Below are 55676 nucleotides of genomic sequence, written 5' to 3'. Positions count from 1 at the left end.
TCTGCTTCGTGATTGCTCATGGGTTCAAGAGGAATGGAGAAGGACTCAGCCTTTCCATTATATTTGATGAAAATGCCGATGCCAGAGGGACCCGGATTCCCTGCACTCGCACCGTCAATGTATATTTCTGCTGGCACATCATTTCACCCTTTCATCAAGCGGAACCATTTTTTTCGCTGCATACGCGTAAGGTGTTGCAATCGCAGCGACGATAAATTTAATGACATATGTCGTGATGAAGATTTCTATCCATACATGAAATGGATACGTGCCAAGAAAGGCAATGGTCGTGAAAATCAATGTATCAAGAAGCTGGCTAATCATCGTACTTCCGGCATTGCGCACCCAGAGCGCGCCATCGGAAGGAAATATGCGGCGAATAAACGAATATACATAAACATCTAGCATTTGACTGATGATATAAGCAGCGAGACTGCCAAGTGCAACCCTTGGCATAAAGCCAAATATGGTTTCCAGCGATGATTGTGAGATATCAGATGGAGCGGGATGGAAAAGCAAAGCTTCCTGCATGACAACAGTTAGTGTTAAAAGGGTAGCAAAACCAATCCAGACAGCTTTTCTCGCTTCATTTTGTCCATATTTTTCATTCAATACGTCCGTTGCAAAGAACACACTGCCATATAAAATATTTCCAAGTGTTGCCGTTAGGCCGAATAATTCAACGGTTTTGACAACTTGTAAATTTGCGGCAACCGTCGCAAAGCCAATCCAGACAAAAAGGCCCATCTTGCCAAATCCTTTATAAAATAGAAGAACAATGATAAAATTAATGATCGCAAATAAGATCCAAATACCTTCATTAAACAAGTGACATGAACTTCCTTTCTCATTGTAAATGTAACTTTTTGATTATAGCATAACGTATGTTTACCTTAAAAGCACGGGAAGGCGATGTGATCAATGAAACTAAGAGCACACTACACAATGAAAGTGAAATCAATTGGGTCCATTGCTTTTTACCAAGAAGATTGGTTGGAGCTAAAAGAGGCCTTGAGGTTAGCAAAACATATTGACAAAAAAGAACCACAGTCACTTATGTCATTTGAAGATGAAAAAGGGGCTATGTGGTCTATAAAAGAGCTTGAAAAGCTAAATGAAGAATTAAAGCTTGAACCTGATCAGCTTCAAGTCTATTTTGATGCAAGTTTTCACAAAGAAACCGGTGACTCTGGTCTTGGTGTTGTCGTCTACTATAAGCTAGGAAAAGACGCTTATCGATTGAGAAAAAATCAGCCTTTCCAAGGGAGTACCAATAATGAAGCAGAGTATGCGGCTTTATTTGAGGCAGTAAAAGCTTTAAAAGACCTGGGGGCAAGCAGAAATTCTGTCACGATTAGAGGAGATTCACTTGTTGTCATGAATCAGTTAAAAGGAGAATGGCCTTGTTATGATGATGTACATAACAAATGGCTTGACCGAATTGAAGCGGCTTTAAAAGAGCTGAAGCTGACGCCAACCTATGAAGCCATCGATCGGAAACAAAATGCAGAAGCGGATCAGCTTGCAAGACAGATTCTTGCAGACGTCCCAATCGAAAGTACATTGAAATTAGAAGCAGACGGAGCTGAATAATGTGGATAAAAAAACAGCAGTACAAGAATTGACCGATCTTCAAGACACGTATTGTTCAGATTGTTTGATTAAGAAGCATTTTCGAAAAGAATTTGGCAAAAAATATGCCCATTCCTTTTGCATACAGCAATGCACTGTTGGAGAGAAAATAAAAGAATATGGCCAAACGCTGCTCAAAAAATAAACGAACGGACCGGTTTTCCCTGCTCAAACATTCGCTCTTGAAAAAAAACGGATAGAATGTGTAAAAAAAGAACATATTCCGAAAAATGAGCCGATATAACTATAGAAAGTTTTGGTTGAGTTACTTTTTGACTAAGTGACGGATATTAGAGGAAAAGGGGAAGGCCGGTATGAATAATAAGGAGTTCGAAACGGTATTACATCGAACATTTCAAGAGGTGTACAGCGATCTAGAGCAACTTGTAGATGTAGCAAAGAAGGGAAGACCTTTTCTCGAAAAAGATATCTCTGAAATTGAACAACGACTGAAGCAAAATATTTTAGCAATTGAAATTCAGCTGAAAATCAAATAAGAGAGGCATAAGCCTCTCTTTATTTTGCATCATTGATTTAGTTGATTAGATTTTTGTTACGTTTGCAGCTTGAGGTCCACGATTACCTTCAACGATTTCAAAAGAAACTTCTTGTCCTTCTTCTAAAGACTTGTAACCGTCACCTTCGATAGCTGTGAAGTGAACGAATACATCGTCTCCGCCTTCAACTTCAATGAAGCCGAAACCTTTTTCATTATTGAACCATTTTACTTTACCGTTTTGCATATTGCTTTTTCCTCCTAGTACTGTAGCATACCTTTTGGCATACTAAAAAAAATTTTCATCACCTAACGACTTTGCAGTTGTTAAATGATGGTTCCACTATACACCATCAAAAGTAAAGCGTCAAGCGGGAGAGCCAAATTTTGAGCAGAATGTTTGATTTTTTTTGACAAATAACAATAATAGCTAAACCGTCCCCATTTTCTGAAACTTTATGCACAGTTTGTCCGTATATAAAAAAAATACAGAAAGAGGTGCTATCATGAATCGTTATACACTCGAAGAATTTGTTCAGAATACGCAGCAGGAAGATAAGGGAGAAGGGGTCTTCGAACTTGAAACATCAAGACTTTTAGAAATTAATTTGACTGATACCATTTGGGCAAAAACAGGTTCCATGGTTTCGTACCGAGGCAAAATCAAGTTTGAACGTGAGGGCGTGTTTGAACATGGCGTCTCAAAGATGTTCAAAAAAATGCTGTCAGGAGAAGGCACTTCACTCATGAAGGCAACAGGTGATGGGAAATTATATGTAGCAGATCAAGGCAAAAAAATCTCAATTCTTCGTTTAGCTGAAGGCGAATCCATTTTTGTGAATGGGAATGATTTGCTCGCATTTGAACCTTCAGTCCGCTGGGATATCAAATTGATGAAAAAAGTGTCGGGGATGCTTGCAGGCGGATTATTTAATGTCAAATTAGAAGGACCAGGCCTTGCTGCGATTACGAGTCATTATGAGCCGCTCACATTGATTGTTCAGCCGGGTGACTCTGTCTATACAGATCCAAATGCGACAGTTGCATGGTCAGGGGATTTAAAAACTGAATTTGTGACAGATGTTTCATTCAAAACCTTTATTGGCAGAGGAAGCGGAGAGTCTATTCAAATGAAATTTAGCGGAAGCGGCTTTGTTGTTGTGCAGCCGTTTGAAGAAGTGTACACAACAAATGGAAATCAAGGATAAAGAAAAAGGTGTCCGTCAATGACGGACACCTTTTTATGATAATGCGCGAGCATACGTTTTGTTATTCGTGATGATATCTGATTGCTCAACGATATCTTCCAAAATGGTTTGAGAAGAATGCTTTAAGTGAAGATTTTTCATGTTTTGTTTCATGGTTTCTAACTTTTCTTCATCTTGAAGCAAGTTGGTCACAGATTCTAAAATGTCTTCATGTCTGTTGATGACGATGGCTGCCCCATAATCTTCAAAGAAATGAGCATTTTCCTTTTCTTGTCCAGGGACAGGCTTGTAAAGAATGACTGGGACGCCGATTGCAGTTGCTTCTGTTAAAGTAATGCCACCTGGTTTTGTGATCATACAATCTGTTACTCTGAACAATTCATCAATTTGTTCCACATATCCAAGCGCCTTCAATTGATCTGGATGTGCTTGTTCAAGATCGCTTAGTGATTGTTTCAGCGCTGCGTTCTTTCCACATACAACAACAATTTGTACTTCACTGTCTAGAAGCAATGCTTCACATAATTCCTTGACATTTTTCAGTACACCATGAGCACCGGCCATAATCAGAAGAACTTTTTTGTTTGATGATAATCCATATTTTTTATAAATCTTCGATTTTGGCACGTCTGCTTCAAATTGTGGTCTAATAGGAATGCCTGTCACTTTGACATCGCTTGGATGTGTGCCGATTTCCACTAATTTTTGTTTCACATAATCGGTTGCAACATAGTACCGGTCGATGTTTTCATGTACCCAAATCTTATGAAGACAGAAATCTGTCATGACATTAAATGTCGGGATGACTTTTCCTGTTTTGTTCCGGTATTCAGGAACAACAATCATCGGGAATGTAATAATAATCATATCCGGATTGTGTAATTGAATAAGTTCATCAAGACGCTTATTTCCCATTTTTAAATAAATGTTAAATTTGCGTTTATTGTAAATTTTATCTACACCGTAATAAAACAACCGATAAAATTGTTTCCCAATGGAAAAGCTCTTCAAGTATAAATATTGAGTCACTTCCGACACAATGGGGTTTGATTCTTGATACAAATTAGAAACTACAACATGCTCAAAGCCTTGAGATTTGCATTCATCATACAGTGTTTTAGCCACCTGCATATGTCCATTTCCATAATTTGCGGTCAAGATTAATATTTTTTTATTGGTATTCAAGAATATTCACCTCAAATGTAATCAACAACAACAAAACTTCGTACGAAAACTATTAATCTCATAGGTCTACATATACATAAAGATAACATATAAACAGTCAGAGCATATCATTCGTTACGAAAGAATTAAACTAATTTTAAAAAACAACAAGACTAAATTGATAATGGAAGACAGAGCCATTTGTATTTTAACACATTTTGGCCATTTATCATCAGACTACAGTCTATTTTATTCCCAAACGTATGGTGTTTCTTGATAAACATAATAATTGAGCCAGTTCATAAACAGTAAAGTGGCATGGGCTTTCCATCGATTCACTGGGACTAATGTGTCACCATCTTCTATAAAATAGTGGACAGGTTTTTGGACTGTATCATCCTTCAACAAATCTCTTTCATATTCCTGCTTCAATGTGTCCGTATCATATTCAGGATGTCCAGTTAAAAATACTTGTTTATCATCATCTGAAACAATTAAACAAACACCCGCTTCTTCAGAGACACTCAATACTTTCAAATTCGGCGTGTTTTTTAATTGTTCTGTATTAATATCTGTATGCCTCGAATGTGGGACATAGTATACTTCATCGAAACCTCTGACTAATCTTTCTTTTTTCTCTTTCACAAGATGCTCAAATACACCAAATTTTTTCTCAGCAAGCTTGATTTTCTCAATACCATAATGGTGATATAGGCCTGCCTGTGCACCCCAGCAAATGTGAAGAGTAGACGTCACATTCGTTTTACTCCAGTCCAAAATGTCCTGCAGCTCTTTCCAATAGGATACTTCTTCAAAAGCTAAATGCTCAATTGGTGCGCCGGTGATGATCATTCCATCAAATTTCTTATGGCGAATCGATTCAAAGGTCGTATAAAATTCATCTAGATGCTCTCTCGACGTATTCTTCGGTGTATGCGTACTTGGAATCAAAAACGTAAAGTACACTTGCAAAGGAGAATTTCCGAGCATTCTTAGCAGCTGCGTTTCAGTTTGTATTTTTTTTGGCATTAAATTTAAGATCACGATATTCAAAGGACGGATATCTTGCTTGAATGCCCTTGTCTCATCCATGACGAAAATGTTTTCGCTCTCTAGTATTTGTTTTGCCGGCAGATGAACTGGTATGTTAATAGGCAACTCGCCACCCCCTGAACCAAAGATAATTTCATTTCATTATAGGAACTTTCTGGCGATATTTCAATGTTTCAATTATGTTACAATGAAAAACAGAGCAAAAACAAAGCTGTTTCTCGAAAAAAAGGAGGCCGTTTATTTATGATCACAAAGCATTTATCAGATATTGACATCGCCCAAAAGGCAAAGCTGAGACCTATTCAAGACATCGCAGCAAAGCTGCAAATACATGACGAAGAATTAGAATGCTATGGTTTCACAAAAGCGAAAATATCTTTGACTATTTTTGACCGTTTAAAAGAACAAAAAGAAGGACATGTGATCCTTGTCACATCGATCAATCCAACGCCAGCAGGTGAAGGGAAGTCTACCGTCACAGTCGGGCTCGGTCAAGCCTTCGAAAAAATAGGGAAAAAAGCAATCATAGCAATGCGAGAGCCTTCATTAGGTCCTACAATGGGTATAAAAGGCGGTGCAGCAGGTGGAGGATATTCACAGGTGCTACCAATGGAAGAAATCAATCTTCATTTTACAGGAGATTTTCATGCCATTACTTCTGCACATAATGCCTTATCTGCGTTCATTGATAACCATATCCATCACGGAAATGAACTTGGCATCGATGCGCGCCGCATTGTATGGAAGCGAGTGCTTGATTTAAACGATCGTGCTTTAAGACAGGTCGTTGTCGGACTTGGTGGACAGGTAAATGGGTATCCTAGAGAAGACGGGTTTGACATCACGGTTGCCTCCGAAATGATGGCCATCCTTTGTTTAGCAGAAGACTTAACCGACTTGAAAAAACGTCTTTCTTCTATTGTTGTTGCCTATAATCAAGATGGGGAGCCAGTCACTGTTGGTGCACTTGGATATGAAGGTGTTCTGACGTTACTTTTAAAAGACGCACTCAAACCGAATCTTGTACAAACGATTGAAGGAACTCCGGCCCTCGTTCATGGCGGTCCTTTTGCCAATATTGCGCATGGATGTAATAGTTTAATTGCAACTAAAATGGCGGCGAAATTAGCCGATTATGTCGTAACAGAAGCTGGATTTGGAGCAGATCTTGGAGCAGAAAAGTTCCTGCACATTAAAACAAGAGCTGGTGATTTCAAGCCTGGTGCAGTTGTCATTGTGGCGACTGTCAGAGCATTAAAGATGCATGGCGGAATGAAGAAAACAGAACTCAAAGAAGAAAATGCACAAGCTGTATTAAAAGGTATACATAATTTAGAAAAGCATATTGAAACCGTCCAAGCTTTCGGTCTTCCGTACATTGTCGCAGTTAACAGATTTATCACTGATACAAAAGAAGAGATTCAAGCGATAGAAGATTGGTGCCACGCACATGGCCACCCAGTCCAAGCTGTGAATGTATGGGAAGAAGGAGGCGAAGGCGGGACAGCACTTGCCGAAGAACTCGCAACACTTATTGAAAAGAAGAAGAACAGCTTTTCCTATTTGTATGAAGAGCATGATTCCATCGAAGAAAAATTATCTAAAGTTGCCAAAGTGGTTTACGGAGCAGACGGGGTCACACTCACTTCAAAAGCAAGAAAACAGCTGGCAGCCATCGAGGAAAACGGCTGGGGGCATTTACCGGTTTGTATGGCAAAAACGCAATATTCACTTTCAGATGATCCAGCTTTAATTGGGAGACCTAAGGGTTTTACCATTACGATTCGTGAGTTAAAACCATCTGTAGGAGCAGGATTTATTGTTGCTTTAACTGGAAGCATTCTGACAATGCCTGGATTACCTAAAAAACCAGCGGCGCTCGAGATGGATTTATTAGAAGACGGCAGTGTGACAGGACTCTTTTAACCGGAAGCATAAAAAGCGATTTTATAAAAGAAGCATGTTACGATAGGAAAAAGTGAATCCTAGGAGGCTATGAGATGTCAATTTATGATATTCAGGTCAAGACCATTAACGGTCAAGAAAAATCAATGGCAGATTACAAAGGAAAAGTACTCATTATTGTCAACACAGCAAGCAAATGTGGACTGACTCCTCAATTTAAACAACTGCAGGAGCTATATGATCAATATCATGAAAAGGGCCTTGAAATTTTAGGATTTCCATGTAACCAATTTATGAACCAAGAACCAGAAGGAGAAGAAGCCATTCAAGAATTCTGTTCTTTGAATTATGGGGTGACCTTCCCTATGTTTGCGAAAGTAGATGTCAATGGTGACAACGCGCACCCGCTCTTCAAACATTTAACAAGTCATGCAAAAGGTGTACTTGGCACAAAAACAGTGAAATGGAATTTCACAAAATTTATCGTGGATCAAAACGGAGAAGTCACTGAGCGGTTCTCTCCGAAAACATCACCAAAAGAATTAGAAAGCTCCATCATCGCTCTTTTGGACAAATAAGGTGCTCACCGTCATGCAGAAAAAACAATTGGAGGCAGCTGCCTCCTTTGTTTCAGATCGGCTGAAATATGAACCGACTGGACACGATGCGGCTCATATTGATCGTGTGCGGCAGCTTGCCTGCCAGATTGCTAATCAGGAAGGCGGCTCTCTGTTTGTGATCGAAATGGCAGCGATTGTTCATGATGTCATAGATGAAAAGCTGCCGGGTGAATGGAAACTTTCACCAAAGCAGCTTGAGCTTCAGCTCCTTTCTTGGGAAGTTCATACGCGAGATATTTGTTATATCATGGACATCATTACAACGATGTCTTTTCGTCATCGACATAAGCAGAATAGACCAATAACGTTAGAAGGGGCCATTGTTCAAGACGCAGATCGGCTCGATGCGATAGGAGCAACCGGTATTGCGAGGGTGTTTACTTATGCAGGCGCAAAAGGGGAACCCCACTATACAAAGGACACGCAGCAGGGCTCTGTGCTAAAACATATGGAAGAAAAACTGCTCAAATTAAAAGACTTAATGAACACTCGTTCTGGAAAGCAGCTTGCTGAGGAGCGGCATGATTTGATGAGCCTATTTATCAAGACATGGAAAGAAGAATGCGGCCTTACAGATGAGTAGGGTCTTTATGTGTGTAAGGAGGATGTATAGATGAAAATAACAGCGATAGAACCGACGCCAAGTCCAAATACGATGAAGGTCATTTTGACAGAAGCACTTGCCGGCGGGAAAAGCAACAACTACAAAAAGGATCAAAAAGACGAAGCGCCAGAGATGATTAAGCGTATTTTGAACATTGAAGGTGTAAAAGGTGTTTATCATGTCGCAGATTTCTTAGCGGTTGAGCGTAATGCAAAGTTTGACTGGCAGGGCATTTTGCAGCAGGTCAGAGAAGCCTTTGGTCAAGAAACAGAAGGCCTTCAGGAAGGGTCGCAGTCTGGCGGTGACACATTTGGCGAAGTCAAAGTGTTCATCCAAATGTTTAATGGGATTCCGATGCAAGTCAAATTAACGGACGGTGAAAGAGAAGAGCGGTTTGGCATGCCTGAACGCTTCCAAGCAGCCATTTTAAAGCTCAGAAGCAGTTCAGACAATGTCGTATTTGAACGTGTGTGGAAAGAACATGGCGTTCGTTTTGGTGACTTTGCAGATATCGGCCAGGAAGTGACAGAAGAGCTCCAAGCAGCCTATGATGACGAACGTTTAGCCCGCTTAACAGAGGCAGTCAAAGAAGGACAAGAAGCTGTAGATCGACAGGTGAACCGAAAGGCATATGATGTGACAGAAGAAATGCTGCGCGAGGAAGATTGGAAAAAGCGTTTTGCCCATTTAGAGCAAATGCAGCCAGAGCAAAAGGATATACCTGTTTTAATGAAAGCAATGGAGGACCCTAAAACATCGATTCGCAGACAAGCCGTTGTGAATGCTGGAATGATTGAAGATCCTGCTATTCTGCCTATTTTATATAAAGGGCTTAAAGATAAAACAGTGACGGTCCGCAGAACCGCTGGAGACTGCATTTCAGACCTTGGTGACCCGAGCGCTATAGAAGCAATGATCGAATCATTAAAGGATCCAAGTAAACTTGTTCGCTGGCGTGCAGCGATGTTTCTTTATGAAGAAGGTGACGAAACAGCACTTGACGCATTAAAAGAAGCTGAGCAAGACCCTGAATTTGAAGTCAGCCTTCAAGTGAAAATGGCGATTGAGCGCATTGAGCACGGAGAAGAAGCGAAAGGCTCAGTATGGAAGCAAATGACAGAAAGTAGAAAAAATGCATCAGAATGATGAGACTTATGAGCAAGCTGCCAATGATAGGTAGCTTGTTTTTCTAAAATCATAGACAGAAAAATTTTTTTAGAAAAATTATTTTGAATATTGTTGAAATATACGAAAAAACTCTATATAGTAGTACCAATATAGAATATTGGAGGTCAGATTTTATGACACGAACCATGCTGAACACTAGCTTCAGCAGCTATGCTGGTCATCGGTCATTCATCGGTGGCTAAATAAACAGAAAATTTGTAAAATAAAATCAACTCAAAATCATACAGTCAACAAGACTTGTAGTATAGGAGGCTTTTTAAACAGATGGCAGAACTTCGTAGTAATATGATTAAACAAGGAATTGACAGAGCACCTCACCGAAGCTTACTAAGAGCAGCGGGGGTAAAGGATGAGGACTTCGGCAAGCCATTTATTGCTGTTTGTAATTCCTATATTGATATTGTCCCAGGACATGTCCATCTTCAGGAATTCGGAAAGATTGTGAAAGAAGCCATTCGTGAAGCTGGCGGCGTCCCATTTGAATTTAATACGATTGGGGTCGATGATGGAATTGCGATGGGCCATATCGGGATGAGATATTCACTACCAAGCCGTGAAATCATTGCTGACTCTGTCGAAACCGTTGTATCTGCTCACTGGTTTGATGGAATGGTTTGTATTCCTAACTGCGATAAAATTACACCGGGGATGATGATGGCAGCAATGCGTGTCAATATTCCGACGGTCTTTGTCAGCGGTGGACCGATGGAAGCGGGTAGAACAAGTGATGGCAGAAAGATTTCCCTCTCTTCTGTATTTGAAGGCGTCGGTGCTTACCAGTCAGGTAAAATTAACGAAGAGGAATTAAATGAATTAGAACAGTTTGGCTGTCCGACCTGCGGATCTTGTTCAGGTATGTTTACAGCAAACTCAATGAACTGTTTAGCAGAGGCACTTGGAATTGCTCTTCCTGGAAATGGAACGATTTTGGCGACATCACCAGAGCGAAGAGAATTTGCGAAAAAGTCAGCAAAACAACTAATGGAGCTCATTAAAAAGGATATTAAACCACGTGATATTGTGACTGAGAAAGCAATTGATAACGCATTTGCATTAGATATGGCACTTGGTGGTTCAACGAATACAGTTCTTCACACACTGGCGATCGCAAATGAAGCAGGTGTTGAATATTCACTTGAACGCATCAATGAAGTAGCAGAGCGTGTGCCTCATTTATCAAAACTTGCTCCAGCTTCGGATGTTTATATTGAAGATTTACATGAAGCAGGCGGTGTCACAGCTGCGCTAAATGAATTGTCCAAAAAAGAAGGCGCCCTTCATTTAGATACAATGACCGTCACAGCGAAAACGATGGGTGAGAACATTGCAGGTCACGAGGTTAAAGACTATAACGTTATTTATCCAATCGACAAGCCATTTACTGAAAAGGGCGGCTTAGCGGTTTTATTTGGAAACCTTGCGCCAGATGGAGCCATCATTAAAACGGGCGGAGTACAAGATGGGATCACACGTCACGAAGGACCTGCGATCGTATTTGAATCCCAAGAAGAAGCTCTTGAAGGCATCATTAATAGAAAAGTAGAAGCAGGACATGTTGTCATCATTCGCTATGAAGGACCTAAAGGCGGACCTGGTATGCCAGAAATGCTTGCTCCTACTTCACAAATTGTCGGGATGGGTCTTGGACCAAAGGTTGCTTTAATTACGGACGGACGTTTTTCCGGCGCTTCTCGCGGCTTGTCTATCGGACACGTCTCTCCTGAAGCAGCTGAAGGCGGCCCGCTTGCCTTTGTTGAAAATGGTGACCATGTCGTGGTTGATATTGAGCAGCGCATTTTAAGCGTAGAGGTTCCAGAGGAAGAATGGGAAAAACGAAAAGCGAACTGGAAAGGCTTTGAGCCAAAAGTGAAAACGGGCTATCTTGCCAGATATTCAAAACTTGTGACATCAGCCAACACAGGCGGAATCATGAAAATTTAATCTGAAATAGAACATTTGAAAATTGGCTCTCTCTATAGTATCCTTTATTCACAACATAAGGATTTTAGAGGGGGCTTTTTTATGTCAATGGCATATGAAGAATATATGCGCCAGCTCGTTGTGCCAATGCGCCAAGAGCTGACAAGTGCAGGATTCCAAGAACTGACGACGGAAGAAGAAGTAGAACAAACGATGCAAGAGGCTGAAGGAACAACATTTGTTGTTGTTAATTCTGTATGCGGCTGTGCTGCCGGCTTAGCACGCCCAGCAGCGACTCAAGCTGTGATGAAGGCAGAAAAAGCGCCAGACAAAATCGTCACAGTATTTGCTGGGCAGGACCGGGAGGCAACGGCAAAAATGAGAGAATACTTCACTGGTGAAGAGCCATCATCTCCTTCTATGGCCCTTTTAAAAGGAAATGAACTCGTTCATTTTATCCCGCGTGACGAAATTGAAGGTCATGAAATGGAAGATATTATGAAAAATGTCTTAACTGCATTTGAAAAACATTGCTAATACACGTGTTGAAATGCCCTGTAACTAGATCAGGGCATTTTTTCTTGATCATGATGGAGGAACAGTATGCTCATTACAACAAGCTTTAGAGCAAATGAACAAACGATTGAAACAGCGAAGGCTCTTGCAGAGGATTTACATGGTGAGTATGTAGAAAGACGCAAACAATCTGTCAAGCAGCTTGCGATGAAACGAGGAGATGTCCTTGTTGTTGGAAAGGAAAGATTTGAATGGTATCAGCCAAATGGTGAAAAGTTCTTCTTTCATCCAAGCTCAGCGATGTTCAGGGTGAAGCGGCTCTTGCGCGAAGAAAAGGATCCTTTAATTGAAGCAGCACAGCTAAAGCCGGGAGATTCCTTTTTAGATTGCACACTTGGCTTAGGGTCTGATGCGATTACTGCAAGCTGTGCGACAGGCAGGAATGGACAGGTCGTCGGTATTGAAAAGAATCCCATTACGGCGTTACTAGTGAAAGAAGGACTGAATACATGGGAGACGGGGATAGAGGAAGCTGATGAAGCGATGAAACGGATTTCTGTTATCAGTGGAGACAGTATCGAGCAGCTAAAGAAGTATCCTGACTGTTCATTTGATATCGTCTATTTTGATCCGATGTTTGAGGAAACGATCCAAGAATCTACAAGTATAGCGCCGCTACGTCATGCGGCAGAGCACGACTTTGATCACGAAGCAGCCGTGCAAGAAGCATTAAGGGTGGCAAGAAAAAGAGTGGTGTTAAAAGATCATTGGAAAAGCACACGATTTAAAGCGGACTCTTACCAATTTCACGTCATCAAACGAAAAACAGCCCAATTTCATTATGGGTATATCGAGAAAGAAAAAAGCCCTCTCTAAGGGCTTTTCAGCGTGTAGACAAACCCTCGCATTCGGTGTCAGTCCTGCGTGCTGGTGCTCACGAATGTCAAATTCGCTCCGCGCCAGTACTCGTCCTTCCTAGACTGCAAAGGTTTTCTATCACGCTGAAAAGAAGACAAAGGGCTAAAATCAAGATCATTTTAGCCCTTTGTCAACAATCTGAAAAGCCCTCTCTAAGGGCTTTTAATCCGTAATCTCCATATAGACAAAATAAAACAGTGTCAGCAAGGAAGCTGTGACGAAAAAGCCTTCAAGCATACCCATTCCTCCCAAATTTTAGTTGCCATTACTGTCATTGTAAACGTTTTATTATGAAAAAGAAAGTCTCAAATCAGTGACCAAATTGAATGACTGAAAATTCATTATATGCTAGAATAGCAGTATGATAACTTATGGAAGGAATTAGATATCATGAAGATGTGGATGAGAAAAACGCTTGTTGCGCTCTTTACCATTGCAACTTTTGGTTTGGTCTCTCCTCCGTCGGCTTTGATGACAGACAAGCCATCTGAACTTTCTTCACCTGATAAAACGCCTTATACAGCGGTTTATGATACATCAGGCTGGGAACGATCGCAAGAGGCAAGCAAAGAGCAGGTAGACCCCTTTGAGCAATATAAGGAAGAGGTTCTATCAAGTGCAGAAAATCAGTCATTTCTCAAATTCGGCCGTAAAATCACACCTGTCATTGAAGACGAGTACAGAGAAGAGATTCAACCGAAAATTGAACAAGTGTTAACCGATGTTTTAACAAATTTCAAAGATGACGAAAAATTTCAAGATGTTGTGTTAACTGATCAGCCTTCAAGCGGAAATGGCGAAAAAATCTTTCACATCTACAACCGGAAGACTGGAGAAGATTTGCTCCGTTTTCATGTGAGAAGAGATCAGCCGCCACACAGCGGATATTGGTTTAACTTTCACTACCATACAGCAGAAGATGGATTCCAGACGCATCATGAACTCGGTAATATTTACTGGGACAAAAACACCCCGCCGAGCTGGATGAGCCACTAGAAGGAGATGTCATGCCAATTGAAAAAGTATACAATGAACGAAATGGTGCAGATTACAAAACGAATGTTAAACGAACGCGGAGTGAAAATTGAAGATATTGCACACATTGTGCTAAAGCTTCAAGAAAAATATCATCCAAACCTTCCACTTAGTGTCTGTATTGAAAATGTTGAAAAAGTGTTGAATAAAAGGGAAATTGTCCATGCGGTTTTAACAGGACTTGCCCTTGATCAGCTGGCAGAAAAAAAGCTGTTGCCAGAACCTTTACAGCACTTAGTTGAAACAGATGAGCCGCTATATGGAATTGATGAGATTATTCCGCTTTCCATTGTCAATGTATATGGATCAATCGGCTTGACCAACTTCGGTTATTTAGATAAAGAGAAATTTGGTATTATCAAGGAATTAGATGAAGGTCGTCCAGGTGAAGTGCATACCTTCCTTGATGATCTTGTCGCCGCGCTTGCCGCAGCAGCAGCTAGCCGTATTGCTCACTCACACCAAGATATTAAGGACGAAGAGCAGGATCGAGTGAATCAAGTATAAAAGAAAAACATGTCTGCTCATGATTATGCAGGCATGTTTTTTTGGTGTTTAAACAAAAGCGGAAATAAGGTAAACTACAACAAGAACATAAATAAAGGATGAAAAAAATGAAACAATACAAAGAGTTATGCCGTCATGTATTACAGCACGGGGATGAAAAAGGTGACAGAACGGGAACAGGTACAATCAGCACGTTCGGTTACCAGATGAGATTTGATTTGCAGGAAGGATTTCCGCTGTTAACAACAAAGAAATTGCACCTGAAATCAATTATTCATGAGTTACTGTGGTTTTTAAAAGGTGATACAAATGTCAAATATCTTCAGGAAAATGGTGTCCGTATTTGGAACGAATGGGCAGATGAAAATGGCGAACTGGGCCGTGTATACGGAGCGCAGTGGCGATCTTGGGCTAGTGGGGACGGTGAGACAGTGGATCAGATCACAAAGCTGATCCACGATATCGAGCATAATCCGAATTCAAGAAGACTGATCGTCAGCGCTTGGAACCCGGCTGAAATTGATCAAATGGCACTGCCACCATGTCATTGTCTGTTTCAATTTTACGTATCAAACGGGAAGCTTTCTTGCCAGCTTTATCAAAGATCGGCAGATATCTTTTTAGGCGTGCCATTTAATATTGCTTCATATGCTCTTCTCACGATGATGATTGCCAAAGTCACAAATCTTGAGCCAGGAGAGTTTGTTCATACGCTAGGAGATGCACATATTTATCAGAATCATCTTCCGCAGGTGAAAATGCAGCTAGAGCGCGAGGAACGCACGCTTCCGCAGCTTCGCATCTCAAGAGATGTGAAGAGCATTTTCGATTTCACGTTCGATGATTTTGTACTTGAGAACTATGATCCGCATCCGCATATTAAAGGAGAAGTCAGTGTATGATTTCGATGATTGTGGCGACAGGAAAAGACAGAGTCATTGGTCAAGATAATCAAATGCCTTGGCATTTACCAGCTGATTTAGCGTATTTTAAGAAGGTCACAGGCGGCCATACGATTGTCATGGGCAGAAAAACGTTTGAATCCATTGGACGAGCGCTGCCTAACCGCCGAAATATCGTGCTCACAACAAGTTCTTCTTTTGAAGCAGAAGGATGCGAGGTTGTCCATTCCATTGCCGATATTTTGGCAATTGGGGAAAGCGAGACCGAGTTATTTATCATCGGCGGGTCTAAGCTGTATGAAGAAATGATGCCATATGCGGATCGTCTATATATCACGCATATTCACCATGCGTTTGAAGGAGACCGCTACTTTCCTGATTACAATGAAAACGAATGGACGGTTGTATCACGCGAAAAAGGCCATCGTGACGAAAAGAACCCCTACAATTATGAATTTGTCGTATATGACAAAAAAGGATAAATGAGTAGGAGGAGTACGGTTGTTTCGTTATTGGTTTTTAACGCTTTATGTTGTTGTATCCTTTTTTAAAAGTATGAGGCATTTGCATGCTCATGAATTAACTGATCCACGCATTTCCTATACGAAACGAATGCATCTCAATCATGAGCATGCAAAAAGGTTTGCCCGGGGATGTATTGACCAGTCAGGATCAGTCATGACCATTCACCAGCAAAAGAAGCTGCCAGATGGACCCGTTATTTATATCACACAGGCACTGAATCCAGTCACAACGACATTATTGATTGGTCACCTTGAAAAACCATTTGCTTTCATGGCAAAGCCGAATCTTTTTCGATATCCCATTTTAAAACAATGGCTGAAGAAGATGGCGGTTATTCATCAGAATCAATCTGATGATGCCTTATTAGAAGAAGTAAAGGAAAGAATCTTATCGGGGCAGAGTGTATTGCTTTCAGAATCATATCGTTACATGGCAGAGGCACTTGCTGAAGATTGTGATTGTCTGCTTGTACCGGTTGAAACAAGTGGAACGGATCGTCTATTAACTGGGAAAGTCGTGAAAAGGCTGCGCCCTGTTAATGTTGATATTCATATTAAAGCACCTGTCATGATGAACGATTACGCCCAAAAGCGAGCATAGAAAAACCAGCATCCACTTTCGGATGCTGGTTTTTTTCATGCAGCAGGAATGTTCACACAGTAGAAGAGAATGCAGAAGAACATGGATGCACTGCCGCCGAGAACAAAGCTGTGCCAAATGGCATGATGATAGGGGATTTTCCGCCAAATATAAAAGATGGTTCCGACCGAATACAATAGACCGCCTAACAGCAAGAGGCCAAATCCTGCGCCCGTTAATCCAATGTAAAGTGGTTTGATGGCAATGATAATCATCCAGCCCATTAATAAATAAACGAGGGTGGACACAATGATAAACCGTTTGACGAAAAAGATTTTAAAGACAATACCGCCAGCAGCAAGAGCCCATACAATTGCAAGAAGCGTATAGCCGAGTGCGCCTTTTAATGGTCCGAGTAAAAAGGGCGTATAGGTACCAGCAATCAATACATAAATAGCCGAGTGGTCGAGGATTTCAAATACATCTTTTGTTTTTTTGTGCCGAATGCTATGAAGCAAGGTCGAGCTTAAATAGAGCAGCAGCATGGATGCCCCAAATATTGAAAAGCTCACGATCTCTGTGATAGTGCCGTATTGAACAGCGAATAACACGAGAAAAACAATGGCTGGTATGGATAAAATAACGCCAATGCCATGTGTAATGGCGTTTGCAATTTCTTCTTTTACAGTAAACAATGGATGTCCTCCTTTTATTGAACCGGTATATAACCATCAAGTGACTTCAGGAATGAAAGACCTTCAAGTGTAATCTTTGTGCCGGCCCTGCCTTTTCCTTTCGTCACGTATGCTTTTTTCTCAAGGTCATCTAATCGGCTCCTCACCTGCTGAGGGGTCAGCGGGATGTCGCCTTGCTTGCTTAATTCAGACAAGATGCGTCTGCTGGCTGCTTCACCTTTCTCATTGAGAGATTTAATGGCTTCTAGCAGGAAAACAAACTCTTGTTTTTCCATTAGTGTGAGTTGATGATCTTCCTTTTTTCCTTTTACCTCCGGCGAAAGAGGGGTTAACACAAAAGGCGGCAGGTGGTGTAAAAATACCGTTTGCCCCTCGAGAATGACTGCAGCATAATGAACGATATTTTTGAGTTCCTGTACGTTTCCTTCAAACGGATACTCCTGCAAGGTTTCCCAAACACTTGGATCAATATCAGGCGCCATGCTCAGCTCCTGAAAGAAAGCAGTTGTTAACACAGGAATGTCAGTTTTTCGATCTGCTAATGACGGTAAGGGCAAATGGAAAACATTTAAGCGATAAAACAGCTCAGGTAAAAAGGTAGATGAAACCCTTAATGCCTCTATTGATAAAGACGAAGTGGCAATGATTTTTGTTGCAGGAGAGATTTCTAGAAAACGAACAACCTGATGCTGCATAGGAATACTTAATGCGGCGATTTCGTCTAAATAAAGGATTTGACGGGTCTTTTCCGTGAAGGCTTTCTGCAAGGTATCTTCATCTAAGATGGGGCAATATAGATGTGTCAGTGAAGCGTTTGGAGCCGATGCATGAGCAATTTCATGGGCAAATCGTGTTTTGCCTGTGCCAATGTCTCCTGTGATCAAGACAGGCTGCGCGTGCTTTGTGAATTGCTTTGCCAGGTGAATGGCACGCTTCATTTCTTGATGCTCTCCATATATAGATGTAAACGAATGTGTGGTCATCGGGTGATTCCTTTCTTTATGGTTCTAATTGGTTCTATTTTAACACCCAATAAAACCAAATGTACAGAGAAACGAAAAAGTTTATGAAATTTATGCTTGATCTATGATCTATTGGTTTATTTTTTGAATATTCATGTTATAATGACAAATTAAATAAGGTTAAAGAGAAAGGATCTTGTACATGAAACCGTTGCTCAAAGAAAACACGCTAATTCAAGTGAAAGACATTTTAAAGGCCCATCAAAATTTGAAGGATGTAGTCATTCATACACCTCTTCAAAAAAATGAGCGACTTTCTGAACGATATGAATGTAATGTCTACTTAAAAAGAGAGGATCTGCAAGTAGTTCGTTCCTTTAAATTAAGAGGCGCTTTTAATAAAATGAGCCAGCTTCCAAAAGATAAACTAAAAAACGGCATTGTCTGCGCAAGTGCAGGAAATCACGCACAAGGTGTTGCCTATTCTTGTAAATATCTAGGTATCCACGGGAAAATCTTTATGCCTGCTACGACACCAAGGCAAAAAGTATCTCAAGTAGAGCTTTTCGGAAAAGAATATGTTGAAATTATCTTAACCGGAGATACGTTTGATGATTCATATCATGAAGCAGTTAAATGCGGAGATGAAGAAAAGCGTGAGTTTATCCATCCGTTTGATGATCTAGATGTGATGGCAGGACAAGGAACGACTGCTGTAGAAATATTAAATGATATCGAAGTGGAGCCTCACTTTTTATTTGCAAGTGTTGGAGGTGGAGGTCTGTTATCTGGAGTTGGTACATATATCAAAAATATCGCCCCAGAAACCGAAATCATTGCCGTCGAACCACTTGGCGCAGCTTCACTCCATGCCTCTCATGAAAAGGGCAAGGTTGTGACACTTGATTCCATTGATAAGTTTGTAGACGGAGCAGCGGTTCAGCGGATTGGCGAAAAGACGTTTACATCGCTACAATCTGTTGTCGATAAAATTAGTCTTGTACCTGAGGGGAAAGTATGTACAACCATTTTAGAGCTTTATAATCAATGTGCGATTGTAGCAGAGCCGGCAGGCGCACTTCCGATCGCAGCGCTGGATGCCCATCGCGAGGAGATTAAAGGGAAAAATGTTGTCTGTATTGTCAGTGGAGGAAATAATGATATTGGCAGAATGCAGGAAATCAAAGAACGGTCGATGATCTATGAAGGGCTTCAACATTATTTCATTGTCAATTTTCCGCAAAGAGCAGGTGCGCTTCGGGAATTTTTAGATGAAGTATTAGGGCCAAATGATGATATCTCCCGCTTTGAATATACGAAAAAGAATAACCGAAGCAAGGGACCCGCGCTTGTTGGCATCGAATTGAAAGAAAGAGATGACTATGCGGCGCTCATTGAACGGATGAATAAAAAAGGATTCCATTATGTTGAAGTGAATAAAGATCAAGATTTATTCCACCTATTTATTTAGGCGTAACAGAACATTGGAAAAGAGGATTGATCGTTTGTGCTGCTCAAAACAATATGTTTTAGACGGATGGATGGAGCTCAGATCAAGGTAACAGAAGTTCCTGTACTAAAGGGAGATGAGCCGTATCGTTTCATGCTCACCTTTAGACTTGAAGCTTTCTTGAAAAAAGTCTATGTATCTAAAGGAAAGAGAGCTGTGTACTCTTTCAGAGAGGATGTGAAACGTAACGTCAAGTGGAGCACATATGAGCAGATCTATCAGGAGCCTACACTGAAACACAATGCGTAAAAAGGAATCTTTGTCAAAGGGAGTGAGCGGCTGTTTTAAAATGGCTGCTGCTCAGCTTGGCAAGGATTTTTTTCATGATAAGAAGAAAATGTGACAATTTCAAAAACGTCATGACAGTTGTTTTCAAGTTTGCACGAAATAAGGTAATATCATAAGTAAAGACTAAGACAGCAAGGATGAGACAATAGTGAAACAAATTAAAATTGTAACAGATTCAACAGTGGACCTTCCGCAAGAAAAAATCAATGATCTTTCCATTCACGTGATTCCGCTCAATATCTCCATTTCTGGGGTTGATTATATTGACCGAGTGAATATACAGGCAGATGAATTTATTGAAAAAATGGAGGCCGCTGAGGAATTGCCGAAAACGTCTCAACCTGCGATCGGTCAATTCGTCGAATTATATGAAAGGCTGACGGCAGATGGAAGCGAAGTCATTAGTATCCATTTAACGGGTGGGATGAGTGGTACGGTTCAAACTGCTGAAAGCGCTTCGAAAATGGTAGACGGAAACATCACGGTGATTGATTCAAACTTTATTTCATATGGACTAGGGTTTCAAGTCACCAAAGCAGCCGAACTTGCACAAAATGGTGCAAGCCGTGAAGACATCATCAAAGAAATGGATAAAATCCGTCTTGGAACAAAGCTATTTGTCACAATCGATACATTAGAAAATCTCGTGAAAGGTGGAAGAATTGGAAGAGGGAAGGCGCTGATCGGCTCACTTCTTCACATCAAACCAATTGCCAGCTTAACAGACGGGGTATACACACCAGAAGCGAATGTGAGAAGCTATTCTGCTCTTGTCCGCTATTTAACCAAACAGTATGTACAGGCGGTGAAAGGAAAAACAGTTCAAGCCATTGGGATAGCGCATGCAGATGCATTAGAACTCGCTGAAAAGCTCAAATCAGCGCTGCTTGATCATACACCTGAAGCACCTGTTGACATCGCCTACACAACACCGATTATTTCGTGTCACACTGGAAAAGGTGCAATAGGCTTTACTTTTTATACCGATTGACTTGAAAAAGGGGATGGACGTACCATGCTTAAAAAAAGGGGAGCCTCACTTGGTGCGCTTATGATCATAAGCGTGCTTCTTTTAGTCTCATGTTCAAATGGACAAATCAAAGATGCGTTAAATTATCAAATACAGCCGTTTGAATATGAAAATCAGGATGGACAAAAGGTGTCATTGGATGATTTGAAGGGGAAAGTATGGGTGGCAGATTTTATTTTCACAAGCTGTGAAACGATCTGTCCGCCGATGACTGCGCATATGACAGAGCTGCAAAAACGGTTAAAAGAAGAAAAATTGGATGCGCATATCATTTCCTTTAGCGTGGACCCGGAGGTAGATTCACCGAAAAAGCTAAAAGAATTTGCAAAAGCATATCCTTTATCCTTTAAAAATTGGGATTTCCTCACTGGTTACTCGCAGTCAGCAATTGAAAAATTCGCAATGAAAAGCTTTAAAACCATTGTGAAGAAACCTGAAGATGAAGACCAAGTGATCCATCAGTCATTGTTTTTCCTAGTTGATCAAGAAGGAAAAGTGATGAAAAATTATGATGGTGTACAAAACACGCCATATGATGACATCATCAAGGACATCAAAACGCTGATCCGAAGCTAGCATAAAGATGTTCAAATGAGCAAAAACATGATACACTTTTTTAATCAGAAAAAGGAGGGACATCATCGTTTGAAGGCTCGTTTGATTTTGATTGTGATGTCTCTAGCTTTTGTTCTTTCTGCATGTTCCGCGCAAGAGGCTGGCATAAAGGATAAACTAGAAGACACACAAGACGTAAAAGAACATATTACCATCGCAGCGGTTGGAGATTCCTTAACAGAAGGAATCGGAGATCAACAAAAAAAAGGATATGCAGGCATGACCCGTGACAAGTTAGAAGCAGTGGACGGCGTGCAATCTGTCACATTAAAAAACTATGCCATTAAAGGCAGTAGAACGGTAGATTTATTAAAAAGATTAAAAGAAAAAAAGGTGCAAGACGGTCTGAAAGATGCTGACTATATTTTCTTTACGATCGGCGGCAATGACTTAATGCATGTCGTTCGTCAAAATGTACTCAATTTGACGTTTGCTCCTTTTCAAAAAGAGCAGGGGCCTTTTGAGGAGCGCTTTAAAACCATTCTTGCTCAACTGAGAGAACATAATGACCATGCGAAGATCATGTATGTAAGCATGTATAATCCCTTTAAATTCAGTCTCACTGAGCTGAAAGACATTGATGAAGTCGTCAAAGACTGGAATGCCGTCGCCAAAAAAGAACTAAAAAAAGATGGCAACGCTGATATGATCAATGTAGCAGATTTATTTGAGGAAGATTCTGATGAAAAATTACTGGCAGATGATGATTTCCACCCAAACCAAAAGGGGTACTCTCTTATGGCAAATCGTTTATTCTCCAAAGTGAAAAAAGAAGGACTGCCGAAGGAATAGGGTGAACGTATGAAAAAGTGGAAAAGCTTATTTTTTATTTTACTTGCAATCAATCTATTGATTGTACTTGCCTGCGGTATTTTGATGTTAATGCCAGGCGGTCAATCCGCTTCAACTAAAGAATTGAAAAGCGAGTATTCTTTTAATATATCTAGCTCAAAGGAATCACTCACCAGCTTTATCAATGATTACTTGAAAAATCAAGGGTCAAGCGATATGCCAGACTTTCATGTGGCGATCGATCAAGATGTAAAAGTAACAGGCGCCATTAAAGCTTTCTCTTCGACGATTGATGCAAACGTCTCATTTACGCCAACTGTCGAAGATAATGGTGATGTGCTTTTGAAAGTGGATGGCCTTTCAATTGGACAATTGAGCATTCCGATTAGTTTTGTTCTAAGCTACATGGGCCAGTTCTATGAACTGCCAGAATTCGTTCATGTGAAACCGGATCAAAAAACGGTTGAAGTGCGCCTTTCAGAAATGCCGTTGACGAATGATATGTATGTGAAAGCAAACAAAATTGATCTAGAGAACGATGAAATTGAGTTCTCATATTATCATCCAAAGCAATAGAAAGTGAGTCAGGAGTGAAATCATGAAGCGAGTCTATCAATATTTTAGTTTACTGTCGTTTTTATTTGCTGCGTACTTTGGCATCACAGCTGCCACTGATTTAAGAGCAGAAAATATCGATCAGTTTTACTTAAATATTGCCTATTGTGCATTATTTCTAGGTATCATGATTCTTGCTTTTGATTTTCAAAAGCAAGAAAAAGCTGAAGATGTCTCGTAAAGAGCCTTTCCTTTATGGAAAAGGCTCTTTTTTATATTTGCTGAGACAAGACCACCTTCGCCATAAGCTCTGGCTCTCCGTTAGCAAATCCATGAAGCAGAATGAGGTATGCGCGATTTGCTTGCAGATGAACTTTTGGGATATCAAGCAGTATACTTTGAGTGCCGGCGGCTTTCAATTCAAAATGATATTTATTCGGGGAGAAATGATGAATGTGAGTGCTGTTTACATAGTGAAGCTCCTTAGCTAACACCCCTTGATCACGTTCATATATATCAATGGAAGGAAGGTCTGGAGAAAGGTGGACAAATGTAAGGGCTGACAGGTCCTTATGTTGAATCAGAGGGTCTTGCCGCTCTGTCAGCAGCGCAAAACCTGCATGCGTACCTGTGATACATAGGGTATAAATCTCGTCACGTTTAATCATCATACGAGAATGAAGAACTCTTTGTTTTGTAGCTAGCTTGAACACTTCTATCTCATACATTCCCTCATCCCACTCCATATAAGCTGTTAACTGGCTGTAAGGCATTTTTTTCAAAACCTCATTCCGGTTCACATAAACAGCGAGCTCACTAAGATCTGGGGCAGCGTGAAAAAGCCGAATAAAGGCTTTGGATGAAGGGCTGCTTTGAGGGTGCTCGAAGCCCGCAGCGAGTGGACGGTATGGATAGTTATGATAAAAGAGCTGCTGCATGTATCAATCCCTACTTTCTTATGCGATGGTGTTTTTTGTAGCGTATGCATGAAAAAGGCGATCTGTATAGGCAAACGAAGCATAGAAAAAAGCCTGACGTTTTCCGTCAGGCCCGCATGTTAAGAAGGAGAAGAATATTGATGATATTCAGCTAGCTTAATGAACGTTTTTTCATCCTCAATGAGACCACAAACACCGCACTGGACTTTTATTTGAGGACCTTGATAGCTCATGTGAAAAGGAGAAAGCTGCTCTCCTTCGTATCTTTCGACAACTGCTCCGGTCGCAGGATCCAGCTTCACAGGTTCTGAAAGCTGCTCAATCAGATTAAAGCGCGTTCTGTTCGTTTTACAGTTTGGACAAAGATAAGGGCTTGTCATGGTTCATTCCACCTCTTTTTATCCGTAGCATGTCCAGTGCGCTAAATTCTATGCTTCATCCTTTTGACTTTTATCCAGCTTTTTAAATAATTTGATCATTGTTTTTAGTTCCTCATCGTCGAATGACTCAAATCGCTCCATAAAGTATTCTGTTTTCTTTTTCTCAAAATGCTCAGTAATTTCCTTACCCTTATCGGTTAAGTGGATTTTGATGATGCGGCGATCCTCTTTAGAACGGATACGGGTGATCCAGCCCTTTTCTACAAGTGTGTCGGTCACAGCTGTGATATGGCTTGCTGACACTCCTAGAATGGACGCAAATTCCGTTACTTTTTTTGCACCTTGCTCACGAAGCAGATTTAAAATGAGAAATTCATTCCGAGATAATTCGTTTTCGAGCAGGCTGTTAATCTCATAACGGATCTGCTTAAATACGGTTCTCAGTAAAGTATCCATTTCATACATCATTTTTTTTCTTTGTTCCAATCATTAAACCCCCATTATATTTTAAAATACGACAAAATGCTTTTTTATCATTTAGGTAGACGAGTCGTATCATTTTCATTATTTTTCATCATGTTATAATATGATGATACCATTTTTTAAATGAAGGGGGCACTAATATGTCTGAAAAACAAGAATTAGCCACATTTGCAGGAGGCTGCTTCTGGTGTATGGTTAAACCTTTTGATGAACAGCCGGGCATTATCAAAGTTGAATCAGGGTATACTGGCGGACATACAGTGAATCCGACCTATGAAGAAGTATGTACAAATACAACGGGGCATAGAGAAGCGGTTCAAATCACGTTTGATCCAGACGTATTCCCGTATGAAAAGCTATTAGAACTGTATTGGCAGCAAATAGACCCAACAGATGATGGCGGGCAATTTGGTGATAGAGGAGAGTCCTACCGCACAGGTATTTATGTTCATCATGATGAGCAGAGAAAGCTTGCAGAGGCATCGAAAGAGAAGCTGAACGAAAGCGGCATCTTTCAAAAGCCAATTGTGACAGAAATTTTAGATGCTGCTCCTTTTTATCCCGCAGAGGAGTATCATCAGCACTATTATAAAAAGAACAAAATGCACTACGAACGATATCATGTCGGTTCTGGCAGAGCGGGTTTTATTGAGTCCCATTGGAGTGATAAATCATGACAAACGATAAAGAAAAACGACTAAAAGAATTAAACCGAATGCAGTATGAAGTCACACAAAATAATGGCACTGAGCCGCCATTTCAAAATGAATTCTGGGATCATAAAGAAGAAGGCATTTATGTAGATATTATTTCAGGCAAGCCGCTTTTTTCTTCTTTAGATAAGTTTGATGCCCATTGCGGCTGGCCGAGTTTCACAAAGCCGCTTGAAGATGAGGAAGTAGCCGAGAAGGTGGATAAGAGCCATGGGATGGTGCGGACAGAGGTGCGCAGCAAGACAGCTGATTCTCATCTAGGTCATGTCTTTCCTGATGGACCAGGACCAAATGGTCTTCGGTATTGTATAAATTCAGCCGCTTTGAAGTTTATCCCAAAAGATGCTCTTGAAAAAGAAGGCTATGGGGATTTGAAACATCTATTTGATTGATCTATTGAAAAATCGTCACATGGAAGGCATCTGCTTCCGTGTGACGATTTTTTATTTTTTATGATGCGTGTGATGTAATTGTTCAATGATGCGGAATAGCTTTTCTTTTGTAATGAGAGGCGCTTCATTGGATGTGTAATTGGTTAAGTCGACTTTTTGAAAGGAAGCATGCAGTTTTGGTCTTGGTAAAATGGCATAAAATTGTTCATGCTCAAATAGTGCATCTGCTTCGTGCGGAAATGTAAGCTCTTCGTGAAGCTTTTCTCCAGGTCTTTTCCCGACAACGAGAATTTCCGGAGATGAGACCTTGATTTGAGCAGCATATTCATGAAACGCTTTTAAGAGATCAGCAAGCTGTAATGACTCCATCTTGAGAATGAACGTTTCGCCTCCTTTCATCATGATGGCTGCTTGAAGTGTGAGGGAGACAGCCTCTTCGATGGACATAAAAAAACGTGTCATATGAGGATCAGTTACGGTCAAAGGTTTTTCATTTAACAGCTGCTGGAGCATGATGGGAATGACGGAACCTCTTGATCCAAGCACATTGCCAAAACGCACAGAGCAAAACAATGTTTTTTGGTTCAGAATACTTTCGTTTGCTTGGAAAAATAGTTTTTCTGAAATTAATTTTGTTGCACCCATGGCATTTGTCGGAGAAACTGCTTTGTCTGTGGAGATGTTGACAACATGACTGACTTCATGTTCGATTGCAGCCTCAATGATGTGCTGCCCTCCGATAATATTTGTTTGCACGGCTTCAAACGGATTGTCTTCACAAGTAGGTACTTGTTTTAAGGCGGCTGCATGAAAGATGATATCAACGCCTTTGACGAGCTGTCTCACGCGGCTTGCATCTCGTACATCGCCTAAAGCGAAGGCGACTTCTGGGTGATCCGCATACTCATTTTTCATCATGTATTGTTTGCTGTCATCTTTGCTGAAGACGATAATCTTTTTTGGAGAGCATGATGTTAATTTTTTCACAATTTGACGTCCGATTGAACCTGTACCGCCTGTAACTAATATCGTTTTGTCACGAAAAAAAGCCTTCAAACTCGTTTCTATCTTTTTGGACATATCTAATCCCCCAACTCTCATTTCTCTACTTTGCATCATATGTGAAAGAGTGGTATCCGTTTGAGGAAAAGAACCACTTTCTATATAAATTAGGTGAACACATTATAACCATCTGCATGACGTTTTAATAGAATATGGAGAGATAAGAGAATAAGTAGAAAAATGAGAGACCTGAACACTTCAGTACTGCGATCAGCTCGGAAGAATATGTAGAGAGCTTTGCGCGAGGGGAGAAGGGAATACATGTATAGGGGAAATCGTATTTTAGCCTTGATACCAGCTTTTAGAAGCAGGCGCGATCAGCATGATGAACACATTCGCGTATTGGCGGAGCGGCCGCTCATCTATTGGACCATTCAGCCGTTACTGCAAATGATTGAGTTAGACGAAATCATCGTCTCTACAGAGGATGTCAATACACAAATCATTTCTTCTCACTACGGAGCCCGTGTGATAGAACTGCCAGACAGTCATGTAACAGAACAAACACCGTCACTCATAGCGGTGAAGCATGCGCTTGCTTACTTAGAGCGTGAGGGGAAAACCTTTGATATTGTTCTATATTTGCATCCATCGTCTCCTTTAAGACAGCCGGAAGATATTGAGAAGTGCTTGCAGCTTCTAGTAGAAGGGAGCTATGACTGCGTGGCATCTTTTACAGAGGCGCTAGAAAACCCAAATGAGACATGGACACTGCATGAGAATAATGAAGCCACTTTATATAAGGACAATCATTACTTTTTCATGCCAAAGCATGAGCAGCCATATACGTATGGCCGTTTAAATGGAGCAGTGTATGCTTTTCATGTTCCATATGCAAAAGAATGCATTCATTCCTTTTTAGAAGGATCTGTTGGAGCGTATATCATGGATTCCCAAAAATCACTTGTGGTGAAACAGGAAGAAGATCTTGAGAAAGCGGAGAAAGTCTTATTGGCTCGCAGAGATGCGGAGGGTTAGGTATAAGAAGAATTTCAACGAGAAAAGCGCCCGGTCATAGGGCGCTTTTTACGATCTCATAAAGTCTGTGTGGAAATGACTCAAATGTATTCCAGGAAACGACTTGTTCGTAATTGTTTCGTGCGATTGCTTTTCTTTTCTCGGCATTTGATCCATAATATTCAACCTGTTCCAGCAAATCGTCCTCATCTTTATAAAAAGCGAAGCTTGAAAAAGCTTGAGGCGGTTGTAGATCCGTCAATTGAAAGCTTCCAGCTGCAGCGATATCAAACGCTCTGTTGTTCAGGCTTACATTTTGAACCATGGCTTTGTTTTTGTTATAAGCAAATTGAGCCGGTCTGTGCGGGTTAAGAACAATCGCTGATTGCTGATAGATGTCCGCCAATTGCTGAGGGCTCAGCCAATTGGTCACTAATGTGAGATCGCGATCATGTCTTCGTGACTTATTTAAATGACGATGCCATTCCTTACCTGCAACGAGAATTCGCCATTTTTTCTGTTGTAAGAGTGTATCAATGGCTTTCATGCGGTTGGGATAAGGGTAGCCAATGAGTGCAATGTCGTAGATGCACATCTTTTCAGACGATTCGTTTTTTTGAAAAATACGTGTATTTGCCGGAATGGGAAAGTAGTAGGCGTCAACTATGCCCAATTGCTTGTAAAAAGGCAAAGCTCCTTCATCAATTGTTAATATGAGGCGCGCATCACGCGTGCAAGCAGCTGACACATCTGTATAAAAGGGATCTTCTGTCATCCACAAAACGATCGGGATCTTTTCTTGTTTGAATTGATGAAGCACTTCGCTCGGAACATGATCACCAATCATCATCAAAACAAAATCCGGAGAAAATGTCCGGATTTTGTGCATGTGTGACTGTATAGATTCTCTTTCTATCTTGAAACATGAAAAGGGTGAATCAATGAAGCTTTCTTCTACCCAGTGATCAAACATTTGATAGATCCCGCCGTAGCCAGAGCTGATATAAAGTAGCTTCATGATAGATTTCTCACTTTAAGTTGTAAATGTAACACTTTCAACTTTATCTACATCTAAAAGAGTTGTTGCAGAGCCAGTAGGTGTAACAGAACTTTCCTGTGTGACAAAAACGATACCAGTTGAAGCATTGAATGCTACAAACTGAACTGGGCCAATTAAATCTCCAGAATCCATCACAATACTAATGACCGTTCCTGGTGCAAGTCTTGCGAAAATCCATCTTGCTCCTTTAGATGATTTAAGGGATGTAGCAGCTCCGCTTAAAAAATCGTTTAATTTATCTTCCACTTCTGTACCTCCCTCTTCGAGATTGACTGTTAACGCTTGACTAAGCGGCTTGAAGAATAGTTTCAATAGTTCTTTTTTTAACTCGGTACGATTGTCGCTCATTTTATCCCCATCCTTTCTTCAACAATTGAAACACACCACTATGTATATGCCGCTCACTTTTTTTTGGTATAAGCAGAACGCTGATTCCTTGTTCTTTTTTCATTTAATCACTTCACACATTTTTTAAAATGTGTTCAAATGCTGAGGCTAAATGAAGTGGTTCTCATACTCTAGTAAAGATTAAATGTGAAGAGAGAGGGATTATGAATGGAATTTGAACAATTATTAAATGATTGGAACGATGAATTACTAGAAGTTGAAGGTGTACTTGAAGTTATCTTCATTTTACTTCTTCTTCGTCTTTTAGAGGAAAAACAAGAAGAAGGTTCGTCAGAAATCAAAGAGTTGCTGCGTTCTTGGTTGGAACTTGGTATTCCATTGCCGCGTGTTCATTTAGTCAATGGTGAGGTGCTCCAAAACGTGATTGTCGTTCAATTGTTTCATACAGTGGCGGTTTTTAAAAATGCAACAAATCAGTTAAGAGTGAGCGTTCCTTACGCAAACATTGTTAGTTGGGGAGCTTTTTAATCTCATTAAAAAGGATAATGCCTATGAAAGTATCGGTGATTTTAACAAGTTACAATAAACCTGATTATATTGATCGTGTGCTAAAGAGTATGGTGGAACAAACGTATCAAAACTGGGAGCTTTTGATTATGGATGATGGCTCAGAGCCAGAAACAATGAAAAAGATTCATTCCTTTTTAAACGATGACCGTATTCAGTTGTATCCGCACACTGTTCATCCTGCAAAAAGGCTTGAGAATGTACGTTATGCGACGCTTATTAATGAGGCATTAACACGTATATCAGGGGAGCTTATTTGTTATTTAACGGATGATACAATGTATTGTAATGATCGTTTGCAGAAGATGGTGGAGGTTTTTCAATCAAAGCCAGAGGTAGATATCGTTTATTCCTCGCAGCGTGTGATCCATGTTGATAAGCATCTGGTAGAAACAATGACCTTTGTACGTGAGGCGGAACACGTGTTAGACCATGCGTCCTTTCAAGTAGATCACTGTTCGGTCATGCACAGAAGCCGCTTGCTTCCATTGATTTATAAGAAATTTGGGCAATATTGGGATGATGAGCCGAAGCATTGGCATCATGCAGATTCTGTTTTTTGGATGCGGTTGAATCATTTTGCTGCGTTTCATCCATTAAAAGAAGTACTTGATATCACCTTTAAAACACCCCAATCCTTTCATCACATGTTTTCAAGTATGCCATATGATGTAATTGATGGGACGGTGATCGAAAGAGAAGGAAGATATTTCCAACTTGTTCATGGGGATCTTAACCAAATTGATAAGCGATGGGTGAATGAAAAAAAGAGGCGTGCAATTCGTGTTCCTTTGTTATGTGCAATGAAATATGAGGTAAAAGATACGCTGGTTGTGCCGAACTATACAGTCGTCACCGCAGATAACGGAAGAACGTTTTATTATATTGAAGATCAGAAAAAAAGACGATTTGCTTCAAAGCGCGATATGCAATATTTTCAGTTTCATCCAAAGGAAATGTGCGCCGTTTCAAACGAACTGTTACAGACGTTTGACGATGGCAAAATCATTCAAGTATCCCCTGAATTCAGCCCGCCAAATCGCCGGCTTTTTAAATGGCAACGAGATGTCTATTTACTTGTGCATGATACCTTCTGCCTTATTGCCCCTGAGGTGGTTAAGTTATTTGCGTTTTATCATCAGCCCATCAAATTATATCCTTCTCAATTTACTTTATTTCAAGAAGGAAAGCCGATCGTGCCGCTGTATAGGGAATCGCTGCAGGAATTCGATATGTCTCTTTATCAAACATCCGGGCGAAAGCACTCCTCATAAGAGGGGTGCTTTTTTTAGCAATGAAAGCAGGAAGTAGAAAGGAAAAAGCGAAACATGAAAAGGACAGGGAACCTTTTGGAGATGATCAAGCCGCTGAAAATCCGGCAATAGATGCCGGTTTTTCGGCACTGGAAGTGAGGGGAAAAGAATGGGGAAGGTTGTCGAAAGAGCGGATTGGTTTGAATTAATTTTAGAAGCCATTGATGAAGCCATCCATGTTGTAGATGATCAAGGAATGACGATTTTTTACAATCATAATGCCGCCAAGTTTGACTGTTTGCAAAAAGAAGAGGTGATTGGCAAGTACATTCTTGATGTGTATCCCTCTTTAACAGAAAAAACAAGTACGCTCATGCATGTTTTGAGAACAGGGAAGCCCATTTATCATTCGCTGCAAACCTATTTGAATAAAAACGGAGAAAGAATTGAAACCGTCAACACGACATTGCCTATTATTGAAGACAGCCAGTTAATAGGTGCGGTCGAAGTCGCAAAAGATGTATCGAAGCTGTCAGCCCTTTCGAATCGTTTAGATCAAAAAAAACGAATACACGATGCGGCTGGGGCAGAACAAATGCATGATTTTTCTTCATTTTTAACAAATGATCCGCTCTTAAATGAAATGCTTGAAAAGGCAAAAAAAGCTGCTGCTTATCCGTCATCAGTTGTTGTCTACGGGGAAACAGGGACAGGGAAAGAAGTGCTCGTTCAAGCCATCGTTCATGAATCTGATCGGAAAAACCAAGTGTTCATTCCGCAAAACTGTGCGGCACTCCCAGAATCGCTACTTGAAAGCCTATTGTTCGGATCTGTCAAAGGGAGCTATACAGGCGCAATTGATCGCAAGGGGCTCTTTGAATTAGCTGATGGAGGCACGCTTTTTCTTGATGAACTGCAAGCGATGCCGCTCACGCTGCAGACGAAATTATTACGTGTGTTAGAGGATGGCGTGGTGCGCCGCATTGGAGATGCAAAAGCGATTCAAGTAGATGTAAGACTCATTACTGCACTCAATATGGACCCATTTGAAGCGGTGAAAAAGCAAATTTTAAGAGAAGACTTATTTTATAGACTGCATGTGTCATCTTTTCATATCCCGCCGCTTCGTGAGAGAAAGCAAGACATCCCGCTGCTTTCCCGCCATTTCATTCAAACCTATCATCAGCAGTTTTCAAAAAACGTCAAACGCCTTTCTGAAGAAACAAAGCAATTGTTTATGGCTCACCACTGGCCGGGGAACGTTCGAGAATTAAAACATACCATTGAGCATGCCGTATTGATGATGCCAAAGGAAGCGGAAGACATCACACCTTCATACCTTCCTGCTCATTTACGTACGCAGAAGCTTGAGGAAGGAACACTCAATGCCTCCTTAAAAAGTCAGGTTTCTTCATTTGAACAAACACTCATTCAAGAAGCTTTAAACAAGCATCATGGCAATATTAAAAAAACCGCTGCCGCTTTAAAAATCCCTCGACAAACACTGCAATATAAACTGAAGAAATATGCAGATGCCGAAATATAGGCATCACCATCCATTGAATATCACGGGTAAAGCTCCTTCTAAAAAGAATAGGGGCATTTTCCCATGTTGGCACATAACTTGCATAGTATAAGGTGAATGCTGATAGGGGGAATGGATATGAATCAAAAACTATATGAACCGGCGCGTCATTGGAAGGACATTGAGCTTTGGAAAGATGTACCTGAGGAAAAGTGGAACGACTGGATTTGGCAGCTGACGCATACCGTGAAAACGCTTGAAGATTTAGAGAAAGTCGTAAACTTAACAGAAGAGGAAAGAGAAGGGGTGAAGATTTCCACCAAAACCATTCCACTTAACATTACACCCTACTATGCCTCATTGATGAATCCAGACGATCCAAGATGTCCAGTACGTATGCAATCTGTGCCAATTGCTGAGGAGCTTCATAAAACAAAATATGACCTGGAAGACCCGCTGCATGAAGATGAAGACTCACCTGTCCCGGGGTTAACGCATCGGTACCCAGATCGTGTGCTCTTTCTTGTAACAAATCAGTGCTCCATGTATTGCCGCTATTGTACGAGAAGACGTTTTTCTGGTCAGATCGGTATGGGCGTGCCAAAAAAGCAGTTAGATGCTGCCATTGGATATATTAGAGAAACACCTGAGGTGCGGGATGTGTTAATTTCCGGCGGAGATGGGCTCTTAATCAATGATCAAGTGCTTGAATACATTTTGAAAAACTTACGAGACATTCCGCATGTTGAAATCATTCGCATAGGAACCCGCGCGCCGGTCGTCTTTCCGCAGCGCATTACAGATGAGCTGTGCGAGATTTTGAAAAAATATCATCCAGTTTGGCTGAATACCCATTTTAATACAAGCATTGAAATTACGAAAGAAGCAAAAGAAGCGTGCGAACGTCTTGTAAATGCCGGCGTGCCTGTAGGTAATCAGGCCGTCATCCTTGCAGGAATTAACGACAGTGTGCCGATTATGAAGAAGCTGATGCACGATCTCGTGATGATACGGGTCAGACCTTATTATATTTATCAGTGTGATTTATCTGAGGGCATTGGCCACTTTAGAACACCAGTATCAAAAGGTCTTGAAATCATAGAAGGCTTAAGAGGGCATACGAGCGGCTATGCCGTGCCAAGCTTTGTTGTGGATGCACCAGGAGGCGGAGGAAAGATCGCCTTGCAGCCAAATTATTTATTATCGCAAAGCCCTGACAAAGTCGTCCTTCGTAACTTTGAAGGTGTCATCACCTCTTACCCTGAACCAGAGCATTACGTCGCAGGCCAGGCAGATGCGTATTTTAATGAAATTTATGAAGAGAAACAAGACCCGGCAATTGGTATTACCGCACTATTTGAGGATGAGGCGAAATCGTTTACGCCAGAGAATTTAAGCCGGATGAAACGAAGAGAAGCATATGAGACAAATCCTGAGCATGACACACTCAAAAACAAACGTGAAAAACGAGATGAATTAAAAGAGAAAAAATATCAAGCGCAGCTCAAAAAAGATCAAACTGTAAAGGAGGAGAAATAACCTTGCTGACATGTGATTGGTGTGAGGAAAACAAAGCAAACAGAGAGCAGACAACAGTCTATTGGGAACTGATCACTGGCACACAATCCATTGAAATCATCGAAACACCGTCCATTTCCTGCACACACTGCGGTATGACATATCAAAAGGATGAGACGGTTAAAGGGATAGAAGATCAATTAATTTTAGTGGATCAGACAAAACTTCCAGAAAAAATTTCATACGAAGAATTAATGAGCATGGAGCGGTTATTAAAGCGAAATTACTTTGACTTTTCATCATAAGTTGTACCTCCGCCTATACAAGTCATCAAATTGCTGTATAATATAACAACAAAATAGAGTGTCGCGGAGGGAAAAACAGGTGAAGTCGTTTTACCATTATTTAATGAAGTACAGACATCCAAAACCGAAAGATGAAATCAGCCATTTTGCAAATGCTGCTTATGAGGATCACAGCTTCCCGAAAGCGTCCACTGATTATCATGAGCTTTGTGCCTATTTAGAATTAAATGGCGATTATTTAAGCTCAATGACAACATTTGACGAAGCGTTTGAGCAATATGAAGTAGAAGTCAAAAAAAAATAACACACAACCGCTTTTTCCAGATGGGAGAAGCGGTTTTTTGATGAGAAATAAAATGGCGTTTTGCATGGTGTGGTTGCCCATGCAGAATTCCTTGCGCCGGCATACGATACGTTAAGACCAAAAGTCGGGCAAGGGGGAGACAGAATGAAGGCGAAAGCACCAAAATATCAAGTAGGGGATATTGTCGTCGTTGTCATGTACGGCACAGTTGGAACGATTACAAAAGTCCATCAAATTGACCAGCACTATTTGTATGAGGTCAATCATAATGAGGTGCTTTATTTTGAAACATCACTTCAGCTTTACGGTGAGTACGACGGGGTGATTGTGGATACAGAAAAGCTGGACATTGAATATGAGTTCCTCATTGGCGATGTTGTATATGTAAAAGATTACGGAAAAGAGCTATTTAAAATTATTGGGCATCGGACTGAAATATGGCGATACCTTGATGATGGCTGGGAAGATGTCATTTATGAACTCACGAGGCTAAAGGACGGAGAGTGGCTGGAAACAGAAGAGGAAGACTTAACGCTTGTCCTAAGGAAATATGAGATGGACCAGTTCGTTCATCAGCTTCTTTTTGTGCATTACGTCGGTGAAACCTCAAAAGAAATGGAAGAAGATATGGTGCAAACAGCTCTATTACAATTAGAAGAGAAACAAGAAAGCGAAGCATCACTAGAATTTCTCGCTGTATCTATAGTGGATGAGCTTCTTGATATTTATAATGACTATAAAATTCTCTACGAATTTTTCGAAGATCCAGAATACAAAGATATGATGGATTTTATATTGGAAAGTTTACACGAGCATTTTGGTTAAAGAAAGACTTGTCCTAACACGAATAAAAAATAAGGCACACAGAAAAAAACAATCACATAAAACCATCCCCTCAAGATACGGCCCATCACCTGATCAAACATTTCTCCATCTAATATGCTGAACCATTTCATTGCCTCAAACCCCTTTTCTTTTTGTTTACTGCATTTATATGTATGGAATGAGCCATTATGACAAACTGTAATAAAAAACAGGCGTCGTTCATACATCATAAAAAAGGAGGCGGAATGTCATGAAAGAAGCAGATTTGGTGATCGATACAGAGGAAATTGCGGAATTCTTCTACATGGAGCTGGTCAAAAGAGGGTACATACCTGCTGAGCTGGAAACGTTTGAGCTGGCTGACATTACGTTTGAATATATGCTGAAAAAAACAATGATAGTTGAAGAAGAGGCGTGGTAGGCACTATACTTTGAAGTGATTCTGAAGAGAGGGAGGAGAATCTTTCGCGTGTATATCCTATTTCTTTTAATTTTATTTGGTGCCATTGCTGCGCTCATGGTATCTGGAGCGGGTCAAGCATTGGACAACCAGATCATCTTATGGTTTGAGAGCATCAGACTCCCTTTTTTAAATGATGTCATGCTGACTTTGACGGACTTTGGCATTAGTGCGCTGCTCGTGCCCATCATGCTCATTTTTAGTGTCGCTTTATTCATGTATAAGCGCTATTACTCTATCATGATGCTTTTTCTATTATATCTCACAGAAAAGACCATCAACCATGAACTAAAGGGGCTGTTTGCTAGAGAGCGTCCGGCCTTTGATCATCTTGTCAATGAAACGTATTACAGCTTTCCGAGCGGACATTCGATGAATGCAGCCACAATCTATCCTTTTATAGCTTATCTATTAGTTGAAATGATTCCATGGCTGAAAGAAAGACAAAAAATCGTCTACTTGATCACAGGGGTCTGTGTTGTTTTGATTGGGATCAGCCGAATGTATATCGGCGTTCATTTTTTGACAGATGTCGCAGGCGGTTTTGCGATAGGACTTGCTTTATTTCTCATTTGTAAAAAGATTGACGAAAAATTGTCTGCCATTCGACAAAAATAGAAGAAGGAAATTGACAGACCCCAGCCAATTTTATATAAAAGGGGAGGGATTTGAATGCAATTGACGTTGAGATTTTTTCAAAAGAAACCTTCAGCATTTCACTTAACCATTTATCAGACACCTGAATATGGCGCTGCAAGTGGGCATCAGCCTGTGTACCGGACAAAGATTGGCGGCAGAACACACCTGGATGTTCTGGAGAAAGCATTCTCGACATTTAATGTACATGATACAGTCCCTAGTGATTACAATGCACGGTTTATCACAACAGGTGATATTGTTGTGATTGATGATAAGAAAAAGGGAAAATGCTATTATCAGCTTTTTCCGGCAGGATGGAAACGCAGTGAGCGACTGTTGACGATGAGTTAAATAGAGATTTTCGATGCCAGCTCGAGCTTTAGCTGGTATTTTCTTTTTTGGGCTCAATCGTTTATACTAAATAGGACAAAACACATAGTAAACCTAAGTGGAGGCTAAAAAAATGAGTGTACATATTGGAGCAGAAAAAGGACAAATTGCAGAAACGGTATTGCTGCCAGGCGATCCGCTTCGTGCGAAATATATTGCAGATACATATTTAGAAGATGTCGAATGCTATAACGAAGTGCGCGGAATGTATGGTTATACTGGAACCTACAAAGGAAAGCGCGTTTCTGTACAAGGAACCGGAATGGGCGTACCTTCTATTTCGATTTATGTGAATGAACTCATTCAAAGCTATGATGTTCAGAACTTAATCCGCGTTGGATCTTGCGGGGCTATTAAAAGGGATGTCAACGTACGAGATGTCATTTTAGCTCAAACATCTTCAACAGATTCACAAATGAATCGTGTGGCGTTTGGACCGATTGATTACGCACCTTGCGCTGATTTTGGACTGCTTAAGAAAGCATACGACACAGCAGAAGCAAAAAATGTCGCTGTACGTGTCGGTAATGTATTTACAGCAGATCAATTTTACAATGAAAAACCACTTGAGCTCATGGCTCAATACGGAATTCTAGCAATTGAAATGGAGACAACCGCTCTATATTCGCTTGCAGCAAAATTTGATCGTAAAGCGTTATCCATTCTGACAGTGAGTGATCATGTTCTCACAGGAGAAGAAACAACGGCTGAAGAGCGTCAAACGACATTTGACGAAATGATCTTAATTGCGCTAGACTCCGTTTTATAATAGTATAAAGGGTGTGCTACGATGTAGCGCATCTTTATTTTTTTAGAAGAGCAAAAGGAAGGTATGTCATGAAGAAAAGCTATAAAATACTCTCAATCGCATCGATTCTTGGTTTGACAGCCGCACTATCGGGCTGCCAGTTGCTGGATCAAAAAAGCGGTACATCTGAATCGAACAAAACAAACGAACAAAAAAGCGCAGAAAATTCATCTCCCCAGCAAAACTCAAACAATACAGCAGATTCATCGGATCAAGAGCTGACGTTAAAGAGTGAATATTTCAATGACATCAAAGTGGTAAGCGGGCTGAAAACCATTCAAAATCCTGCAAACGTGCTAGCACTTGTCAACAAAGAATACGCATTACCAGGAACCTATAAACCTTCTGATCTCGTTGTTCCAAAAGTAGAATTCTCTTTTTCAGAGGATATTGAAAAACGATATATTCGTAAAGAAGCAGCAGAAGCACTTGAGACATTATTCAAAGATGCGAAAAAGAAAAACTTTGAGCTGGCTGCCGTATCTGGCTATCGCTCCTATGACCGTCAAAAGGTCATTTTTGATAGTGAAGTCAAGTTAAAAGGCAAAGAAAAAGCACAAGAAGCAGTAGCTTTACCAGGCGAAAGTGAACACCAAACAGGCCTTGCAATGGACATTTCCTCAAAAAGTGCCGGCTTTGACATCTCTGAAAAGTTTGGTGAAACACCTGATGGCAAATGGGTGGCTAAAAACGCCTATAAATATGGTTTTATCATTCGTTATCCAAAAGGAAAAGAAGACATGACAAAATATGAATATGAGCCGTGGCATCTGCGCTATGTTGGAAAAGAAGCAGCAAAAGCGATGCATGATCACGATTTAACATTTGAAGAGTACATGAATAAAGTGAAGAAAATTTAATCAAATAAAAAGGCCTCCCAGCTATTCGGGGGGCCTTCTTTATTCTTCTTTTAAAAAAAGAACAATCCTGCTAATGCGAAACCTGTAATGAAACCAAGCCCGATGCCATAAGCGGCACCCCAGCCGTAATACCCTCCGTAATAACCAAAGCCAAAGCCGCCGCGAGAACCGCCGACTGGACGAATATACACTTTGCGGTTTGTCACCCGCTCAATGCGTCCGACATGTACTCTGCCATTACGATCTGTGATTCTAGCGACTTTCCCCATATGCTGCTGACAAAGCTTTTGATAGCGCTCCATATTTTTCCTCCTTATGACAAACTCTTTTCCCTCTTATCCTATGCGAGAGACCTCATAGAGTTTGGACAAAACATATAGGAGATTCGCTCATTTTATACGGTACATTCAAATAGAATGTGGCTTAGCTGCTTTCGGTGCGCTTGAATCAGATCGTAGTGTGTTTGCATCGTTTCGTAAAGAGAAGGCGGGATATATTCAGATAATTCCATTTCTGTCGGCTCCTCTTGTACCATGTGATCATCGAATGAGAGAATGCGAACGTCATGAAATCCTGCTGCTTTTAGCTGCTCCTTCCATTCTTCAAGTGAAAAGAGTGCGTGAAACCCGTAAAAATCTCGAACGGCGGCAAGCTCCTTCGGTGTAAGGGGTGCTTTTAATACTGCTTCATTCGCAATCAGTTGACTTCCAGGGGCAAGCACGCGTTTAATCTCAGCAAGTGCCGCTGGAAGGTTGGTAAAGCTCAAAACAGATTCACTGATCAGAAGAGTGAACGCTTCATCTGGAAATGGCAGCTGTTCAATCGATGCTTGCAGTGCGCGGATCGGCAGTTCTTCTCGCTCAAATCGCAGATTAGCCTTTTCAATCATCAAAGGGTGTGTATCAATCGCCTCCACCTGATAACCGATATTGCCTAAATATGCCGCCGTTTGTCCAGTCCCGCATCCCGCATCCAGTATGCGCGCATCAGGCATCAATTTTATATGCTCAAGCATCGTTTTTGTTAACTCAATTCCGCCAGGATGGGCACTAGATACGCCAAAATAGGCAAGCATTTCTACATAATCACTCATAAAATCCCTTCTTTCCTTATCAAGTTCCTCTTTAAAGATTATGCAATGCAAGGTCAAATGGCTTATCTTTTCAAAGAGAACTTCGATCCTTTGGTTGACGGATGAAGCATCGTCCTTGATAATAATGAAAGGAGATAAAGGTGGTGTTTTTTTGAAAAAACAATTTAAGATCGTCATCGCTATTTTGGTGACAGCGGCACTGTCCTCAGCGATTACATTTGTGATCACAAAACAAGGGACTGTCAATGTCTCAGGAGATGAGAAGTTTAGTAAACTCATGGCTGCGTATACGAAAGTAAAAGATGAGTATTACGAAAAAACGGATGATCAAAAACTAGTAGATGGTGCGATTCAAGGAATGATCGCATCACTTGATGATCCATACTCTACATATATGGATCAGGAGGAAGCCGAAGGATTTAACAACACCATTTCTTCATCATTTGAAGGAATTGGTGCACAAGTAGAAGAGAAGGATGGACAAATTTTAATTGTCGCACCGATTAAAGGCTCTCCTGCTGAAAAAGCCGGGTTGAAACCTCATGATCGTATTTTAAAGGTGGATGGAAAAAGCACAAAAGGCATGTCGGTCAATCAAGCAGTCTCTCTAATCAGAGGGAAAAAAGGAACGGATGTCAAGCTTCACCTTAACCGCCAAGGAGTGGGAAATGTTGATGTGACCATCACAAGAGACACCATTCCAGTTGAAACAGTGTATGCAAAACTCACAAAAGACAAAATAGGAGAAATCCAAATCACGTCCTTTGCTGAAACAACGTCAAAAGAGTTAGATAAAGCCATTGATGACCTCGAGAAAAAAGGGGCAAAAGGGTTTGTCATTGACCTGAGAGATAATCCAGGCGGCATTATGACAGAAGCGATTGAAATGAGTAATGACTTTATCGATAAAGGGAAAGTCATCATGCAAGTTGAAGAAAAAGGGAAGAAAGAAGAGTACAAGGCTGAAAAAGAACGCAAAGTTCATCAGCCGGCAGTTGTCCTTGTAAATGGCGGCTCAGCCAGCGCTGCAGAAATCATGGCGGCGGCTCTGCACCAATCTTCAGGTATCAAAATTATTGGTGAAAAGACATTTGGTAAAGGAACTGTTCAAAATGCGCAAAGCTATAATGATGGTTCTAGTGTCAAGTTAACCATTGCCAAGTGGCTAACGCCGGATGGTTCGTGGATTCATAAAAAAGGAATTGAACCACAGGTCAAAGCATCGCTCCCAAGTTATGCAAAGCTGCCATACTTAAGCCCGAAAAAAACGTATCAGCTGAATGACAATGGAGATGAAGTCAAAGCGGCTCAAAAAATGTTCCAAGCGCTTGACTACAAAGCAAAAGCAAATGGTGAGTACGATCAAGCCTTCCAGACGATCGTCAAAAGCTTCCAAACAGACAACGATCTGAAAGCAGACGGAATTCTGACGGGAGATACAACGACAGTACTGATGACAAAGATCCAAGATAAGCTAAAGAAAAATGATACTCAAATGAAAAAAGCCATTGAAGTCTTGAAAAAAGAAATGAAATAAAGAAAGAGCAGTCCTCATAGGGGGACTGCTCTTTTTATATTTACGCGTTGTTTCCCATCGCTTCTGTTTTGTCTTGATCTTTTTCAAATAGTTCATTCATGACAGAATTGGATGTGACCTTCTTTTGGAAGAATGGATTCAAAATCAGGATGACCACAACGTTTGCTAGTAAACCAAGAAACCCTTCATAAAGACCGAACGTGACTTGTGAGATATTGGCTGTAAAGGTGACGATGATGCCAACAACTAACCCCGCAATCGTTGCTTCTCTCGATTGTTTTTTCCAGAACAAGCTGATCGCAATGGCTGGGAAGATTTGAACCATTCCTGAAACACCAATGAGCTGAAGCGTCACAAGTGCTGTTGGGAAGAGCATTCCGAATAATAGAGCCAGTCCGATCACGATAAACACCATTGAACGAGTGATGATGGTCAACCTTTTAGGTGATACATTCGGATGAATTAAGTCACGATATAAATTATTGGCAAATAAATTCGATGCACCAATGGCCATGATCGAGCATGGAATGAGGGAAGCCAGTGCAATCGTTGAATAAGCAAGACCCTGCATCACGCCGCCATATGATGTTTGAATTAAATGAAGAAGTGCAAATCTTGGATTTGTATCTTCTGGTAAGACCAAAAAGGCAATAAATCCAAGGAAGATGACCAAAATCAATACGATGTTATAAAGAGGCAAAAACATGCTGTTTTTACGGATAGCATCTGCACTTTTTGCTGTAAATACCCCTGTTGCCGCATGTGCCCACATAAACAAAGCAAGGGCAGAAACACCTGAAGCGGTAATGAACCATAAAATGCCTTTAGGACCGCCGTCAGGAATTGTCAGAAGCTGTGGAGCTTCCTTAGCTAACGTATTCATCATCGGAGTCCAGCCGTTAAAATGAATGATTGGCAGCGAAACCACCATAAACAGCATGATGACCCAAACGAGAATATCCTTAATAATGGCTGTATATGTAGGACCTTTAATCCCGCTGAAAAATGTATAAAGTGCGACTAAAATAAATGAAATAATAACAACTGCATTCACATTAATATAACTAGTTCCAGCGACAGTTAACGTATCTTGAATCCCGCTCAGTTGAAGACAAATATAAGGAATGAGCATAAGTACTCCAATAATTGCAATTAGACTGGATAACAGCTTGCTGTCAAAGCGCTCACGTGCATAATCAGCGAGCGTTGTGAGGTTGTGATTCTTCGCAACCGTCCATAGCTTTGGTAAGAAGAAATAAGCAATAAAATACGCTAGAACTGAATAGGGAATAGCGAAAAAAGCGACACTTCCAGCTGTATAGGCTGTACTAGTGAGCCCTAAAAAGGTATAAGCTGTGTATAAATCTGCGCCAACGAGGAACCAGACGAGCAGCCCGCCAAATTTTCTCCCGCCGACAGACCATTCCTCTACTGACTGTCTGGATGATTTATCACGGCCAGCGGCAAATCCAATGACCACGACGATGAAAATGATACATGCTGTAATCAATAAAGCTGTTAAATTTCCTTGCATTAGTCAGTTCCTCCATTTGAATGTTGCATGCGGTAAATGATGAATGTACAGACTGGTGTGAGAACAATCCATAGTAAGAGCCAGAAGTGGAAAAAAGGCAGGCCTATCACAAATGGATGGATACGATTCGCAAAGGGCAGCAGTGCGAGCTGTCCGATGAATGGAATCGCTATAAGTAGTGCCAGTATCAATTTTTTATTCATGATTTCCTCCTGAATTTTTTGTAATTTCATAATAATAGCAGTTGTCAGATTAGATCACAAGACCATTTTCAGAAAAAACAATCATTTCGCTGAATATCATACTAATATAACGCTTTCATTCTTAAAAAGGAGAAAAAGTGGAGGTGAAAAGGGGTAAAGTGAAAAGAAAATATGCAGAAATAATATTGAAACCAAATAAAAAAACCTCAGCATGAAAGCTGAGGCCTTGCCAATTTTAAAGGAAATCAGATACTTCTTCGATGTCGAAACGATTGCTTTTATGAGCTTCTTTCGCTGCTTTACCAACTGAAATCAGCATGACTGGCTCATATCGGCCGCTTACATTGAATTCTTTGATGTAGGCGTCTTTACTGAAACCACCCATTGCGCATGTATCATAGCCCATTGCTTTTGCAGCAATCATTAATTGCATAGCAGCTAATGAAGCATTTGAATACGCAGCTTCACGTGCATACTGCTCGCTTTGGTATGCGCCATTGATTTGAGTCATCAATGTTTCTTTGATGTCTTCAGTAATGAAGCCTTGTTCTGCCAGCTCACTGTAGATTTTTTCACCATTTTGATTGGCTTCAAGATCACCTAGTACAGCAATAACAGCTGATGCTTGTGAGATTTGCTTTTGGTTGTAAGCGATTGGAAGTAACTTCGCTTTAGATTCAGCACTATGGAAGACAGTGAAATGCCAATGCTGAAGGTTCCACGCGGATGGTGCTTTTGTTGTGATATCAAGAAGCTCTGTTAACTCTTCTTTTGTCATTTCATGAGTTGTATCGTACTCTTTTACTGAAGCTCTTTGTTTTAAAATGTCAATCGTTTTTTGATCAGTCGCCATGTGGATATTTCCTCCCGTTTTTGCAAATAATATGGTACAATAACTAAAAAGTGAGAAACTTACTTATTGTAACTAGAGATATATTTTAAATTGTATACCGTTAGTTTGTCAAACAATCATGAAAAGAAAGGCTGAAATTTATGGAATTTCAATTATGTCCACACATTCAGCAAGCTTTTTTACTGCTAGGCAAAAGGTGGAACGGTCTCATTATTCATGTATTGCTTGATGGTCCAAAGCGTTTTAAAGACATGACGGACATTATCCCATCCATCAGTCAAAAAATGCTCGCAGAGCGTTTAAAGGAACTTGAGCAAGAAGGGATTATAGAGCGAACTGTATTGCCTGAGACGCCTGTGAAGGTCATTTACTGTTTAACTGATAAAGGAAATGCGCTAAATGATGTGTTTCATGAGGTATCTAGGTGGGCAGGGGAATATACAGAATCTCATGAAAAAAAGGAACAAGCCTAGTTTCAGGTTTGCCCAAACGTTTTGACTCCTGATGAATATGCTGATCTTAGGCACATGACAAAGGAGGAGAAATGCATGTACCCTCATACTCCGTATTTCCGAGGCGGCGCCCCTGGCATTCCGCCATATGAATCCAGAGTCCCTTTGTTTTTTGGTTTTGGCGCTCCTTTAGTCGGCGGACTGCTTGGCGGGTTTTTAGGAAGTGCGATTTTTAATTATCCCCGTCCATATTACCCACCACCACCGCCTGTTCCACCACCTTATGGCGGAGGATATCCACCATACTATTAAGAAAAAAGAGTAAGCCTGCTTCTATATCAAAGCAGGCTTTTTATAATGGAATATCGATTTCAGAAATCCCCGGATCATCATGCTTTAAAAACATAATCTCCAAAATACCGTCCTGATACGAAGCCTTCGTTCCTTTTCTTTTGACAGCAGCAGGGAGGACGACTTTCTTCTGCGTGCCTTCCTCAGGAAAATGATCAATAAACAGCAGGTTGGCTGTATGTTTAATTTTTACTTTTTCTGTGCTCGGCCGAGCAAGCTCAATCTTAACGAACACGTGATCAGTGGTTTCGAACACTTCCACTTCGGGTTCTTTTTCTTTTTTGACGTCTGTTTCTCTCGTTTTTTGATGTTGAGAGAGTGGGTCCTGAAAAGGGAACTGAGCAGGATAATTGGATCCGAATACACTTTCCATCACTTGATTGACGTACTGCTCGACGTCTTTAGGGTCTGAATTCTTTAAGGCTTCTTTTGAAAATTGCTTTTGAAAAGGGAATAATCGGTTCCAGTCAAACATGCAAATCATCCTTTCTAAATGCCCTGAATTAGTATATGCCCATTCACTTGAGTGCGTGCTATAATATACGATAGGTTTAGAAAGGAATGGTTAGATTGAACGAACAACAGCAATCAAAAGGTGTTCTCTATACGGCAGCATCTTTTACATTATGGGGATTATTCCCGTTATATTGGAAACTGATGGAACATATTTCGTCAGGCGAAATTTTAGCGCACAGAATTTTATGGTCATTTGTTTTTATGTGCGGTATTCTTCTGTATTTAAAACAAGTCCGGCCGGCGATGCAGACAGTGAAGGGTCTCATGCTCGATGGCAAGGCACTTTTTTCATTACTATTATCGGCTATTTTAATATCGGTTAACTGGTATGTGTACATTTGGGCAGTCAACCATCATCTTATGCTAGAAGCTAGTTTAGGGTATTATATTAATCCGCTTGTCTCTGTTTTACTAGGCATCATTTTCTTGAAAGAGCGGCTCAATAAATTACAAACCATTGCGATTTTAATTGCCGCAGCTGGGGTGATTCTTTCTACGATTCAGTACGGTTCATTTCCTGTCGTGGCAATATTACTTGCCTTTAGCTTCGGTTTTTATGGATTGATTAAAAAAAGAATGAGCTTCACGAGTGCCATTGGTTTGACAATTGAAACGCTGCTTCTAGCCCCGGCAGCTCTTGTGTACTTATTGTTCTTCTTAAAAGAACCTGTGGTGACAATGAATCCTAACAGCTTCGGATCGCTTGGTCTCTTATTCTTTGCAGGGGTCTTTACTGCGGTACCGCTTCTTTTATTCTCTGAAGGGGCAAAAAGAATTCCTCTTTATCAAGTGGGTATTTTACAGTACATTGCACCAACGATTACGCTGTTTTTAGGGTTATTTGTGTATCACGAGCATTTATCTTCAGCTAAAATTGTGACGTTTCTTTGTATCTGGGTGGCGATTTTATTGTTTACGACCTCTCAATTACGCATGAAAAAAACAGCGAATTCTCATTAAGTCCTACGAGCAGTTTGCTTTTTTTTGAAGGCGGATCATGTCATAATAAGTTGTTACCAAAACTGTAGAGGTGATTACATGTCATCAGCCAATGAGCTTACAGCTGCTTATCAATCTTTATGGAAAAATCGTCAGCTTGATGTCGATGATATGTCTTCTTTACACGAGGCAATATGTGATGATTTAAGCGATGCGCGCACTCATCCGAGGGCGAGAAAATCATTTCATCAAAAATATGTACTCGCTGTAGAGAGAATATTAGAAAGTGGGCTTCGGCATGATCATCAGCTGCAGCTGATCAGCTTACATACAAAAAAGCTGCGCGAATTAATTCAAAATGAAGGAAGGAACCACTCATGAAACCAATTCAAACGGAAGATGTCACAGCACATCTTGAATCGTTTTTAAATCGTCCAGTCTTCGTTCATCTTGAAACGACCACTGGTTCTTATTCAGCTCATGTAAATGAACAAAATATGACGGTCGTTGCCTATATCCGCAATGCGAAAGTCGTCTATTCACAGGCGAAAATAAAAGGACAAGGTCCGTACCGTGTTGGAATGAAAACAGAAGATGGCTGGATTTACGCAGAAGGATTAACGGATTATGTGTTTGATGACCATGGCCGCCTGCTGTTAGCTGGGCACTTGCCAGACGGGAAACTAGCGATCTCATTACAAATTAGTGAAACACCATTTCAGGTGTAGAAGAAAGGGTGACGAGTCATGAATGAACATGTACTAGTGATGCTGCCTCACCCAGATGATGAATCGTTTGGGGTTGCAGGTCTCATTGCACAAAGTAGAAAACGCGGCATCCCAGTCACGTATGCATGCGGGACACTTGGGGAAATGGGCAGAAATATGGGCAGCCCAACATATGCTAACCGTGAAACACTTCCTGAATTAAGAAAACAGGAATTAATCAGCGCCTGCAAAGAAATGGATATCACAGACTTACGTATGCTTGGACTTCGTGATAAAACATTGGAATTTGAAGACGACGAGTATTTAGCTGATGTGATGGAAACCATTATTGATGAAGTCAAACCTACACTGATTGTGACGTTTTATCCTGGACACGGTGTACATCCTGATCATGATGCGACAGGGGAAGCGGTGATTCGCGCTCTTTACCGTAAGAAAAAAGAAGATCGTCCTGTCACATACTGCATGGCCATTACGAAAAATAGAGAAGAAGTGCTTGGAAATGCAGATATTACGATCGACATTACAGATGTAGCAGATATCAAATTAAATGCACTGAGAGCGCATAGAACGCAAACAGAAGGCATGCTGAGAGAGCTTGAACAGAAGCTGAAAAACAAAGAACCTGTCGTCCAAAAATGGTTCGATGAAGAAATTTTCTGGACGTACCAATGGAATGACTAAATAAAAAAAGCAGCTGACATTGATCAGCTGCTCAAATTGTTGACAAAGGGCTAAAATGATCTTGATTTTAGCCCTTTGTCTTCTTTTCAGCTTGATAGAAAACCTTTGAAGTCTAGGAAGGGCGAGCACCGGAACGGAGCGAATTTGACATTCGTGAGTACCGGCGCGCAGAGCTGACAACGAATGCGAGGGTTTGTCTACACGCTAGGCAGCTGACATCGATCAGCTGTTTTTTTTGTGCCGTATTTAGTGATTGGGCGCTTGTTGAAGCAATCGTTTTTCAATCAATCTGAGACGGATAAAGAGGACAATGGCACCAGCGGCAAGTCCGGCAATGAGACCAATCCAATACCCAAATGCCCCATACGAGGTATAGGTGCCAATCAGATAGCCGGAAGGAAGGCCGATCACCCAGTATGAAACAAATGCGGCAATGAGCGTATAGTTGACATCTTTATAGCCGCGCAGCGCCCCTTGAATGGGTGCAGCAATGGCATCTGACAGCTGGAAAAAGATCGCATAAATCAAAAATTGCTGTGTCAACTGTAAAACAGCCGATTCAGCTGTGTATAAACCAGCAATCTCTGGTCTAAATAATAAAATGAGTGCTGCCGTACACAAGGAGAATAATACCGCCGTTCCAATTCCGATATAGCTATAGCTTTGCGCGTCTTTATAACGCTTGGCACCAGCTTCAAACCCAACGACAATCGTTAAAGCCATCGAGATACTGAGCGGTAAAATATATAAGATGGAAGCAAAGTTCATCGCAGCCTGGTGACTTGCAATCGTCACAGTATCAAAGTGACCCATTAATAACGTAACTGCTGCAAAGATACTCGTTTCAAAAAAGATCGCAAACCCAATAGGAAGACCGATTTTCAGTATTTGCCCCATACGGGAGATATTGATTTGAGGCAGTTTCTGAAACAAACGAAATGAGGCAAATGGTTCTGCTTTCATGACAATACAAATACTCATGATGAAAATCGCCCAATACGTCAACGCAGAAGCAAGACCAGCTCCCGCACCGCCAAGCTTTGGAAAGCCAAAATTCCCAAAAATAAATACATAGTTTAACACAAAGTTAATCGGAAGTGCTGTTAACGTGATAAACATCGTTACACGTGTTTTCCCTAATGCATCAATAAATGACCTGAGCACCGAATAACCAAACAGTGGGATGATACCAAAAGCAAGAAAACTTAAGAAATGCCGCGCAATATCCTCTACGGATTGCTCAAGTCCAAGTCCCCCTAATACGTAAGGGATGCTAATTGTTCCAATTGCAATCACACAGATACTTAAAAGAAAGGATAAATAAATCGCCTGAAAGACAGCCTTAGGAACATCTTTTTTATGCCCTGCGCCCATCAGCTGAGCGACAATTGGCGTAACGGCCATTAATATACCAGCAAGTCCTGTATAAACGGGTGTCCAAATACTAGAACCGATCGCAACACCCGCAAGGTCTTCTGCACTCACTTTTCCAGACATCACGGTGTCTAAAAACGTAATAAGCGAAAGACCCGCTTGAGTGATTAAAATCGGAATCAAAATGGTTAAAAATAGTGTCACCTTAGCTCGAATGCTATTTGTTTCTCTCATCATAAGTTCCTCTCTGAACAGAAATAACGAGAGGATTATATCATGCTATGTAAAAAAATCAATTCTCTGTCGGATTATTTTTCTTAGATGGCTTCGTTTTTTTAAACATTTGGGCATAAATAAAGGAAAGACTGACAACACCTAAAATGCTGCAAGCATATTGAATCACTTTCTGAATAGTCATATTAAGTCACCTCCATAACAATAGAATGCGCATAATTTGTTATTTTATGACAACGAAAAGGAGGAGGGAAAAGGTCAAATGATCAATCGTACGAATGAAGAAGTGCAATTTAAAGTGGGCATGAGAACACACTTGATGAAAATTATGAAGGATGCAAGTGACATTATCGATTCCCTTGATGAGATTGAGCAATGTCTACTTTGTGATCTCGAGTCATTACATGATGAGTTTAATGAAATGCATGCAGAGGCTTCCTCGTTTTATTTACAATCGTATATGGAAGAATTCACACCTGGATTTGCTCAATTTTCGTTAGCCATTGAGAGCTTATCAAAACAAAAGCACGGGGCACTGATTGTGATACAAAGGCGGGATGAGGTCGAGGCTTTTATTCAAAGAGGGACAAATCTTCATGCGAAAATTAGTGCTTCATTAATTGAAAGCATTTTCTACCCAGGAAATCCACTTCATGATGGTGCGCTTTTAGTCAAAGAAAATACGCTCGTATCTGCGGCAAATGTGCTCCCGCTTACTTCAAAAAAAGTCAGTCCTTCTCTCGGGACAAGACACAGGGCTGCGATCGGACTCTCTGGTATGACCGATGCACTTGTTCTCGTCGTTTCAGAGGAAACGGGTAAAATGTCATTTGCGAAAGAAGGAGTCCTTTATCCGCTCACTGTAAAAGAACCTGAAATCAGAAAATAAAAAACCAATCGCTGCATTCTTCATTCGGAAGGATGCTTTTTTCATTTGAGGAGAAAAAACAGGCAATTAAGTAAAAAGTCATTTGATACAGAAAAATTTGTCATGTAGAATAGAACTATGAAACTAGCAGCGTGCTTGTTTTGACAAATTTCTAAACGTCAACTTAAAAATTCCTTAAAAAATGTTTATAAATACAGCAAACGGCCGATACAAACGATATGGCTTTGTTTTAGCATTTTGAGTTGACTGCTTTAGCCTATTTGTTATTGCCCAACGTCTACATGTCGAGTAATATAATAGAAATAAAGATAAAATAGTGCAAGAGAAGCAGAGTCGTTAAATGCTAAACTTAAAACTAGTACATAAGTCTTGTTGAATGAAATCATGAAAGGCGGAGATTTATCTATGAAGAAAAAAGTAGTAACCGGCCTCACAGTTTCAGCGATCGCTGGCTCAGCTGTGTTTGCTGCACCGGCAGAAGCACAGACGATCAAGGTGAAAAGCGGTGACTCACTTTGGAAGATTGCCGAACAGTACAATACAAGTATTTCGGAGCTTCAATCTCTTAATCAACTAAAAACGACGATGATTTTTGCAGGACAAAGCTTGAAAATTCCTGGCGCAAAAAGCAAAAAATCCAGTTCGTCAACTGGTTCAAAAGCAACGAAATCAAATGCTTCAACGACATCAAGCTACACAGTAAAGCTTGGAGATTCTTTATGGCTTATTGCGAAAAATCATAAAATGTCAGTGGCAAGCTTAAAAAGTCTAAACAGCTTAAACAGTGACTTAATTCGTCCTGGACAAAAGCTAAAGGTATCTGGAAGCACGAAGACAAGCGGGAGCCAGTCATCAAACTCCTCTTCAAATTCCAGCTCAAACAATAAGACAACGAACTCAAATAGTTCATCTTCATCAAGTACATACAAGGTCAAATTAGGGGATTCACTCTGGAAAATTGCGAATTCGCTCAATATGTCGATTGGTGAAATCAAAACATTGAACGGATTAAAATCTGATATGATTTATCCGAATCAAGTATTGAAAGTAAAAGGGACGGCTGCATCAAAACCAAGTCAGCCGAAACCTACTAAACCAAGCAATTCAAACAGTAACCAGTCTTCAAGCGGGAAAGCAACATCTTATACTGTAAAATCAGGCGATTCTTTATGGAAAATTGCGAATCAATTTAAAGTGCAAGTTCAGTCCATCCGTACAGCCAACAGCTTAAAAAGCGATGTGCTTAGAATTGGACAAGTTCTCAAAATTAATGGTGCAGCTTCAGGCTCAACTGGGTCGAATGGTTCTACGTCTAACGGCTCGACAAAGCCGGTCAACAATAACAAACCCGATGTGCCAATGAATGCAAAAATCACGACGATGATTCAAGAAGGTAAAAAGCTGACAGGCATTCCTTACAGATGGGGCGGCAATACACCATCTGGATTTGACTGCAGCGGCTTTGTTTATTACCTCATTAACAAGGTTTCGTCTGTATCGAGATTAAGCACAGCAGGCTACTGGAGTATGATGACACCTGTGAGCACACCTCAAGTTGGCGATTTTGTTTATTTCACAACGTACAAAGCGGGTCCATCTCATATGGGACTATACCTTGGCGGAGGAGATTTCCTTCACGCAAGTGACAACGGAGTGGGGATCTCAAACATAAGCAATCCATATTGGAAAAAAGCCTATTTAGGTGCAAAACGTTTCTTCTAAAAAAGCCGATTTTCGGCTTTTTTTGTTTGCCCATTGATCAGGTTGTCCATACTGATATTAAAAGGGGGCAATCATATGAAAAAGTCAGTGTGGTTGATCATGATGTGTCTGGTCTTTGTTGCAACAGCTTGTCATGCACCGCCGAAAAAAGAAACGACAGAAGAAACCATTGAAGTTGCAGCACCTAAGCAAGCACCAGTTACCACGTCACTCATCAATGAAAACGGGCAAAAAATAGGGAGCATCGAAGTAAGAGACTCCTCAGAAAACGGGCTGGATTTACATGTGAAAGCGAAAAATCTGCCGCCAGGTCCTCATGGCTTCCATATTCACGAAACAGGAAGATGTGAAGCGCCAGATTTTGAAACGGCAGGGGCTCACTTTAATCCAACACACCGGGAGCATGGCTTTGATAACCCAAAGGGTCATCATGCTGGAGATATGCCTAATTTAGAAGTTGGGGCAGATGGACAAATTGATGTTGTCGTGAATGTACCAGATGTGACGTTAAAGGGAGGGTCGAACCAATTAATCGATCAAAATGGGCGTAGCTTTATTATTCATGCAGAAGCAGATGATTACTTAAGCAACCCTTCTGGAAACTCAGGGAAACGCATCGCATGCGGAGCGATCACAAAAGAAATGGTAAAATAACAGATGTCTAGCCTTTATGTATTGAGTGCATAAAGGTTTTTTTAGTATACTTGGTGAGGAAAATGATCGAAGAGAGGAATTAATCATACATGTTTAACGAACAATTACTCCCAGAAGAAATTCAAGCAATGATTGAAGCAAAAGCAAAAGGACTAGAAGAAGAATTCCGTCCGCTTATTGGAACAGGCGGCTATGAATCACAGGACACGTCTATCATACAAGATGCGATGATTGCACTAGCACTCGGCAAAAACGTTCTTTTAAAAGGGCCGACTGGTTCAGGTAAAACAAAATTAGCAGAAACTTTATCTGCTTTCTTTCAGCAGCCGATGCACAGTGTGAACTGCTCGGTTGATCTTGATGCAGAAAGCTTGATTGGCTATAAAACCATTCACAATGATGGTCAAGTTGCTTCTATTGAATTTATTGAAGGACCTGTAACGAAAGCAATGAAAAAAGGCCATCTTTTATATATTGATGAAATCAACATGGCAAAGCCAGAAACTCTGCCTATTTTAAACGGTGTACTCGACTACAGAAAAATGATGACAAATCCATTTACAGGAGAGGTCGTTCGAGCAGATGAAGGCTTTGGCGTGATAGCGGCAATCAACGAAGGCTATGTCGGCACAGTGCCTCTAAATGAAGCATTAAAAAACCGATTTGTTGTCATTGACGTTCCATATATCGGCGGCGGCATCTTAAAGGATGTACTGCAATCTCAATCTGTATTAAAGGATGAACGTTTAATCGATCAATTCGTGCAGCTCTCATCAGACCTCATTACACAGGCACACAACGGGCAGGTGAGTGAAGAAGCAGCATCCATTCGCGCCCTTCTAGACACATGTGATCTTGCGCAATACATCCCGCCGCTTCGTGCAGTTGAACGAGGGATTGTTGAAAAGCTAGAAGATGACCGGGAAAAAGCAGCGGTAAGAAATATTGCCCAAACATTATTCGAGTGAGGTTCTGAGTTTTGAAATTCATCAAATTTAATGACAGCAGAATCGATTCATTTTTATTTATGGAATTAACGGATTTAGCCAAAACGTTAGCAAAAAGTGATGATGTCGAGCTTGAATACGGGGTGCAGTCCTACTATGATCCTTTTGAAAAGAAAATTTTCATCAGCCATTTTTGGGATGACCGTAAACAGGAAGACATGACAGCCGGACTGAAAAGTGATGTATTCCTCCGTGCAGTAGGAACCGTTTATAGTGATCTGACTGTCTTTCAGGAAATCATTCGCTATGCTCATACAATGTCCATTCCTGACCTGTGTAAACAATTGTTTATGCTCTTTGAAGATATCCGGATTGAAGAGCGGATTAAACGTGACCGCCCAGGAACAAAAAAGGTATTTAAACGAAGAAGAGAGCTATACCGGCGTCATTTTAAGACGCAATTAACGATTAACCAAGAGCGGAGCATTTTAACGGATGCACTCTATTGTGCAATGTATGTGAAGCTGACAGCGGATTCACCGCTAGAAGAAATTCCGCCTCTTCACGAGCGGATCAACCCAATGATTCCATTTATTGAATCAAGTCTTGAGCGTGTATATGAAGCGCGTTCAACCGGAGATATCGCAGTCATCGTCAAAGAATTAATGGAAGGCTTTGATGAGCTTCTTGATAAAGATATGCTGAATACGTACTTTTTCTTCCCGGAATTGGACTATGAAAAAGCGGCAAAAGAACCGCTGTTTCATGACTTAAAAAGAAAACCTAAATTAAGTGAAGACATCAAAGTCGACCGGGAAAAAGAGGGCGATGAAGACATCCACCAAGAGTATATGGAAGTGTGGCATCGAGAAACAGAAGCGCCGTCAAAAAGCTTCCTTCAATTTGATTTAGAGCACGGCGGGAAAAGTGATCTCGGGAAGGATGCAGCAAGAGAAGGCGATGACGGAGATCAAGCACTTGGCACTGTCCAAGGCTCTGCCAAGCAGACTCACCGAAAAGATTATTCAAAGCTTGAGGCGCTGGAAGAGGCTGAAGGCGAGGAAAGCGGAGCGGATGCTCATGAGAATGGAAAAGAGAACAAATATGCGTTTCCAGTCATGATTTCACCAGATCCTCCCGCGCCAGAACAAATCAATGTATACAAGCAGCACGCCAAGGAGATTGAGCCGTATCAGAAACGGTTAAAACAGATGATTCAAAAAACGCTCGAACATAAAAAAACATGGCCAAAAACGGATCTTCATGCAGGACGTCTGAGTAAAAAGCTCATTCGTTATTTTACAGAGTCGAATCCGCGTCTTTTCTATAAAAAACAGGCACCTTCTTCGGAGATTGATGCTGTTTTCACTTTATTAGTGGATTGTTCTGCTAGCATGTTTGACAAGATGGACGAGACGAAAAAAGGCATTGTTCTATTCCATGAAGCCTTAAAGTCCGTTCAAGTCCCGCATCAAATTGTGGGGTTTTGGGAAGATACAAACGACGCATCAGAAACAAGTCAGCCGAACTATTTCAACACAGTCGTGTCGTTCAAAGATTCTTTATTTGATGCAGGTCCTTCCATTATGTCTCTTGAGCCAGAAGAGGATAACCGGGATGGCTATGCGATTCGCCAAATGACAAAAATGATATTAAAACGAAGAGAAGAGCAAAAGTTTCTCATTGTTTTTTCCGACGGAGAGCCAGCTGCATTCAGCTACGAACAAAATGGGATCGTCGATACACATGAAGCAGTTCTTGAGGCGAGGAAAAAAGGCATTGAAGTAATCAATGTGTTTTTATCCAATTCACCGATCGAAGAAGCACAGATGAAAACCATTCAAGATATGTATGGCAAGTTCAGCATTTTTGTACCAGATGTCGATACATTGCCAGATGTTTTATATCCGTTACTGAAGAAATTACTGCATAAAAGCATTGGGGCATAAGGTTTTGCCCC

72 protein-coding genes (1 of these 72 cut by a window edge) are annotated in these 55676 nt (G+C 40.8%); 51 read left to right on the top strand and 21 right to left on the bottom strand.

From position 1 onward, the window contains the following. Positions 1-137, bottom strand: the 5' end (the start) of a protein-coding gene (locus tag MHB79_RS09990) for a reverse transcriptase-like protein (protein ID WP_003215503.1). It extends 259 nt beyond the left edge of the window; the window shows 137 of its 396 coding nt (coding positions 1-137); its start codon is at positions 135-137; its stop codon lies off the left edge, out of view. 1 nt (position 138) lies between these two features. After that, positions 139-828, bottom strand: coding sequence for a queuosine precursor transporter (locus tag MHB79_RS09985; protein ID WP_003215661.1), 690 nt, complete (start codon positions 826-828; stop codon positions 139-141). A gap of 93 nt (positions 829-921) precedes the next feature. Between MHB79_RS09985 and MHB79_RS09980 the strand changes: the two genes are divergently transcribed. The 3 genes from MHB79_RS09980 to MHB79_RS09970 all read left to right on the top strand — a co-directional run bounded on the left by MHB79_RS09980 (position 922) and on the right by MHB79_RS09970 (position 2129). Then, entirely contained in the window at positions 922-1593 is a 672-nt protein-coding gene (locus MHB79_RS09980; RefSeq protein ID WP_340989658.1) for a ribonuclease H family protein, read from the top strand. A gap of 1 nt (position 1594) precedes the next feature. Then, entirely contained in the window at positions 1595-1777 is a 183-nt protein-coding gene (locus MHB79_RS09975; RefSeq protein ID WP_003215998.1) for a zinc-finger domain-containing protein, read from the top strand. A gap of 169 nt (positions 1778-1946) precedes the next feature. Beyond that, complete coding sequence (locus MHB79_RS09970; RefSeq protein WP_003215507.1) at positions 1947-2129, top strand: hypothetical protein; 183 nt, start codon at positions 1947-1949, stop codon at positions 2127-2129. 45 nt (positions 2130-2174) lie between these two features. On the opposite strand, the gene cspD is transcribed toward MHB79_RS09970, so the two are convergent. After that, positions 2175-2375, bottom strand: a complete 201-nt coding sequence (gene cspD / locus MHB79_RS09965) for a cold-shock protein CspD (protein ID WP_003215784.1) — start codon at positions 2373-2375, stop codon at positions 2175-2177. 259 nt (positions 2376-2634) lie between these two features. On the opposite strand from cspD, the gene MHB79_RS09960 reads away from it, so the two are divergent. Next, positions 2635-3336 carry an AIM24 family protein gene (locus MHB79_RS09960; protein WP_050943887.1) on the top strand — a complete coding sequence of 234 codons (702 nt, stop codon included), beginning with the start codon at positions 2635-2637 and terminating at the stop codon, positions 3334-3336. Between the two features lie 33 nt (positions 3337-3369). Here the strand turns inward: MHB79_RS09960 and MHB79_RS09955 are convergent, their stop codons facing one another. Together MHB79_RS09955 and metA are read right to left on the bottom strand one after the other, a co-directional pair. After that, complete coding sequence (locus MHB79_RS09955) at positions 3370-4521, bottom strand: diglucosyl diacylglycerol synthase (RefSeq protein WP_003215454.1); 1152 nt, start codon at positions 4519-4521, stop codon at positions 3370-3372. A gap of 228 nt (positions 4522-4749) precedes the next feature. After that, entirely contained in the window at positions 4750-5658 is a 909-nt protein-coding gene (gene metA / locus MHB79_RS09950) for a homoserine O-acetyltransferase MetA (protein WP_003215782.1), read from the bottom strand. A 138-nt stretch (positions 5659-5796) separates the two neighbouring features. Between metA and MHB79_RS09945 the strand changes: the two genes are divergently transcribed. From MHB79_RS09945 to MHB79_RS09890, 12 genes are all read left to right on the top strand, one after another. After that, positions 5797-7479, top strand: coding sequence for a formate--tetrahydrofolate ligase (locus MHB79_RS09945; protein WP_050943888.1), 1683 nt, complete (start codon positions 5797-5799; stop codon positions 7477-7479). A 74-nt stretch (positions 7480-7553) separates the two neighbouring features. Next, positions 7554-8036: a glutathione peroxidase gene (locus MHB79_RS09940; RefSeq protein ID WP_003216059.1), complete on the top strand. Its 483-nt coding sequence runs from the start codon at positions 7554-7556 to the stop codon at positions 8034-8036. Between the two features lie 13 nt (positions 8037-8049). After that, positions 8050-8661, top strand: coding sequence for an HD domain-containing protein (locus MHB79_RS09935; RefSeq protein ID WP_284907204.1), 612 nt, complete (start codon positions 8050-8052; stop codon positions 8659-8661). Between the two features lie 30 nt (positions 8662-8691). Continuing rightward, the gene (locus tag MHB79_RS09930; RefSeq protein ID WP_003215956.1) at positions 8692-9828 is read left to right on the top strand and encodes a conserved virulence factor C family protein; all 1137 of its coding nucleotides are present in this window, start codon (positions 8692-8694) and stop codon (positions 9826-9828) included. A 306-nt stretch (positions 9829-10134) separates the two neighbouring features. Further along, positions 10135-11811, top strand: a complete 1677-nt coding sequence (gene ilvD / locus MHB79_RS09925) for a dihydroxy-acid dehydratase (RefSeq protein ID WP_050943890.1) — start codon at positions 10135-10137, stop codon at positions 11809-11811. A gap of 81 nt (positions 11812-11892) precedes the next feature. Beyond that, entirely contained in the window at positions 11893-12327 is a 435-nt protein-coding gene (locus MHB79_RS09920; RefSeq protein WP_003215999.1) for a BrxA/BrxB family bacilliredoxin, read from the top strand. Between the two features lie 66 nt (positions 12328-12393). Further along, positions 12394-13182 carry a class I SAM-dependent methyltransferase gene (locus tag MHB79_RS09915; protein WP_310024886.1) on the top strand — a complete coding sequence of 263 codons (789 nt, stop codon included), beginning with the start codon at positions 12394-12396 and terminating at the stop codon, positions 13180-13182. Between the two features lie 432 nt (positions 13183-13614). Next, positions 13615-14220 carry a YpjP family protein gene (locus tag MHB79_RS09910; RefSeq protein WP_003215665.1) on the top strand — a complete coding sequence of 202 codons (606 nt, stop codon included), beginning with the start codon at positions 13615-13617 and terminating at the stop codon, positions 14218-14220. Positions 14221-14238: 18 nt separating this feature from the next. Continuing rightward, on the top strand, positions 14239-14766 hold the full coding sequence (locus MHB79_RS09905; protein ID WP_003215861.1) for a phosphatidylglycerophosphatase A family protein: 528 nt from the start codon (positions 14239-14241) through the stop codon (positions 14764-14766). A gap of 107 nt (positions 14767-14873) precedes the next feature. Then, positions 14874-15668 (top strand): thymidylate synthase, encoded by a 795-nt coding sequence (locus MHB79_RS09900; protein WP_212045985.1) that lies wholly within the window; start codon positions 14874-14876, stop codon positions 15666-15668. Continuing rightward, a complete protein-coding gene (folA, locus tag MHB79_RS09895) occupies positions 15665-16150 on the top strand; it encodes a type 3 dihydrofolate reductase (protein ID WP_044141173.1) in 486 nt (161 codons plus the stop codon). Before MHB79_RS09900 ends, folA begins: the two co-directional genes overlap by 4 nt. A gap of 19 nt (positions 16151-16169) precedes the next feature. Then, positions 16170-16793: a lysophospholipid acyltransferase family protein gene (locus MHB79_RS09890; RefSeq protein WP_339205610.1), complete on the top strand. Its 624-nt coding sequence runs from the start codon at positions 16170-16172 to the stop codon at positions 16791-16793. Between the two features lie 35 nt (positions 16794-16828). On the opposite strand, the gene trhA is transcribed toward MHB79_RS09890, so the two are convergent. Then, on the bottom strand, positions 16829-17467 hold the full coding sequence (trhA, locus tag MHB79_RS09885) for a PAQR family membrane homeostasis protein TrhA (protein ID WP_003215766.1): 639 nt from the start codon (positions 17465-17467) through the stop codon (positions 16829-16831). A gap of 14 nt (positions 17468-17481) precedes the next feature. Next, the gene (locus MHB79_RS09880; RefSeq protein ID WP_253622488.1) at positions 17482-18450 is read right to left on the bottom strand and encodes a sigma 54-interacting transcriptional regulator; all 969 of its coding nucleotides are present in this window, start codon (positions 18448-18450) and stop codon (positions 17482-17484) included. Between the two features lie 181 nt (positions 18451-18631). Here MHB79_RS09880 and ilvA point away from each other — a divergent pair, with 181 nt between their 5' ends. The 7 genes from ilvA (at position 18632) to ypmT (ending at position 23460) form a co-directional block, all read left to right on the top strand. After that, the gene (gene ilvA / locus MHB79_RS09875; protein WP_003215464.1) at positions 18632-19900 is read left to right on the top strand and encodes a threonine ammonia-lyase IlvA; all 1269 of its coding nucleotides are present in this window, start codon (positions 18632-18634) and stop codon (positions 19898-19900) included. Between the two features lie 36 nt (positions 19901-19936). Further along, positions 19937-20188, top strand: coding sequence for a YpmP family protein (locus MHB79_RS09870; RefSeq protein ID WP_003215729.1), 252 nt, complete (start codon positions 19937-19939; stop codon positions 20186-20188). 187 nt (positions 20189-20375) lie between these two features. After that, complete coding sequence (locus MHB79_RS09865) at positions 20376-21218, top strand: DegV family protein (RefSeq protein WP_050943896.1); 843 nt, start codon at positions 20376-20378, stop codon at positions 21216-21218. Between the two features lie 24 nt (positions 21219-21242). Continuing rightward, positions 21243-21833 carry an SCO family protein gene (locus MHB79_RS09860; RefSeq protein WP_003216134.1) on the top strand — a complete coding sequence of 197 codons (591 nt, stop codon included), beginning with the start codon at positions 21243-21245 and terminating at the stop codon, positions 21831-21833. A 69-nt stretch (positions 21834-21902) separates the two neighbouring features. Next, positions 21903-22664, top strand: coding sequence for an SGNH/GDSL hydrolase family protein (locus MHB79_RS09855; RefSeq protein ID WP_034620452.1), 762 nt, complete (start codon positions 21903-21905; stop codon positions 22662-22664). 9 nt (positions 22665-22673) lie between these two features. Further along, entirely contained in the window at positions 22674-23240 is a 567-nt protein-coding gene (locus MHB79_RS09850) for a YpmS family protein (RefSeq protein ID WP_050943897.1), read from the top strand. A 22-nt stretch (positions 23241-23262) separates the two neighbouring features. Next, positions 23263-23460, top strand: a complete 198-nt coding sequence (gene ypmT, locus MHB79_RS09845) for a protein YpmT (RefSeq protein WP_012010295.1) — start codon at positions 23263-23265, stop codon at positions 23458-23460. Positions 23461-23491: 31 nt separating this feature from the next. On the opposite strand, the gene MHB79_RS09840 is transcribed toward ypmT, so the two are convergent. From MHB79_RS09840 to MHB79_RS09830, 3 genes are all read right to left on the bottom strand, one after another. Then, entirely contained in the window at positions 23492-24157 is a 666-nt protein-coding gene (locus tag MHB79_RS09840; RefSeq protein WP_050943898.1) for a DUF4397 domain-containing protein, read from the bottom strand. 119 nt (positions 24158-24276) lie between these two features. Continuing rightward, positions 24277-24537, bottom strand: a complete 261-nt coding sequence (locus MHB79_RS09835; protein WP_012010293.1) for a hypothetical protein — start codon at positions 24535-24537, stop codon at positions 24277-24279. A 48-nt stretch (positions 24538-24585) separates the two neighbouring features. Further along, positions 24586-25005 carry a MarR family transcriptional regulator gene (locus MHB79_RS09830; RefSeq protein WP_371475140.1) on the bottom strand — a complete coding sequence of 140 codons (420 nt, stop codon included), beginning with the start codon at positions 25003-25005 and terminating at the stop codon, positions 24586-24588. 155 nt (positions 25006-25160) lie between these two features. Here MHB79_RS09830 and msrA point away from each other — a divergent pair, with 155 nt between their 5' ends. Both msrA and msrB read left to right on the top strand, forming a co-directional pair. Continuing rightward, positions 25161-25697: a peptide-methionine (S)-S-oxide reductase MsrA gene (gene msrA, locus MHB79_RS09825; protein ID WP_050943900.1), complete on the top strand. Its 537-nt coding sequence runs from the start codon at positions 25161-25163 to the stop codon at positions 25695-25697. Continuing rightward, positions 25694-26125, top strand: a complete 432-nt coding sequence (gene msrB, locus MHB79_RS09820) for a peptide-methionine (R)-S-oxide reductase MsrB (protein ID WP_137055077.1) — start codon at positions 25694-25696, stop codon at positions 26123-26125. The genes msrA and msrB overlap by 4 nt, the downstream gene beginning before the upstream one ends. 51 nt (positions 26126-26176) lie before the next feature. Here the strand turns inward: msrB and MHB79_RS09815 are convergent, their stop codons facing one another. Then, positions 26177-27205, bottom strand: coding sequence for an SDR family NAD(P)-dependent oxidoreductase (locus MHB79_RS09815; protein ID WP_137055078.1), 1029 nt, complete (start codon positions 27203-27205; stop codon positions 26177-26179). A 243-nt stretch (positions 27206-27448) separates the two neighbouring features. Here MHB79_RS09815 and MHB79_RS09810 point away from each other — a divergent pair, with 243 nt between their 5' ends. Next, complete coding sequence (locus MHB79_RS09810; protein WP_095117820.1) at positions 27449-28165, top strand: acylneuraminate cytidylyltransferase family protein; 717 nt, start codon at positions 27449-27451, stop codon at positions 28163-28165. A gap of 34 nt (positions 28166-28199) precedes the next feature. Here the strand turns inward: MHB79_RS09810 and MHB79_RS09805 are convergent, their stop codons facing one another. Beyond that, complete coding sequence (locus MHB79_RS09805) at positions 28200-29162, bottom strand: CgeB family protein (protein ID WP_226803605.1); 963 nt, start codon at positions 29160-29162, stop codon at positions 28200-28202. 15 nt (positions 29163-29177) lie between these two features. Beyond that, a complete protein-coding gene (locus MHB79_RS09800) occupies positions 29178-29552 on the bottom strand; it encodes a hypothetical protein (protein ID WP_095117816.1) in 375 nt (124 codons plus the stop codon). A gap of 207 nt (positions 29553-29759) precedes the next feature. On the opposite strand from MHB79_RS09800, the gene cgeC reads away from it, so the two are divergent. From cgeC to MHB79_RS09735, 13 genes are all read left to right on the top strand, one after another. Then, positions 29760-30080 carry a spore maturation protein CgeC gene (gene cgeC / locus MHB79_RS09795; protein ID WP_340989653.1) on the top strand — a complete coding sequence of 107 codons (321 nt, stop codon included), beginning with the start codon at positions 29760-29762 and terminating at the stop codon, positions 30078-30080. Between the two features lie 17 nt (positions 30081-30097). Then, a complete protein-coding gene (locus MHB79_RS09790; protein ID WP_340989650.1) occupies positions 30098-31393 on the top strand; it encodes a glycosyltransferase family A protein in 1296 nt (431 codons plus the stop codon). A 20-nt stretch (positions 31394-31413) separates the two neighbouring features. After that, entirely contained in the window at positions 31414-31581 is a 168-nt protein-coding gene (locus MHB79_RS09785; RefSeq protein ID WP_003215792.1) for a hypothetical protein, read from the top strand. After that, entirely contained in the window at positions 31542-32918 is a 1377-nt protein-coding gene (locus MHB79_RS09780; RefSeq protein ID WP_003216007.1) for a sigma-54 interaction domain-containing protein, read from the top strand. The genes MHB79_RS09785 and MHB79_RS09780 overlap by 40 nt, the downstream gene beginning before the upstream one ends. A gap of 117 nt (positions 32919-33035) precedes the next feature. Further along, positions 33036-34436 carry a lysine 2,3-aminomutase gene (gene ablA, locus MHB79_RS09775; RefSeq protein ID WP_003215473.1) on the top strand — a complete coding sequence of 467 codons (1401 nt, stop codon included), beginning with the start codon at positions 33036-33038 and terminating at the stop codon, positions 34434-34436. Between the two features lie 2 nt (positions 34437-34438). Continuing rightward, positions 34439-34720 carry a YokU family protein gene (locus MHB79_RS09770; protein ID WP_003215937.1) on the top strand — a complete coding sequence of 94 codons (282 nt, stop codon included), beginning with the start codon at positions 34439-34441 and terminating at the stop codon, positions 34718-34720. A 79-nt stretch (positions 34721-34799) separates the two neighbouring features. Continuing rightward, positions 34800-35024, top strand: a complete 225-nt coding sequence (locus tag MHB79_RS09765; protein WP_003215834.1) for a YozE family protein — start codon at positions 34800-34802, stop codon at positions 35022-35024. 144 nt (positions 35025-35168) lie between these two features. Then, entirely contained in the window at positions 35169-35849 is a 681-nt protein-coding gene (locus tag MHB79_RS09760) for a hypothetical protein (RefSeq protein ID WP_340989644.1), read from the top strand. 250 nt (positions 35850-36099) lie between these two features. Next, positions 36100-36270 (top strand): YozD family protein, encoded by a 171-nt coding sequence (locus MHB79_RS09755; RefSeq protein ID WP_003216084.1) that lies wholly within the window; start codon positions 36100-36102, stop codon positions 36268-36270. A 48-nt stretch (positions 36271-36318) separates the two neighbouring features. After that, positions 36319-36927, top strand: a complete 609-nt coding sequence (locus MHB79_RS09750) for a phosphatase PAP2 family protein (protein WP_251190408.1) — start codon at positions 36319-36321, stop codon at positions 36925-36927. A 54-nt stretch (positions 36928-36981) separates the two neighbouring features. Beyond that, a complete protein-coding gene (locus tag MHB79_RS09745; protein WP_003215750.1) occupies positions 36982-37299 on the top strand; it encodes a hypothetical protein in 318 nt (105 codons plus the stop codon). 112 nt (positions 37300-37411) lie between these two features. Continuing rightward, positions 37412-38107: a purine-nucleoside phosphorylase gene (deoD, locus tag MHB79_RS09740; RefSeq protein WP_012010274.1), complete on the top strand. Its 696-nt coding sequence runs from the start codon at positions 37412-37414 to the stop codon at positions 38105-38107. A gap of 68 nt (positions 38108-38175) precedes the next feature. Further along, complete coding sequence (locus MHB79_RS09735; protein WP_106032562.1) at positions 38176-39006, top strand: M15 family metallopeptidase; 831 nt, start codon at positions 38176-38178, stop codon at positions 39004-39006. 50 nt (positions 39007-39056) lie between these two features. Here MHB79_RS09735 and MHB79_RS09730 read toward each other — a convergent pair whose 3' ends face one another. Together MHB79_RS09730 and MHB79_RS09725 are read right to left on the bottom strand one after the other, a co-directional pair. Further along, a complete protein-coding gene (locus MHB79_RS09730) occupies positions 39057-39308 on the bottom strand; it encodes a hypothetical protein (RefSeq protein ID WP_003216113.1) in 252 nt (83 codons plus the stop codon). 92 nt (positions 39309-39400) lie between these two features. Beyond that, the gene (locus MHB79_RS09725; protein WP_322000509.1) at positions 39401-40099 is read right to left on the bottom strand and encodes a class I SAM-dependent methyltransferase; all 699 of its coding nucleotides are present in this window, start codon (positions 40097-40099) and stop codon (positions 39401-39403) included. Between the two features lie 151 nt (positions 40100-40250). Here MHB79_RS09725 and MHB79_RS09720 point away from each other — a divergent pair, with 151 nt between their 5' ends. After that, the gene (locus MHB79_RS09720; protein ID WP_137055085.1) at positions 40251-41636 is read left to right on the top strand and encodes a S41 family peptidase; all 1386 of its coding nucleotides are present in this window, start codon (positions 40251-40253) and stop codon (positions 41634-41636) included. A 40-nt stretch (positions 41637-41676) separates the two neighbouring features. Here MHB79_RS09720 and MHB79_RS09715 read toward each other — a convergent pair whose 3' ends face one another. The 3 genes from MHB79_RS09715 to MHB79_RS09705 all read right to left on the bottom strand — a co-directional run bounded on the left by MHB79_RS09715 (position 41677) and on the right by MHB79_RS09705 (position 44226). Continuing rightward, complete coding sequence (locus tag MHB79_RS09715) at positions 41677-43170, bottom strand: sodium:solute symporter family protein (protein ID WP_268458264.1); 1494 nt, start codon at positions 43168-43170, stop codon at positions 41677-41679. Further along, positions 43170-43373, bottom strand: coding sequence for a DUF3311 domain-containing protein (locus MHB79_RS09710; RefSeq protein ID WP_003215965.1), 204 nt, complete (start codon positions 43371-43373; stop codon positions 43170-43172). Before MHB79_RS09710 ends, MHB79_RS09715 begins: the two co-directional genes overlap by 1 nt. 235 nt (positions 43374-43608) lie before the next feature. Beyond that, positions 43609-44226, bottom strand: a complete 618-nt coding sequence (locus tag MHB79_RS09705) for a nitroreductase family protein (protein WP_003215532.1) — start codon at positions 44224-44226, stop codon at positions 43609-43611. A gap of 140 nt (positions 44227-44366) precedes the next feature. Between MHB79_RS09705 and MHB79_RS09700 the strand changes: the two genes are divergently transcribed. Beyond that, entirely contained in the window at positions 44367-44699 is a 333-nt protein-coding gene (locus MHB79_RS09700; protein ID WP_340989641.1) for a winged helix-turn-helix transcriptional regulator, read from the top strand. A 75-nt stretch (positions 44700-44774) separates the two neighbouring features. Continuing rightward, positions 44775-44990: a hypothetical protein gene (locus tag MHB79_RS09695; RefSeq protein ID WP_044141204.1), complete on the top strand. Its 216-nt coding sequence runs from the start codon at positions 44775-44777 to the stop codon at positions 44988-44990. Between the two features lie 40 nt (positions 44991-45030). Here MHB79_RS09695 and MHB79_RS09690 read toward each other — a convergent pair whose 3' ends face one another. Continuing rightward, complete coding sequence (locus tag MHB79_RS09690; protein ID WP_003216069.1) at positions 45031-45504, bottom strand: Hsp20/alpha crystallin family protein; 474 nt, start codon at positions 45502-45504, stop codon at positions 45031-45033. A 95-nt stretch (positions 45505-45599) separates the two neighbouring features. Between MHB79_RS09690 and rarD the strand changes: the two genes are divergently transcribed. The 4 genes from rarD (at position 45600) to bshB2 (ending at position 47896) form a co-directional block, all read left to right on the top strand. Continuing rightward, positions 45600-46505: an EamA family transporter RarD gene (rarD, locus tag MHB79_RS09685; RefSeq protein WP_012010264.1), complete on the top strand. Its 906-nt coding sequence runs from the start codon at positions 45600-45602 to the stop codon at positions 46503-46505. Positions 46506-46583: 78 nt separating this feature from the next. Then, a complete protein-coding gene (locus MHB79_RS09680; protein ID WP_003215525.1) occupies positions 46584-46865 on the top strand; it encodes a hypothetical protein in 282 nt (93 codons plus the stop codon). Next, a complete protein-coding gene (locus tag MHB79_RS09675; protein WP_050943916.1) occupies positions 46862-47212 on the top strand; it encodes a YojF family protein in 351 nt (116 codons plus the stop codon). Before MHB79_RS09680 ends, MHB79_RS09675 begins: the two co-directional genes overlap by 4 nt. 18 nt (positions 47213-47230) lie before the next feature. Then, positions 47231-47896 (top strand): bacillithiol biosynthesis deacetylase BshB2, encoded by a 666-nt coding sequence (gene bshB2, locus MHB79_RS09670; protein WP_050943917.1) that lies wholly within the window; start codon positions 47231-47233, stop codon positions 47894-47896. 246 nt (positions 47897-48142) lie between these two features. Here bshB2 and MHB79_RS09665 read toward each other — a convergent pair whose 3' ends face one another. Then, a complete protein-coding gene (locus tag MHB79_RS09665; RefSeq protein ID WP_050943918.1) occupies positions 48143-49504 on the bottom strand; it encodes an MATE family efflux transporter in 1362 nt (453 codons plus the stop codon). A gap of 58 nt (positions 49505-49562) precedes the next feature. After that, a complete protein-coding gene (locus tag MHB79_RS09660) occupies positions 49563-49688 on the bottom strand; it encodes a hypothetical protein (RefSeq protein WP_003215647.1) in 126 nt (41 codons plus the stop codon). A gap of 78 nt (positions 49689-49766) precedes the next feature. On the opposite strand from MHB79_RS09660, the gene cdaS reads away from it, so the two are divergent. The 5 genes from cdaS (at position 49767) to MHB79_RS09635 (ending at position 55665) form a co-directional block, all read left to right on the top strand. After that, positions 49767-50393: a sporulation-specific diadenylate cyclase CdaS gene (gene cdaS, locus MHB79_RS09655; RefSeq protein ID WP_340989640.1), complete on the top strand. Its 627-nt coding sequence runs from the start codon at positions 49767-49769 to the stop codon at positions 50391-50393. Between the two features lie 405 nt (positions 50394-50798). After that, positions 50799-52115 (top strand): C40 family peptidase, encoded by a 1317-nt coding sequence (locus MHB79_RS09650; RefSeq protein WP_340989639.1) that lies wholly within the window; start codon positions 50799-50801, stop codon positions 52113-52115. Positions 52116-52190: 75 nt separating this feature from the next. Continuing rightward, entirely contained in the window at positions 52191-52769 is a 579-nt protein-coding gene (locus tag MHB79_RS09645) for a superoxide dismutase family protein (protein ID WP_106032559.1), read from the top strand. An 89-nt stretch (positions 52770-52858) separates the two neighbouring features. Further along, the gene (locus MHB79_RS09640) at positions 52859-53737 is read left to right on the top strand and encodes an ATP-binding protein (RefSeq protein ID WP_050943921.1); all 879 of its coding nucleotides are present in this window, start codon (positions 52859-52861) and stop codon (positions 53735-53737) included. A gap of 11 nt (positions 53738-53748) precedes the next feature. Then, entirely contained in the window at positions 53749-55665 is a 1917-nt protein-coding gene (locus tag MHB79_RS09635; RefSeq protein ID WP_050943922.1) for a vWA domain-containing protein, read from the top strand. The last annotated feature ends 11 nt before the right edge of the window (positions 55666-55676 follow it).

The organism is Bacillus sp. FSL M7-0558, assembly GCF_038003245.1.
Taxonomy (GTDB): Bacteria; Bacillota; Bacilli; order Bacillales; family Bacillaceae; genus Bacillus; species Bacillus pumilus.
Note: the sequence above shows the minus strand (reverse complement) of the source record. Positions and strands in the feature narration are given on the sequence as shown.

Bases quoted from the DNA above. Each gene is read 5' to 3' on its own strand.
- MHB79_RS09980 (WP_340989658.1), top strand. From the start codon at position 922: ATGAAACTAAGAGCACACTACACAATGAAAGTGAAATCAATTGGGTCC.
- MHB79_RS09970 (WP_003215507.1), top strand. From the start codon at position 1,947: ATGAATAATAAGGAGTTCGAAACGGTATTACATCGAACATTTCAAGAG.
- cspD (WP_003215784.1), bottom strand. From the start codon at position 2,375: ATGCAAAACGGTAAAGTAAAATGGTTCAATAATGAAAAAGGTTTCGGC.
- MHB79_RS09960 (WP_050943887.1), top strand. From the start codon at position 2,635: ATGAATCGTTATACACTCGAAGAATTTGTTCAGAATACGCAGCAGGAA.
- MHB79_RS09945 (WP_050943888.1), top strand. From the start codon at position 5,797: ATGATCACAAAGCATTTATCAGATATTGACATCGCCCAAAAGGCAAAG.
- MHB79_RS09940 (WP_003216059.1), top strand. From the start codon at position 7,554: ATGTCAATTTATGATATTCAGGTCAAGACCATTAACGGTCAAGAAAAA.
- MHB79_RS09935 (WP_284907204.1), top strand. From the start codon at position 8,050: ATGCAGAAAAAACAATTGGAGGCAGCTGCCTCCTTTGTTTCAGATCGG.
- MHB79_RS09930 (WP_003215956.1), top strand. From the start codon at position 8,692: ATGAAAATAACAGCGATAGAACCGACGCCAAGTCCAAATACGATGAAG.
- ilvD (WP_050943890.1), top strand. From the start codon at position 10,135: ATGGCAGAACTTCGTAGTAATATGATTAAACAAGGAATTGACAGAGCA.
- MHB79_RS09920 (WP_003215999.1), top strand. From the start codon at position 11,893: ATGTCAATGGCATATGAAGAATATATGCGCCAGCTCGTTGTGCCAATG.
- MHB79_RS09915 (WP_310024886.1), top strand. From the start codon at position 12,394: ATGCTCATTACAACAAGCTTTAGAGCAAATGAACAAACGATTGAAACA.
- MHB79_RS09910 (WP_003215665.1), top strand. From the start codon at position 13,615: ATGAAGATGTGGATGAGAAAAACGCTTGTTGCGCTCTTTACCATTGCA.
- MHB79_RS09900 (WP_212045985.1), top strand. From the start codon at position 14,874: ATGAAACAATACAAAGAGTTATGCCGTCATGTATTACAGCACGGGGAT.
- folA (WP_044141173.1), top strand. From the start codon at position 15,665: ATGATTTCGATGATTGTGGCGACAGGAAAAGACAGAGTCATTGGTCAA.
- MHB79_RS09880 (WP_253622488.1), bottom strand. From the start codon at position 18,450: ATGACCACACATTCGTTTACATCTATATATGGAGAGCATCAAGAAATG.
- ilvA (WP_003215464.1), top strand. From the start codon at position 18,632: ATGAAACCGTTGCTCAAAGAAAACACGCTAATTCAAGTGAAAGACATT.
- MHB79_RS09860 (WP_003216134.1), top strand. From the start codon at position 21,243: ATGCTTAAAAAAAGGGGAGCCTCACTTGGTGCGCTTATGATCATAAGC.
- MHB79_RS09850 (WP_050943897.1), top strand. From the start codon at position 22,674: ATGAAAAAGTGGAAAAGCTTATTTTTTATTTTACTTGCAATCAATCTA.
- ypmT (WP_012010295.1), top strand. From the start codon at position 23,263: ATGAAGCGAGTCTATCAATATTTTAGTTTACTGTCGTTTTTATTTGCT.
- MHB79_RS09840 (WP_050943898.1), bottom strand. From the start codon at position 24,157: ATGCAGCAGCTCTTTTATCATAACTATCCATACCGTCCACTCGCTGCG.
- MHB79_RS09835 (WP_012010293.1), bottom strand. From the start codon at position 24,537: ATGACAAGCCCTTATCTTTGTCCAAACTGTAAAACGAACAGAACGCGC.
- MHB79_RS09830 (WP_371475140.1), bottom strand. From the start codon at position 25,005: ATGATGTATGAAATGGATACTTTACTGAGAACCGTATTTAAGCAGATC.
- msrA (WP_050943900.1), top strand. From the start codon at position 25,161: ATGTCTGAAAAACAAGAATTAGCCACATTTGCAGGAGGCTGCTTCTGG.
- msrB (WP_137055077.1), top strand. From the start codon at position 25,694: ATGACAAACGATAAAGAAAAACGACTAAAAGAATTAAACCGAATGCAG.
- MHB79_RS09815 (WP_137055078.1), bottom strand. From the start codon at position 27,205: ATGTCCAAAAAGATAGAAACGAGTTTGAAGGCTTTTTTTCGTGACAAA.
- MHB79_RS09810 (WP_095117820.1), top strand. From the start codon at position 27,449: ATGTATAGGGGAAATCGTATTTTAGCCTTGATACCAGCTTTTAGAAGC.
- MHB79_RS09805 (WP_226803605.1), bottom strand. From the start codon at position 29,162: ATGAAGCTACTTTATATCAGCTCTGGCTACGGCGGGATCTATCAAATG.
- MHB79_RS09800 (WP_095117816.1), bottom strand. From the start codon at position 29,552: ATGAGCGACAATCGTACCGAGTTAAAAAAAGAACTATTGAAACTATTC.
- cgeC (WP_340989653.1), top strand. From the start codon at position 29,760: ATGGAATTTGAACAATTATTAAATGATTGGAACGATGAATTACTAGAA.
- MHB79_RS09790 (WP_340989650.1), top strand. From the start codon at position 30,098: ATGCCTATGAAAGTATCGGTGATTTTAACAAGTTACAATAAACCTGAT.
- MHB79_RS09785 (WP_003215792.1), top strand. From the start codon at position 31,414: ATGAAAGCAGGAAGTAGAAAGGAAAAAGCGAAACATGAAAAGGACAGG.
- MHB79_RS09780 (WP_003216007.1), top strand. From the start codon at position 31,542: ATGGGGAAGGTTGTCGAAAGAGCGGATTGGTTTGAATTAATTTTAGAA.
- ablA (WP_003215473.1), top strand. From the start codon at position 33,036: ATGAATCAAAAACTATATGAACCGGCGCGTCATTGGAAGGACATTGAG.
- MHB79_RS09760 (WP_340989644.1), top strand. From the start codon at position 35,169: ATGAAGGCGAAAGCACCAAAATATCAAGTAGGGGATATTGTCGTCGTT.
- MHB79_RS09755 (WP_003216084.1), top strand. From the start codon at position 36,100: ATGAAAGAAGCAGATTTGGTGATCGATACAGAGGAAATTGCGGAATTC.
- MHB79_RS09745 (WP_003215750.1), top strand. From the start codon at position 36,982: ATGCAATTGACGTTGAGATTTTTTCAAAAGAAACCTTCAGCATTTCAC.
- deoD (WP_012010274.1), top strand. From the start codon at position 37,412: ATGAGTGTACATATTGGAGCAGAAAAAGGACAAATTGCAGAAACGGTA.
- MHB79_RS09735 (WP_106032562.1), top strand. From the start codon at position 38,176: ATGAAGAAAAGCTATAAAATACTCTCAATCGCATCGATTCTTGGTTTG.
- MHB79_RS09730 (WP_003216113.1), bottom strand. From the start codon at position 39,308: ATGGAGCGCTATCAAAAGCTTTGTCAGCAGCATATGGGGAAAGTCGCT.
- MHB79_RS09725 (WP_322000509.1), bottom strand. From the start codon at position 40,099: ATGAGTGATTATGTAGAAATGCTTGCCTATTTTGGCGTATCTAGTGCC.
- MHB79_RS09715 (WP_268458264.1), bottom strand. From the start codon at position 43,170: ATGCAAGGAAATTTAACAGCTTTATTGATTACAGCATGTATCATTTTC.
- MHB79_RS09710 (WP_003215965.1), bottom strand. From the start codon at position 43,373: ATGAATAAAAAATTGATACTGGCACTACTTATAGCGATTCCATTCATC.
- MHB79_RS09705 (WP_003215532.1), bottom strand. From the start codon at position 44,226: ATGGCGACTGATCAAAAAACGATTGACATTTTAAAACAAAGAGCTTCA.
- MHB79_RS09700 (WP_340989641.1), top strand. From the start codon at position 44,367: ATGGAATTTCAATTATGTCCACACATTCAGCAAGCTTTTTTACTGCTA.
- MHB79_RS09695 (WP_044141204.1), top strand. From the start codon at position 44,775: ATGTACCCTCATACTCCGTATTTCCGAGGCGGCGCCCCTGGCATTCCG.
- MHB79_RS09690 (WP_003216069.1), bottom strand. From the start codon at position 45,504: ATGTTTGACTGGAACCGATTATTCCCTTTTCAAAAGCAATTTTCAAAA.
- MHB79_RS09680 (WP_003215525.1), top strand. From the start codon at position 46,584: ATGTCATCAGCCAATGAGCTTACAGCTGCTTATCAATCTTTATGGAAA.
- MHB79_RS09675 (WP_050943916.1), top strand. From the start codon at position 46,862: ATGAAACCAATTCAAACGGAAGATGTCACAGCACATCTTGAATCGTTT.
- bshB2 (WP_050943917.1), top strand. From the start codon at position 47,231: ATGAATGAACATGTACTAGTGATGCTGCCTCACCCAGATGATGAATCG.
- MHB79_RS09665 (WP_050943918.1), bottom strand. From the start codon at position 49,504: ATGAGAGAAACAAATAGCATTCGAGCTAAGGTGACACTATTTTTAACC.
- MHB79_RS09660 (WP_003215647.1), bottom strand. From the start codon at position 49,688: ATGACTATTCAGAAAGTGATTCAATATGCTTGCAGCATTTTAGGTGTT.
- cdaS (WP_340989640.1), top strand. From the start codon at position 49,767: ATGATCAATCGTACGAATGAAGAAGTGCAATTTAAAGTGGGCATGAGA.
- MHB79_RS09650 (WP_340989639.1), top strand. From the start codon at position 50,799: ATGAAGAAAAAAGTAGTAACCGGCCTCACAGTTTCAGCGATCGCTGGC.
- MHB79_RS09645 (WP_106032559.1), top strand. From the start codon at position 52,191: ATGAAAAAGTCAGTGTGGTTGATCATGATGTGTCTGGTCTTTGTTGCA.
- MHB79_RS09640 (WP_050943921.1), top strand. From the start codon at position 52,859: ATGTTTAACGAACAATTACTCCCAGAAGAAATTCAAGCAATGATTGAA.